Origin of the sequence: Ewingella sp. S1.OA.A_B6 (assembly GCF_049889095.1) — a bacterium.
In the GTDB taxonomy this organism is placed as follows: Bacteria; Pseudomonadota; Gammaproteobacteria; order Enterobacterales; family Enterobacteriaceae; genus Ewingella.
The window spans coordinates 1-49,488 of sequence record NZ_JBLJFK010000014.1 but is presented as its reverse complement, the minus strand read 5'-3'; the positions used below and the strand labels follow the sequence as shown (position 1 = coordinate 49,488).

84 protein-coding genes (1 of these 84 only partly in view) are annotated in these 49,488 nt (G+C 48.8%); 54 read left to right on the top strand and 30 right to left on the bottom strand.

Annotation, left to right across the window (positions count from 1 at the left end; all coding sequences use genetic code 11):
- The 23 genes from ACMV8I_RS18965 to ACMV8I_RS18855 all read right to left on the bottom strand — a co-directional run.
- A protein-coding gene (locus ACMV8I_RS18965; RefSeq protein ID WP_498866755.1) for a helix-turn-helix domain-containing protein crosses the window boundary here: on the bottom strand, window positions 1-167 show its beginning. The gene continues 196 nt to the left of window position 1, outside the view; the window shows 167 of its 363 coding nt (coding positions 1-167); it begins with the start codon at window positions 165-167; its stop codon lies off the left edge, out of view.
- Window positions 168-169: 2 nt separating this feature from the next.
- On the bottom strand, window positions 170-382 hold the full coding sequence (locus ACMV8I_RS18960) for a hypothetical protein (RefSeq protein ID WP_152327963.1): 213 nt from the start codon (window positions 380-382) through the stop codon (window positions 170-172).
- Window positions 383-385: 3 nt separating this feature from the next.
- The gene (locus tag ACMV8I_RS18955) at window positions 386-898 is read right to left on the bottom strand and encodes a hypothetical protein (RefSeq protein ID WP_498866754.1); all 513 of its coding nucleotides are present in this window, start codon (window positions 896-898) and stop codon (window positions 386-388) included.
- Between the two features lie 235 nt (window positions 899-1,133).
- Window positions 1,134-1,385, bottom strand: coding sequence for a hypothetical protein (locus tag ACMV8I_RS18950; protein ID WP_498866753.1), 252 nt, complete (start codon window positions 1,383-1,385; stop codon window positions 1,134-1,136).
- Window positions 1,382-1,621 carry a DUF4060 family protein gene (locus ACMV8I_RS18945; RefSeq protein WP_498866752.1) on the bottom strand — a complete coding sequence of 80 codons (240 nt, stop codon included), beginning with the start codon at window positions 1,619-1,621 and terminating at the stop codon, window positions 1,382-1,384. The genes ACMV8I_RS18950 and ACMV8I_RS18945 overlap by 4 nt, the downstream gene beginning before the upstream one ends.
- Window positions 1,618-1,887, bottom strand: coding sequence for a DUF3850 domain-containing protein (locus tag ACMV8I_RS18940; protein ID WP_498866751.1), 270 nt, complete (start codon window positions 1,885-1,887; stop codon window positions 1,618-1,620). Before ACMV8I_RS18940 ends, ACMV8I_RS18945 begins: the two co-directional genes overlap by 4 nt.
- A gap of 116 nt (window positions 1,888-2,003) precedes the next feature.
- Window positions 2,004-2,465 carry a hypothetical protein gene (locus ACMV8I_RS18935; protein ID WP_498866750.1) on the bottom strand — a complete coding sequence of 154 codons (462 nt, stop codon included), beginning with the start codon at window positions 2,463-2,465 and terminating at the stop codon, window positions 2,004-2,006.
- Between the two features lie 5 nt (window positions 2,466-2,470).
- Complete coding sequence (locus ACMV8I_RS18930) at window positions 2,471-2,980, bottom strand: HNH endonuclease (RefSeq protein ID WP_498866749.1); 510 nt, start codon at window positions 2,978-2,980, stop codon at window positions 2,471-2,473.
- Between the two features lie 183 nt (window positions 2,981-3,163).
- The gene (locus ACMV8I_RS18925; RefSeq protein WP_498866748.1) at window positions 3,164-3,724 is read right to left on the bottom strand and encodes an ead/Ea22-like family protein; all 561 of its coding nucleotides are present in this window, start codon (window positions 3,722-3,724) and stop codon (window positions 3,164-3,166) included.
- Window positions 3,721-4,224: a hypothetical protein gene (locus ACMV8I_RS18920; protein WP_498866747.1), complete on the bottom strand. Its 504-nt coding sequence runs from the start codon at window positions 4,222-4,224 to the stop codon at window positions 3,721-3,723. Before ACMV8I_RS18920 ends, ACMV8I_RS18925 begins: the two co-directional genes overlap by 4 nt.
- A 12-nt stretch (window positions 4,225-4,236) precedes the next feature.
- Window positions 4,237-4,437 carry a hypothetical protein gene (locus ACMV8I_RS18915; protein WP_498866746.1) on the bottom strand — a complete coding sequence of 67 codons (201 nt, stop codon included), beginning with the start codon at window positions 4,435-4,437 and terminating at the stop codon, window positions 4,237-4,239.
- On the bottom strand, window positions 4,434-5,054 hold the full coding sequence (locus ACMV8I_RS18910) for a hypothetical protein (RefSeq protein WP_498866745.1): 621 nt from the start codon (window positions 5,052-5,054) through the stop codon (window positions 4,434-4,436). Before ACMV8I_RS18910 ends, ACMV8I_RS18915 begins: the two co-directional genes overlap by 4 nt.
- Window positions 5,051-5,431, bottom strand: coding sequence for a zinc-finger-containing protein (locus ACMV8I_RS18905; protein WP_498866744.1), 381 nt, complete (start codon window positions 5,429-5,431; stop codon window positions 5,051-5,053). Before ACMV8I_RS18905 ends, ACMV8I_RS18910 begins: the two co-directional genes overlap by 4 nt.
- 10 nt (window positions 5,432-5,441) lie before the next feature.
- A complete protein-coding gene (locus tag ACMV8I_RS18900; protein ID WP_498866743.1) occupies window positions 5,442-5,738 on the bottom strand; it encodes a hypothetical protein in 297 nt (98 codons plus the stop codon).
- A 17-nt stretch (window positions 5,739-5,755) separates the two neighbouring features.
- Window positions 5,756-6,094 carry a hypothetical protein gene (locus ACMV8I_RS18895; RefSeq protein WP_498866742.1) on the bottom strand — a complete coding sequence of 113 codons (339 nt, stop codon included), beginning with the start codon at window positions 6,092-6,094 and terminating at the stop codon, window positions 5,756-5,758.
- Entirely contained in the window at window positions 6,095-6,712 is a 618-nt protein-coding gene (locus ACMV8I_RS18890; protein ID WP_498866741.1) for an ERF family protein, read from the bottom strand.
- On the bottom strand, window positions 6,696-6,878 hold the full coding sequence (locus ACMV8I_RS18885) for a hypothetical protein (protein WP_498866740.1): 183 nt from the start codon (window positions 6,876-6,878) through the stop codon (window positions 6,696-6,698). Before ACMV8I_RS18885 ends, ACMV8I_RS18890 begins: the two co-directional genes overlap by 17 nt.
- On the bottom strand, window positions 6,875-7,081 hold the full coding sequence (locus ACMV8I_RS18880) for a hypothetical protein (RefSeq protein WP_498866739.1): 207 nt from the start codon (window positions 7,079-7,081) through the stop codon (window positions 6,875-6,877). Before ACMV8I_RS18880 ends, ACMV8I_RS18885 begins: the two co-directional genes overlap by 4 nt.
- Window positions 7,078-7,260, bottom strand: a complete 183-nt coding sequence (locus ACMV8I_RS18875) for a hypothetical protein (protein WP_498866738.1) — start codon at window positions 7,258-7,260, stop codon at window positions 7,078-7,080. The genes ACMV8I_RS18880 and ACMV8I_RS18875 overlap by 4 nt, the downstream gene beginning before the upstream one ends.
- Before the next feature lie 18 nt (window positions 7,261-7,278).
- Window positions 7,279-8,316 carry a hypothetical protein gene (locus ACMV8I_RS18870; protein WP_498866737.1) on the bottom strand — a complete coding sequence of 346 codons (1,038 nt, stop codon included), beginning with the start codon at window positions 8,314-8,316 and terminating at the stop codon, window positions 7,279-7,281.
- A gap of 77 nt (window positions 8,317-8,393) precedes the next feature.
- Window positions 8,394-8,903 (bottom strand): hypothetical protein, encoded by a 510-nt coding sequence (locus ACMV8I_RS18865; protein ID WP_498866736.1) that lies wholly within the window; start codon window positions 8,901-8,903, stop codon window positions 8,394-8,396.
- A 119-nt stretch (window positions 8,904-9,022) separates the two neighbouring features.
- Window positions 9,023-9,286 carry a hypothetical protein gene (locus ACMV8I_RS18860; RefSeq protein ID WP_498866735.1) on the bottom strand — a complete coding sequence of 88 codons (264 nt, stop codon included), beginning with the start codon at window positions 9,284-9,286 and terminating at the stop codon, window positions 9,023-9,025.
- Complete coding sequence (locus ACMV8I_RS18855) at window positions 9,283-9,504, bottom strand: hypothetical protein (protein WP_498866734.1); 222 nt, start codon at window positions 9,502-9,504, stop codon at window positions 9,283-9,285. Before ACMV8I_RS18855 ends, ACMV8I_RS18860 begins: the two co-directional genes overlap by 4 nt.
- Before the next feature lie 256 nt (window positions 9,505-9,760).
- Between ACMV8I_RS18855 and ACMV8I_RS18850 the strand changes: the two genes are divergently transcribed.
- Window positions 9,761-9,925, top strand: coding sequence for a hypothetical protein (locus ACMV8I_RS18850; RefSeq protein WP_498866733.1), 165 nt, complete (start codon window positions 9,761-9,763; stop codon window positions 9,923-9,925).
- Between the two features lie 337 nt (window positions 9,926-10,262).
- On the opposite strand, the gene ACMV8I_RS18845 is transcribed toward ACMV8I_RS18850, so the two are convergent.
- The 4 genes from ACMV8I_RS18845 to ACMV8I_RS18830 all read right to left on the bottom strand — a co-directional run bounded on the left by ACMV8I_RS18845 (window position 10,263) and on the right by ACMV8I_RS18830 (window position 12,350).
- Window positions 10,263-10,439, bottom strand: coding sequence for a hypothetical protein (locus tag ACMV8I_RS18845; RefSeq protein WP_498866732.1), 177 nt, complete (start codon window positions 10,437-10,439; stop codon window positions 10,263-10,265).
- 9 nt (window positions 10,440-10,448) lie between these two features.
- Window positions 10,449-10,790 (bottom strand): transcriptional antitermination N peptide, encoded by a 342-nt coding sequence (locus ACMV8I_RS18840; RefSeq protein WP_498866731.1) that lies wholly within the window; start codon window positions 10,788-10,790, stop codon window positions 10,449-10,451.
- A 316-nt stretch (window positions 10,791-11,106) separates the two neighbouring features.
- Window positions 11,107-11,664 carry a hypothetical protein gene (locus ACMV8I_RS18835; protein ID WP_498866730.1) on the bottom strand — a complete coding sequence of 186 codons (558 nt, stop codon included), beginning with the start codon at window positions 11,662-11,664 and terminating at the stop codon, window positions 11,107-11,109.
- Window positions 11,661-12,350 carry an XRE family transcriptional regulator gene (locus ACMV8I_RS18830; protein WP_498866729.1) on the bottom strand — a complete coding sequence of 230 codons (690 nt, stop codon included), beginning with the start codon at window positions 12,348-12,350 and terminating at the stop codon, window positions 11,661-11,663. The genes ACMV8I_RS18835 and ACMV8I_RS18830 overlap by 4 nt, the downstream gene beginning before the upstream one ends.
- Before the next feature lie 98 nt (window positions 12,351-12,448).
- Between ACMV8I_RS18830 and ACMV8I_RS18825 the strand changes: the two genes are divergently transcribed.
- The 17 genes from ACMV8I_RS18825 (at window position 12,449) to ACMV8I_RS18745 (ending at window position 21,624) form a co-directional block, all read left to right on the top strand.
- Window positions 12,449-12,676: a helix-turn-helix domain-containing protein gene (locus ACMV8I_RS18825; protein ID WP_498866728.1), complete on the top strand. Its 228-nt coding sequence runs from the start codon at window positions 12,449-12,451 to the stop codon at window positions 12,674-12,676.
- Between the two features lie 114 nt (window positions 12,677-12,790).
- Complete coding sequence (locus ACMV8I_RS18820; RefSeq protein ID WP_498866727.1) at window positions 12,791-13,087, top strand: CII family transcriptional regulator; 297 nt, start codon at window positions 12,791-12,793, stop codon at window positions 13,085-13,087.
- Between the two features lie 26 nt (window positions 13,088-13,113).
- The gene (locus ACMV8I_RS18815) at window positions 13,114-13,941 is read left to right on the top strand and encodes a ParB/RepB/Spo0J family partition protein (protein WP_498866726.1); all 828 of its coding nucleotides are present in this window, start codon (window positions 13,114-13,116) and stop codon (window positions 13,939-13,941) included.
- Window positions 13,942-14,088: 147 nt separating this feature from the next.
- Entirely contained in the window at window positions 14,089-14,973 is an 885-nt protein-coding gene (locus tag ACMV8I_RS18810; protein WP_498866725.1) for a DNA replication protein, read from the top strand.
- Window positions 14,963-16,366, top strand: coding sequence for a DnaB-like helicase C-terminal domain-containing protein (locus ACMV8I_RS18805; protein ID WP_498866724.1), 1,404 nt, complete (start codon window positions 14,963-14,965; stop codon window positions 16,364-16,366). Before ACMV8I_RS18810 ends, ACMV8I_RS18805 begins: the two co-directional genes overlap by 11 nt.
- Window positions 16,366-16,548: a hypothetical protein gene (locus tag ACMV8I_RS18800; RefSeq protein ID WP_498866723.1), complete on the top strand. Its 183-nt coding sequence runs from the start codon at window positions 16,366-16,368 to the stop codon at window positions 16,546-16,548. The genes ACMV8I_RS18805 and ACMV8I_RS18800 overlap by 1 nt, the downstream gene beginning before the upstream one ends.
- The gene (locus tag ACMV8I_RS18795) at window positions 16,538-16,759 is read left to right on the top strand and encodes a phiTE_015 family protein (protein ID WP_498866722.1); all 222 of its coding nucleotides are present in this window, start codon (window positions 16,538-16,540) and stop codon (window positions 16,757-16,759) included. Before ACMV8I_RS18800 ends, ACMV8I_RS18795 begins: the two co-directional genes overlap by 11 nt.
- A 203-nt stretch (window positions 16,760-16,962) precedes the next feature.
- Window positions 16,963-17,346, top strand: a complete 384-nt coding sequence (locus tag ACMV8I_RS18790; RefSeq protein WP_498866721.1) for a hypothetical protein — start codon at window positions 16,963-16,965, stop codon at window positions 17,344-17,346.
- Window positions 17,347-17,487: 141 nt separating this feature from the next.
- Window positions 17,488-17,943: a recombination protein NinB gene (locus ACMV8I_RS18785; RefSeq protein ID WP_498866720.1), complete on the top strand. Its 456-nt coding sequence runs from the start codon at window positions 17,488-17,490 to the stop codon at window positions 17,941-17,943.
- Window positions 17,943-18,530, top strand: coding sequence for an MT-A70 family methyltransferase (locus tag ACMV8I_RS18780; RefSeq protein WP_498866719.1), 588 nt, complete (start codon window positions 17,943-17,945; stop codon window positions 18,528-18,530). Before ACMV8I_RS18785 ends, ACMV8I_RS18780 begins: the two co-directional genes overlap by 1 nt.
- Window positions 18,527-18,733 (top strand): protein ninH, encoded by a 207-nt coding sequence (locus tag ACMV8I_RS18775; RefSeq protein ID WP_498866718.1) that lies wholly within the window; start codon window positions 18,527-18,529, stop codon window positions 18,731-18,733. The genes ACMV8I_RS18780 and ACMV8I_RS18775 overlap by 4 nt, the downstream gene beginning before the upstream one ends.
- On the top strand, window positions 18,726-18,929 hold the full coding sequence (locus ACMV8I_RS18770; RefSeq protein ID WP_498866717.1) for a hypothetical protein: 204 nt from the start codon (window positions 18,726-18,728) through the stop codon (window positions 18,927-18,929). The genes ACMV8I_RS18775 and ACMV8I_RS18770 overlap by 8 nt, the downstream gene beginning before the upstream one ends.
- A 3-nt stretch (window positions 18,930-18,932) precedes the next feature.
- Window positions 18,933-19,256, top strand: coding sequence for a hypothetical protein (locus tag ACMV8I_RS18765; protein ID WP_498866716.1), 324 nt, complete (start codon window positions 18,933-18,935; stop codon window positions 19,254-19,256).
- Window positions 19,253-19,405 carry a protein NinF gene (locus tag ACMV8I_RS18760; RefSeq protein ID WP_498866715.1) on the top strand — a complete coding sequence of 51 codons (153 nt, stop codon included), beginning with the start codon at window positions 19,253-19,255 and terminating at the stop codon, window positions 19,403-19,405. The genes ACMV8I_RS18765 and ACMV8I_RS18760 overlap by 4 nt, the downstream gene beginning before the upstream one ends.
- Window positions 19,398-20,093: a metallophosphoesterase gene (locus ACMV8I_RS18755; RefSeq protein WP_498866714.1), complete on the top strand. Its 696-nt coding sequence runs from the start codon at window positions 19,398-19,400 to the stop codon at window positions 20,091-20,093. Before ACMV8I_RS18760 ends, ACMV8I_RS18755 begins: the two co-directional genes overlap by 8 nt.
- Window positions 20,071-20,712, top strand: coding sequence for a recombination protein NinG (locus tag ACMV8I_RS18750; RefSeq protein ID WP_498866713.1), 642 nt, complete (start codon window positions 20,071-20,073; stop codon window positions 20,710-20,712). Before ACMV8I_RS18755 ends, ACMV8I_RS18750 begins: the two co-directional genes overlap by 23 nt.
- Before the next feature lie 300 nt (window positions 20,713-21,012).
- Complete coding sequence (locus ACMV8I_RS18745) at window positions 21,013-21,624, top strand: hypothetical protein (RefSeq protein WP_498866712.1); 612 nt, start codon at window positions 21,013-21,015, stop codon at window positions 21,622-21,624.
- Window positions 21,625-22,043: 419 nt separating this feature from the next.
- On the opposite strand, the gene ACMV8I_RS18740 is transcribed toward ACMV8I_RS18745, so the two are convergent.
- The gene (locus tag ACMV8I_RS18740; RefSeq protein ID WP_498866711.1) at window positions 22,044-22,208 is read right to left on the bottom strand and encodes a hypothetical protein; all 165 of its coding nucleotides are present in this window, start codon (window positions 22,206-22,208) and stop codon (window positions 22,044-22,046) included.
- A 3-nt stretch (window positions 22,209-22,211) separates the two neighbouring features.
- Complete coding sequence (locus ACMV8I_RS18735) at window positions 22,212-22,679, bottom strand: AcrIF11 family anti-CRISPR ADP-ribosyltransferase (RefSeq protein ID WP_498866710.1); 468 nt, start codon at window positions 22,677-22,679, stop codon at window positions 22,212-22,214.
- A 226-nt stretch (window positions 22,680-22,905) separates the two neighbouring features.
- Between ACMV8I_RS18735 and ACMV8I_RS18730 the strand changes: the two genes are divergently transcribed.
- The 32 genes from ACMV8I_RS18730 to ACMV8I_RS18575 all read left to right on the top strand — a co-directional run bounded on the left by ACMV8I_RS18730 (window position 22,906) and on the right by ACMV8I_RS18575 (window position 45,003).
- Window positions 22,906-23,232, top strand: a complete 327-nt coding sequence (locus ACMV8I_RS18730) for a hypothetical protein (protein ID WP_498866709.1) — start codon at window positions 22,906-22,908, stop codon at window positions 23,230-23,232.
- A 2-nt stretch (window positions 23,233-23,234) separates the two neighbouring features.
- A complete protein-coding gene (locus tag ACMV8I_RS18725; RefSeq protein WP_498866708.1) occupies window positions 23,235-23,750 on the top strand; it encodes a lysozyme in 516 nt (171 codons plus the stop codon).
- Window positions 23,751-23,753: 3 nt separating this feature from the next.
- Window positions 23,754-24,173: a hypothetical protein gene (locus ACMV8I_RS18720; protein ID WP_498866707.1), complete on the top strand. Its 420-nt coding sequence runs from the start codon at window positions 23,754-23,756 to the stop codon at window positions 24,171-24,173.
- Window positions 24,070-24,282, top strand: a complete 213-nt coding sequence (lysC, locus tag ACMV8I_RS18715; protein ID WP_498866802.1) for an Rz1-like lysis system protein LysC — start codon at window positions 24,070-24,072, stop codon at window positions 24,280-24,282. The genes ACMV8I_RS18720 and lysC overlap by 104 nt, the downstream gene beginning before the upstream one ends.
- Before the next feature lie 86 nt (window positions 24,283-24,368).
- Window positions 24,369-24,569, top strand: a complete 201-nt coding sequence (locus ACMV8I_RS18710) for a hypothetical protein (RefSeq protein WP_498866706.1) — start codon at window positions 24,369-24,371, stop codon at window positions 24,567-24,569.
- 77 nt (window positions 24,570-24,646) lie between these two features.
- Window positions 24,647-24,874 (top strand): head fiber protein, encoded by a 228-nt coding sequence (locus ACMV8I_RS18705; protein WP_498866705.1) that lies wholly within the window; start codon window positions 24,647-24,649, stop codon window positions 24,872-24,874.
- A 202-nt stretch (window positions 24,875-25,076) separates the two neighbouring features.
- Window positions 25,077-25,301, top strand: coding sequence for a hypothetical protein (locus ACMV8I_RS18700; RefSeq protein ID WP_498866704.1), 225 nt, complete (start codon window positions 25,077-25,079; stop codon window positions 25,299-25,301).
- Between the two features lie 2 nt (window positions 25,302-25,303).
- Window positions 25,304-25,777, top strand: a complete 474-nt coding sequence (locus ACMV8I_RS18695; protein WP_498866703.1) for a terminase small subunit — start codon at window positions 25,304-25,306, stop codon at window positions 25,775-25,777.
- Window positions 25,731-27,257: a phage terminase large subunit gene (gene terL, locus ACMV8I_RS18690; RefSeq protein WP_498866702.1), complete on the top strand. Its 1,527-nt coding sequence runs from the start codon at window positions 25,731-25,733 to the stop codon at window positions 27,255-27,257. Before ACMV8I_RS18695 ends, terL begins: the two co-directional genes overlap by 47 nt.
- Window positions 27,254-28,690, top strand: coding sequence for an anti-CBASS protein Acb1 family protein (locus ACMV8I_RS18685; RefSeq protein ID WP_498866701.1), 1,437 nt, complete (start codon window positions 27,254-27,256; stop codon window positions 28,688-28,690). Before terL ends, ACMV8I_RS18685 begins: the two co-directional genes overlap by 4 nt.
- Window positions 28,638-29,459, top strand: a complete 822-nt coding sequence (locus ACMV8I_RS18680) for a phage head morphogenesis protein (RefSeq protein ID WP_498866700.1) — start codon at window positions 28,638-28,640, stop codon at window positions 29,457-29,459. The genes ACMV8I_RS18685 and ACMV8I_RS18680 overlap by 53 nt, the downstream gene beginning before the upstream one ends.
- A gap of 49 nt (window positions 29,460-29,508) precedes the next feature.
- Window positions 29,509-30,642, top strand: coding sequence for a DUF2213 domain-containing protein (locus ACMV8I_RS18675; protein ID WP_498866699.1), 1,134 nt, complete (start codon window positions 29,509-29,511; stop codon window positions 30,640-30,642).
- A gap of 1 nt (window position 30,643) precedes the next feature.
- The gene (locus ACMV8I_RS18670; RefSeq protein WP_498866698.1) at window positions 30,644-31,129 is read left to right on the top strand and encodes a structural cement protein Gp24; all 486 of its coding nucleotides are present in this window, start codon (window positions 30,644-30,646) and stop codon (window positions 31,127-31,129) included.
- On the top strand, window positions 31,129-32,154 hold the full coding sequence (locus tag ACMV8I_RS18665; protein WP_498866697.1) for a major capsid family protein: 1,026 nt from the start codon (window positions 31,129-31,131) through the stop codon (window positions 32,152-32,154). Before ACMV8I_RS18670 ends, ACMV8I_RS18665 begins: the two co-directional genes overlap by 1 nt.
- 2 nt (window positions 32,155-32,156) lie before the next feature.
- Entirely contained in the window at window positions 32,157-32,483 is a 327-nt protein-coding gene (locus ACMV8I_RS18660; protein ID WP_498866696.1) for a hypothetical protein, read from the top strand.
- Between the two features lie 3 nt (window positions 32,484-32,486).
- Window positions 32,487-32,903 (top strand): DUF4054 domain-containing protein, encoded by a 417-nt coding sequence (locus ACMV8I_RS18655; RefSeq protein WP_498866695.1) that lies wholly within the window; start codon window positions 32,487-32,489, stop codon window positions 32,901-32,903.
- A complete protein-coding gene (locus ACMV8I_RS18650; RefSeq protein ID WP_498866694.1) occupies window positions 32,885-33,337 on the top strand; it encodes a hypothetical protein in 453 nt (150 codons plus the stop codon). The genes ACMV8I_RS18655 and ACMV8I_RS18650 overlap by 19 nt, the downstream gene beginning before the upstream one ends.
- Window positions 33,324-33,695 carry a hypothetical protein gene (locus tag ACMV8I_RS18645; RefSeq protein ID WP_498866693.1) on the top strand — a complete coding sequence of 124 codons (372 nt, stop codon included), beginning with the start codon at window positions 33,324-33,326 and terminating at the stop codon, window positions 33,693-33,695. Before ACMV8I_RS18650 ends, ACMV8I_RS18645 begins: the two co-directional genes overlap by 14 nt.
- A complete protein-coding gene (locus ACMV8I_RS18640) occupies window positions 33,692-34,210 on the top strand; it encodes a phage neck terminator protein (RefSeq protein WP_498866692.1) in 519 nt (172 codons plus the stop codon). Before ACMV8I_RS18645 ends, ACMV8I_RS18640 begins: the two co-directional genes overlap by 4 nt.
- Window positions 34,207-35,691: a DUF3383 family protein gene (locus ACMV8I_RS18635; RefSeq protein WP_498866691.1), complete on the top strand. Its 1,485-nt coding sequence runs from the start codon at window positions 34,207-34,209 to the stop codon at window positions 35,689-35,691. Before ACMV8I_RS18640 ends, ACMV8I_RS18635 begins: the two co-directional genes overlap by 4 nt.
- 9 nt (window positions 35,692-35,700) lie before the next feature.
- Window positions 35,701-36,135 carry a phage tail fiber protein gene (locus ACMV8I_RS18630; RefSeq protein WP_498866690.1) on the top strand — a complete coding sequence of 145 codons (435 nt, stop codon included), beginning with the start codon at window positions 35,701-35,703 and terminating at the stop codon, window positions 36,133-36,135.
- Window positions 36,135-36,542, top strand: coding sequence for a hypothetical protein (locus tag ACMV8I_RS18625; protein ID WP_498866689.1), 408 nt, complete (start codon window positions 36,135-36,137; stop codon window positions 36,540-36,542). The genes ACMV8I_RS18630 and ACMV8I_RS18625 overlap by 1 nt, the downstream gene beginning before the upstream one ends.
- Before the next feature lie 214 nt (window positions 36,543-36,756).
- Window positions 36,757-38,580: a lytic transglycosylase domain-containing protein gene (locus ACMV8I_RS18620; RefSeq protein WP_498866688.1), complete on the top strand. Its 1,824-nt coding sequence runs from the start codon at window positions 36,757-36,759 to the stop codon at window positions 38,578-38,580.
- On the top strand, window positions 38,580-38,789 hold the full coding sequence (locus ACMV8I_RS18615) for a hypothetical protein (RefSeq protein ID WP_498866687.1): 210 nt from the start codon (window positions 38,580-38,582) through the stop codon (window positions 38,787-38,789). Before ACMV8I_RS18620 ends, ACMV8I_RS18615 begins: the two co-directional genes overlap by 1 nt.
- A gap of 54 nt (window positions 38,790-38,843) precedes the next feature.
- Window positions 38,844-39,659 (top strand): hypothetical protein, encoded by an 816-nt coding sequence (locus tag ACMV8I_RS18610; protein WP_498866686.1) that lies wholly within the window; start codon window positions 38,844-38,846, stop codon window positions 39,657-39,659.
- A complete protein-coding gene (locus tag ACMV8I_RS18605; RefSeq protein ID WP_498866685.1) occupies window positions 39,656-39,961 on the top strand; it encodes a phage baseplate plug family protein in 306 nt (101 codons plus the stop codon). The genes ACMV8I_RS18610 and ACMV8I_RS18605 overlap by 4 nt, the downstream gene beginning before the upstream one ends.
- On the top strand, window positions 39,951-40,814 hold the full coding sequence (locus ACMV8I_RS18600; RefSeq protein WP_498866684.1) for a hypothetical protein: 864 nt from the start codon (window positions 39,951-39,953) through the stop codon (window positions 40,812-40,814). Before ACMV8I_RS18605 ends, ACMV8I_RS18600 begins: the two co-directional genes overlap by 11 nt.
- The gene (locus tag ACMV8I_RS18595; RefSeq protein ID WP_498866683.1) at window positions 40,807-41,517 is read left to right on the top strand and encodes a phage baseplate protein; all 711 of its coding nucleotides are present in this window, start codon (window positions 40,807-40,809) and stop codon (window positions 41,515-41,517) included. Before ACMV8I_RS18600 ends, ACMV8I_RS18595 begins: the two co-directional genes overlap by 8 nt.
- Complete coding sequence (locus tag ACMV8I_RS18590; protein WP_498866682.1) at window positions 41,514-41,873, top strand: contractile injection system sheath initiator; 360 nt, start codon at window positions 41,514-41,516, stop codon at window positions 41,871-41,873. The genes ACMV8I_RS18595 and ACMV8I_RS18590 overlap by 4 nt, the downstream gene beginning before the upstream one ends.
- Window positions 41,870-43,099, top strand: a complete 1,230-nt coding sequence (locus ACMV8I_RS18585) for a baseplate J/gp47 family protein (RefSeq protein WP_498866681.1) — start codon at window positions 41,870-41,872, stop codon at window positions 43,097-43,099. Before ACMV8I_RS18590 ends, ACMV8I_RS18585 begins: the two co-directional genes overlap by 4 nt.
- Window positions 43,096-43,743, top strand: coding sequence for a baseplate wedge 1 family protein (locus ACMV8I_RS18580; RefSeq protein ID WP_498866680.1), 648 nt, complete (start codon window positions 43,096-43,098; stop codon window positions 43,741-43,743). Before ACMV8I_RS18585 ends, ACMV8I_RS18580 begins: the two co-directional genes overlap by 4 nt.
- Entirely contained in the window at window positions 43,744-45,003 is a 1,260-nt protein-coding gene (locus ACMV8I_RS18575) for a hypothetical protein (RefSeq protein WP_498866679.1), read from the top strand.
- Between the two features lie 209 nt (window positions 45,004-45,212).
- On the opposite strand, the gene ACMV8I_RS18570 is transcribed toward ACMV8I_RS18575, so the two are convergent.
- Window positions 45,213-46,334 (bottom strand): SGNH/GDSL hydrolase family protein, encoded by a 1,122-nt coding sequence (locus ACMV8I_RS18570; RefSeq protein ID WP_498866678.1) that lies wholly within the window; start codon window positions 46,332-46,334, stop codon window positions 45,213-45,215.
- 700 nt (window positions 46,335-47,034) lie between these two features.
- Between ACMV8I_RS18570 and ACMV8I_RS18565 the strand changes: the two genes are divergently transcribed.
- From ACMV8I_RS18565 to ACMV8I_RS18550, 4 genes are all read left to right on the top strand, one after another.
- Window positions 47,035-47,352, top strand: a complete 318-nt coding sequence (locus tag ACMV8I_RS18565) for an ash family protein (RefSeq protein ID WP_498866801.1) — start codon at window positions 47,035-47,037, stop codon at window positions 47,350-47,352.
- 19 nt (window positions 47,353-47,371) lie between these two features.
- Window positions 47,372-47,632 carry a helix-turn-helix domain-containing protein gene (locus tag ACMV8I_RS18560; protein ID WP_498866677.1) on the top strand — a complete coding sequence of 87 codons (261 nt, stop codon included), beginning with the start codon at window positions 47,372-47,374 and terminating at the stop codon, window positions 47,630-47,632.
- Between the two features lie 356 nt (window positions 47,633-47,988).
- The gene (locus ACMV8I_RS18555) at window positions 47,989-48,651 is read left to right on the top strand and encodes a dTMP kinase (protein WP_498866676.1); all 663 of its coding nucleotides are present in this window, start codon (window positions 47,989-47,991) and stop codon (window positions 48,649-48,651) included.
- Between the two features lie 237 nt (window positions 48,652-48,888).
- Window positions 48,889-49,326: a GNAT family N-acetyltransferase gene (locus tag ACMV8I_RS18550; RefSeq protein ID WP_498866675.1), complete on the top strand. Its 438-nt coding sequence runs from the start codon at window positions 48,889-48,891 to the stop codon at window positions 49,324-49,326.
- The last annotated feature ends 162 nt before the right edge of the window (window positions 49,327-49,488 follow it).

The window sequence follows — 49,488 nt, the reverse complement described above, 5'->3', positions numbered from 1 at the left end:
CAGGATGACTTTAAAATCTCAAACCGACCCTGAGCCTTTTCCCCGCTCTTTCCGGCAATTAGCTTCCCTGCCTTAATGAGACCCCGAACCGTACGCGGTGATTTCTTAAGATATGCAGCCGCTTCGGTGAGCTTAAAAACCTCATCGTCTAATAGAATTTCTTGCATACTTACCTCTCTTCAAATTGTCCGTTGAGCACGCCAATCGTCCACAGAAAATCAACCAACCGGTAGATCGGCTTAATGGGCTGATAGTGGCGTTTGATGATCGGGCCGGAAAGTTTATCGAATGGGGTTTTTGGATTGGCCGCTACGGCCTGGTGGAGTTCTTCATTACATCTTCGCGCAGCGGAGCGCAGTGCATTCCGCTCCTGTTCTGTCATGGGTTACTCCATCTTTCGGTAACCGGCATCGTAGAGCCATTTAGCGAGCGGCTTTGGCGAGCATCCTGTGCGGTATTCGATTATCTCAGCCATGCCATCAATCGCTGCGTCCCTTGCCACATCTTCAGGTGACCGGATAGGGCGGAAATCCATAGGCTTATCGCTGAAGAATACCCTTCGGCAATCGTATGACCACCCGAATGCAAATCCATCTTTATGAGCAATGATATCTACTGCAAGCCACGCTCCTTTATCATTTTGCATTTCACACTCCCATCCAGTGGGTGGTAAATGCTCGCCATCCCAAGCCTGCTCGGTGATTGGTCGGCGCTCGGCGATGATCTCCCAGTTTGATACTGAGTCTATGGGGAATCCTTCATTCAATGGGCATGCGCCACCAATAAACTCCGTTAGGTGTTTTATCCATTTTTGACGAAGGTGCCGAACAATAACCAAGCACTCATCCTGCGCACCTTCAAAATCCTTCTCACTGCCTTTCAGGTATTCATATTTCATTTCCAAACTCCATAAATCAGAAAGGTGAGGCCAATCCAGAAAATTGCGCCGAAAAGGAAGATAGCGAGCCAAATCAACCGGCGTTCAAGTCTTGTATACATAATCACCCCTGCGGCAGTAGCACCCATGAAAGTAAGATGACCGAGATTATCCCGACGATAATTGCTGCGGACTCCGGCAGCGCGTTTAGCTTCACCTCTCTATCCAAAGTTGGTGTTTTTTTCATATCAATCCCTCAATCAAAGAATCTGATGGTGGAACCCTTCAGCCATGCGGAGCAGACAACGCCATTAACCTGCTTGCCGGCCGGTGAAGTTGCGCTGAACTCGGTTGCATAGTTGTCGCCTTTTGCGCACCCAGCCCACGAATAACCGCCGATGTGAATATTGCTAAATCCATTGTCTGCCAGCACCTTTACGGCGCGTTCTGGGTCAGTACATCCAGCCAATGCCAAGAATATGAACGCCAGTGCGATCAGTTTTTTCATGCCGCCTCTCCATAGTGAACTTTCGTTAGCTGTCGATGACCAGTGATGACGTGAGCCATGTGATGTTTGTTAGTGTTGGTGACTTCGATTTGATAATGCTTGCCGCGGTATTTGATGCTGTAGATGACGGGGTGAGACTTGTTGCCAGAGCCGTAGCGTTTAATGTGCTCGTCTATTGCTGAGTGAGCAGCGACGATGTGGGCTGGCTCAGTGTCACCATTGATGAGTATCTTCATGCCGCTTCTGCCGCTGCAACCTCAAACTCCGAAGCAGGTATCATGCTGATAAGCACATAACCCTCTGCAAACTCGCCAATGTCTGCCACATGAGTAACGCGCCGGAATGCATGGTTCCCAGTGAATGCTCCATCAAAGAACTCACGTAGTTTTAGTAAGTCGCCAGCTTTATAATTACGGTCATTGAATCGCAGTTCAGCAGTCTTTCTACCAGAAAATACAGGGTCGAAGTGCTCAGGTGAGATTTTAAGTACGTGAGTTTTCATCGCAGATACCTCATATGACAGGCGTAAAAAAACCGCTCAAGGCGGCATATTCTTTGTGAAGCTTATCTAACTCATTAGCAGGTAAAATTAGGAGTTATGTGATGTAGCATGGCGCACTACGCTGGATTTAGTGTTGCGGATAATACGAGGTTACCGTAAATCGGACCTACCAACTGTGCGCCTTCAATATCAGAATCCGCGATAGAATAGATTACCGCGCCAGTATCTTTTGCAGCATACAGATACCCAATATGAGCCATCGGCAACTGTGGGGTTGTGAATACTGGCACGTCGTCGTTAAAGCGCTGCGTGAATGACAGGCTAATCTCAACTTGAACATGACCTTTCCCGCGCTGTTTTGCGGCTTGCTCCGCATCCGGGCGGCTTAACCAAAAATCAGGACAACTCACCGGCACTCCCTGCGCCTCACGGATTTTTATAAATTCATCAATTGCCGTTAACAATGCCGACGCTTTGGTAACGGCGGCAGTTAATTCAATTGATGCGCCGCATTTTTCGATGGCCTGGATAACATCATATGCTTGCTGTAATAACGGGTTATTTGAAAGGTTCACCATTGTATTTATTCCTGTTTTTGTAGAATCTGAGCAGTTGCTGCGTACTGTCCTTGGTATTTATCATGAGCCTCACTAGCCACTAGTTCGGCAAGCTCAATGTCTTTGTAATACCCAAATCTTCTAGGTTTCCCGTAGACATTCATTTGCACTACCCATTTTTCGCGAGACTTATACCAGGAGACACCCTTAACGCCGCTACTATTGTCTACGCGTAGGCCTTGATTGAAGTTGTTCTGTTGTTGATTTACCTCGCGTAAATTTGACCATCTATCATCCAATCTGATTCGGTTTATGTGATCCATCTGTATAGGCCATCTGCCGTTCATATAGAAAAATGCCAGTCGTGCTGATAAATAATCTTTCCCGTTAATCCTTAACTTTCGGTAACCATCTGCACTTATGTTCCCGGCTTCAGACCATTTTATGCACGGGCCACGCGTCTTTAATCTTATCCACGCTCCTGTGTCAGGTTCATATCGAAGAATATCTTTCAGTTCTTCAATGCTCAGTTTCATGGTCTTACCTCCACCCTTCTAAAAATCCGTTGTGCCACATGAGGAACGCCCACACCATCCGGCCTTTGAAATCCTGCCACTGGTAACGTTCTTCATACTTGTTGTAGGTGCAAAACTCACGGAAGCCATGAGTCATATATTTGAACTTTCGCCACTGGCAGTAGAGCATGACGTGAGCGTGCATCACTCCTCCTTAACCAGAAAACCGGCTGTCCGAATTTCGTGGATAGAATTGTCGTTAGCGCTTACCCAGCCCTCTGCATATTGGCGGTCAAATCCAGATCGATGCATGACTTCACCAACTGAAAGCTTTGGCAGCACTACTGGGTTTACAAGCTTGGCGCGGAGTTGTGCGATTTCTTTCTGCTGAGCGCCGATTAATAGACATGACGCCACGATATCCTTTCTCGTTAACAGCTCATCCCGCTCTTTCTCTGCCGCCTCTGCTCGTTCAAATTGTTCGTTGAATGCTTTATCCGAGGCTTTTCTCAATAAATTTTCTGCGGCATACTTCCGGCGCTCTGCTTCGAGCTGGTCGAGTAGGGTGAGAATGGTTGCAGGGTTTGCCAGAGCGATAAACTTGGCATTTGCCATACACTCGGGGCCGGAGCAGGCAGCTACATAGTAATTTGCATTTAGCCCGGCATCTGCAATAACGGAATGCTGTGAATCAGTACACCAATCGCCACCCGTGGATTTAATCGCAGCTTCACGCAGCGCCGCGATATCAGTTTTGTCAGTCATACAACCTCCTTCACCGGCAATCCGGCATAAACTTCTGGCAAGTGGCCACGGATTTGAAGACGGCGAAGTGCGCTATACATGTAATCGCATTCAGCCTGCTTATTGGCATGAAAGGGTTTGCGAAAATACCAAACCGCATTGCCCGGCCAACCCCAAACTTTATAGACGCGGCCATTTTTTACGTTTAGCAGCCCCCAGCCTTCGGGTAATTCCTCAATGCTGATCAGTCCCGGCTCGCAGATGAAAAAGCGCCAGTCCCCCATCCCCAATTCAGGATTCACGCGAAACCGCTTTTTCCTGTCTGCGAGGAAATCAGCGCGAGAGCACTTTGCTTCGATTAGGCAGGATGAGAGGTTGCGGAATCCGATTGCATCAGGCTGTTCACCCGTTGAAACCCCAGCAATAAACCGATCATGAAACGCAACCTTAAACCCGTTATTTCGGAGAAACCGCTCTGCGATAATACAAAGTTCACTGTGGGTTAGGGTTGTATCAGTCATGAGGTTGCTCCTTCACCATGCTAAATCTGCTTTGAATTTATGCCCGCAATCTTGGTTCGGGCACTCCACGTCAACATCCTTTAAACATTCGAGCGCATGGCCTTTAGTGCCATCGGTGAATTCGCCATCATCATTTAAATCAAACGACTCTTCGCACTCGGGGCATTCGACATATAAAGCAACAGACCATACGGCCTCTACGTTGTCGCTCATCCCTTCCTCCCAGCGCGCAGATCAGTGGCTAGTATTGCCAGCTCTTCAAGTACCAATCTGGCGACCTGTGAATTGCAGAAATTACGCACCGCTGGCTCAACCAGATTGAACATCTTCTCGGCACCAACAGACTCGATCTCAGCGATATCGGCGTCGGTGATTGGTGTTTCGCTGTGGGATAGCTCCGGCAGAACTTCATCCCATGAAGCGATATCGCCGTTACGATGCCAGCCTGTCACGCCATCACTTTCACGGACTAAATCTTTAACTGCGGAGATGATGAAATCCTGAATGCAATTTTCAGCTTTCAGCGCCGAATTCTCAGCAGCCAGCCCCATCACATACTCAATGACCAGCTTGCTGTGTTCGCCTTCACCAGCAATGCCGAAAGCGTTGATGATGTTTTGCTGTGAGAGTCGATAAGCTGAAAGTTTCTGGTTTAGGATGGCGTTTTCTGTTTTGCGTTCTTCGATTTCAACGGCTTCATCAATCATGATTTCGATGAGCTTTTCGATGTCACCAAGAAGCACGTCCTTGCCTCTGTGACAAATGGCTGCAAGATATTTTCCTCTCTCATCAGCATCCTTCATGAGTTCTCTTAATTCTACTGGGTTCATAATGCGTTCCTCTTCTGGCAAGATGCGACAACGCGCTCGCACATTTCAATGTTGAACATCCCGATGTGGCAGTCCTTGCTTGTGATTTCCAACTGATTTGCAAGCCACCTATAGGCATCCTTCCGCTTCATCCATCCATTCTTCCAGATCGGATCAAACGCAGCATGAGCCTGATTTTTCGCCGCTCTCAGGGAAGAATTAGCCAGCCTGCCCAGTGGTACAGCATTGCTGTCTTTGTGGCAGCCGACGTAAGCCCGGCAAGGTATGCATTGCCAGAACTGAAGAGAAAATAAATCGGGACGGTGAGGGTAGATTGCTCGGCCAGTAACCAAAGTCGATGGCTGGCCGCAGTAATCGCAAATTACTGTGCGGGTCATGAGTGTTCCTTTAGGCTGCCCGGCGATAGATGTTCATTCTTCGGCGCTTAGCTGATATGGATTTCAGTGAGCGGCCGGTCATGAGGGTGATTTCTTTGTCGGAATGTGTAGTGAAGAGTGCAGTTTCGGCTGGCGTCCAATCCTTATTTGACCTGACCAGAACAAGCTGAATCCCGAAGTATCTCGCTTTTGTTCTAACAGATTCTGGCGTTCTCCCCATCGCTTGAGAAAGCTCACCGGCTGACTGAGTGCTGGCCACTTCGACCAAAAAATCTAGTTCTGACCGGCTCCATTGTTTACGGGCCATCGCCACCTCGCTTATTTTTAATCATGCCGCATCGGACCATCCTGCCCGGCAATTTTATATGGTGCGTATGGGCCATCCCAATCGCGCGGAGCATTTATGATTACTTCTACTGGCAGGCGCGGATAGGTAGATGCTGTGCGGTTCATCAGCATCCTTGCCGACCATTCTTTGTGCCGCATTCCATCAATCTGAGGGCTGGGACGCCCGGCGCTCATTTCCTCCATCGCATGGATAGCACCACACATGACAAGCGCTTTGTTTAGCGTTGTATCTCTCATGGCCTTGATGCTTCGTGCGTAGATAGGGCGAAGATGGGATGGGAGGGAGGAGGATATTGTTTGCTGTAAATTATTCATTTATGCGGCCTTATTAAGTTCTGACCCTCGCGTTTTAAATACTTCCACGCATTTAGTTTGATGCTCTGCCGATGCCGCCAAGGCGTTCCATGCTGGCGTATAAATCCCTTTGAGTTCAGCCACGGTCTGGCAGTCAGCAGCTTGAGATGTGAAATCCTGGAGTATTTGATCTGGTGATCTGGCTGCCGGATGATGAACAAGCGCATCAGCATCCTGAGCTGTCTCTTCTGTCGGAATGCAGAACGCCTGAAATGCCGCGTATTTGTAGGCGATGGACATTGCCTTGTTTGTGGCCTTGTCTCCGCTATCCATAGCCTCGCCAAAGGTGATCACCGTGTGTTTGCTTCCGTCTTCCGTGGCAACGAAATCAAACTCGGCCTTCACGACGACATAAAACAGAACGCCGCCTTTCTGAGTGACTCTCTCCGACACTGTCCGCTCTGTTATGCGAGGGAGTATTACGAGTCCATTCTTGACCAACGCAGGGGATAGAGCGTTATACACGGCGTCAATGCCACGAAACTGAAACCCTTGCTGCTGGTTGCGGCTGTCCTTGGAAATTCCGACTTCTGATAAATCCTTTGCCACGCCTGCAATTGCTTTATAAACGGCTGTCATTTTGAGCCTCCTCAATCCTGTTCTGCTGCCGACTGGTGCGGTGATCTGCATTAGCCTCTAATTGCGCCATTTCATCAGTGAAGCGTTCGTCTGCAATCAGATGTTTCCATGCGATAGACGCTGATACAGAGCTGAGTGCAGCGTTGAAGCGTTCATCCTGAGTCATGCTGCTTTCTCCTCTGGAATGCTCACTGAGAAGCCTCGACCCCGCAGGTATTCCGCGATAGCGTCGTCGTTTATCCAGTCCAGCACGCCGGGTTCGTTGTCGAACCGGATGCTATCTACGGACTCAACTGTGACGCTGGTTTCATATGGCCTGACACCGTGCTTAGACTTCACTTCGCCGCGACAGGTGATTTCAATGTTCATGGCTGACCCTCTTGGTTGAGTGTTGCCACCAGGCGCTCCCACAGCTTTTGCAGAAGCGTCTTAGGCGGCTGGTGAAAGCTTGCTGAGTTAACGCGGAAGGCTGGGAAGTGCTGCATTTTGGTCAAATAGTTGATAGAGCAGCCCGATGGGGACTGCCCTGCGATGGCTAAGGTCATCATTGAGGTGCTCCGGTTTAATTAATATTGAATTGAGGTGTGGGGAATGTTGCCGTCTTTGATTTGCATCAGGACGTCGATAGCCTGAACCCGAGTCAGTCCGGCGTGCGCTACGAGAGCGTTAACAACGTCAGTTCCGATCGCTTTGCGGTGTGTTTCATTTGCAGCACGAGCAGCGGCTTCATCAGCGATACGCTTCTCTTCTGCCATCCGCGCATCTTCTTTCTGCTGGGCTTCACGCTGAATACGCTGGGCTTCCTGTTGAGCTTTGAGTTGCTCGGCTGCGATAGCTTCCTGCTTCTCGCGCTCAGCTTGCTGTGCTGCGGCTAACCGGTCAGTTTCTACCTTGGCCGCCGCGTCAATGCGGAATTGCTCGGCTTTCTGCGCTGCAGCTTCACGGTCTCGCTTTTCCTGCTCTGCCTGAGCCTTCAAGTCAGCTTCACGCTTAGCCGATGTTTCACGTTCCCGCTGAATCTTTTCGTCGGCTTCATGCTGTGCTTGCTCAACTGCCTGACGCTTTATTTCAGCTTCGTGGGCAATGCGCTGGCGTTCTGTCTCGGCTTTAGCGTCGGCAATATCGCGGTCATGCTGTGCGTTCATCAGAAGTGCGAGTTCGTGATCTGCTTCGATGCGTTCAGCGCGTGATTTATCGATATCAGCGTTCATTTCCAGCGCTTCTGCATGCAAGTCTTGCATCTGCTTTTCATATGCGACACGTGCTTGCTCGGCGTCCCACTCATCCCGAGGCTTCAGCGTTTTAGCTTTCAGCGCATCGAGCCGGTCACGAACTGTTTTCCGATTGGCGTCGATTTTCTTGGGGATTTCTTTGTACTCATCAACAAGGTCTTTCCCCAAGCCGTCGAGGTATGTCTTGGTACGGGCTATTTTCAAGCCAAGTGAGCCGATAGCGTCACGGCCTTTCTTGGTCGATACATCAGGCACAAATGAGCCGACCTCTTGCTCAACTTTTAGCAAGATGGATTCAATCTCATCGGGTTTAGTAAATACCGTGAGCGCGTTCTTAGGCTCGACGATAACCAGTTCGTTAGACTCACTCATGGCAACTCCTGTAATTGATGTTTAGATGAAGAAGCCAGCTCTTGAACTGGCTTTTGCATCCATTGAAAAAGCCGCGGTTAGGCGGCTTGGCTTGCGGCTTTCTTCTGCCTGTTTATTTCATCGATATTCATCAGGCAGTAGATTGCAGATTCAATGTCGCCTTCAGTTAATCCACCACGGAGAAATTTCGCCAATGCATCATTGGTTAGGCCAACCTTGAAAACAATGCTTCCATGTCGCGGCCCATATCCGTACTCATGGTCTTCGCGCTGATCGCTCCAGTGGGCATAATCTTTAGTTCCGAAATACTTCTCACTGAGGGTTTTCCCACCCGCCGCCAAATCGTTTATTGCGTCAGTAACGCAACCGCGCCGCTCTGAATTTCCTTTCAAATCACCAAAGCTCACAACTGACATGCCAAGCTTTAGTAAATCCTCGTCCAGCCCAGCACTTACGAAATTAAGCTGCTCGGTGATTTTCACCAGTTCACGGGCAATGCGTTTTGATTCTCTCTCGTAGAGATCACGCAGACTTTCTCTTTCAGTTTCGAGATGCTTCTTGCTTAGTGTTAGGGCTGTCAGGCTCATGGTTATCTCCAGATATAAAAAAGCCCTGTGGGGTGACAGGGCGAAGTGGTTCACAGCATTAACTTGATAAGGGGCTCTTATCACGATGCGCACTCAGTGAATGCGCAGCAGGAAGGGGCTCACTTAGGCAATTCTCGGTAGTTAAGTTCTCGGGTTAACTGGCTGATGAAGCCGCTCTTATATTCAGTCAGGCGGTCAATCCAGTAGTCTGTAGAACTATCACCTGCACTCATCAAGGCGGCCATTTTCGTGCATAGCTCATAAGGCAGTTCATAGCAGGGGACAATCTGAGCAACCCCGGCAAGCTTTTCGCCAAATGATTGGGGTATTTTGATGGCGTAACACTTATAGATAATGCTTCTGGTGACTTTGAATTCGCTCATTTGTCGTTACCTTCTTCGCGAGCCTTCATCATTGCGTCAGCCCACGCATAAGCCTGACTTGCTCCTGACTCGGGGTTATTACCTTCCTGCAAAAAACATATTTGAGCCATAGCTCTACCCGCGAATTCATCACGCAAAAGCGCTCCTTCCGTACGCACGTTTTCGTTAAACCAATTCGCCTCGGTAGTGGGGTGAACCGTAACTGGATACTTGCTCATACTTCCTCCTCAACTTCCTTAATCTCAGGCTTCAAACGATAAGCCGCATATTGCTCATGGTTCATGCGAACTTTGTTTCGTGTGCCTATTTGGTTAATGGTGTATTCGTAACCGTTAGCCACCCTCGAAACGAGAAAGTGCTCACCTGTTAAAGTGTTTGTTAATCGCATGGGGGTGGCTCCGGTGGGGTAGAAATGTCTTTCAATTAATATTTTGTGGGATAAAGTTAATATCCGATTTACCAATGGAGATTGTAATGCCTAATAAAATGACGACAGATGAATTGGCATTGGCATATGTGACTTCTCAAAAGACCGGTCTTACTCATTTTGATTTTTTAGATGAACTGGAAAAAGCTAAGGCTGCCTTTAAGAATCTAAAGGGAAAAGATAATAAAGCTTCTACACTTAATCACCTTTAAGGGTAATGGCGAGCGATGGCGCGTATTCGCTCGCCAGCGTTACGGTTCACATGTTGCCTCCCGATTCAGTAATGCCAGGGTCATCGGCGGCTGGCTCCGCATAGAATCTTCATTCATGCGCACTCGTTAAAATGCGCAGGGTGAAGTCTCAGTTAGTTATGATGCGGGGTGGGGCAGGCGTGCTTCTTGCCGAAAACTCGCTTTGCCTGAATTATTTTTGATAGGTTGGCTGACCTGTAAAATACAGCGCGACATTTACTGCAAAAGAGCGTTGCATTGCCGTAGGCATCAAGACCCCAACCAACGAATTCGTTAATCTTCCGTTTCATCTCTCACCTCATAGTGCAGTTACTGTTGCTGACGTGCAGCCAGCGCCATTGATTACTAAGGCAACATCAATCTCATCAAAATAAATACCAGAGTCGATGAGGTCTTTAGCCGCTTCCCTCAAGTCTTCTTCATCAAGTCCTGTGTGATGCAGTTCATCAGCACTTAAAGTCAGCGTTATTTTCATATCGACCCCTCAGCGTGCTGTAATTGTTTCTGTTGGCTTGCGATGCCCGGCGGCGAAAATTGCCACGTCAGGCAAACAGATATTGTCTGCGCTTGCCTGTTCTTTACTGCGCAACGGTAAAGTCATCGTTGCTTTGTATACCCTTGCAGAACAGCCTGAGAGGCTCAGAGCGATGCGCTTCTCAAATTGCATGTCCTTGTTCGCTTCTGCTCGATGCGCTATGGCACGAGCCAGTTTATTGCGTTGTCTTGAGTTCATGTTTGCTTCCTCGGTAAGTGCTTGGGTGGTGTGGTGGTTGGTAGTCATTCTTTCGGCTAAACCGCTGGTGCTACGTTCGATTGAAATCGACAACGCTGACCCCTTCCAGATGGCTTCCCCACCACACCCCGAAGCACTTTCCTTCGGCTTCCCCGAATCAGGGAAGAATCAAATTGTTAAAGAAGCAGCTAGGCATCTGGCCCGGCGCGGTCATCTTCCTGATCCGCCTCGCTGTGTCGTCGCGATGGATTTAATATATGCGTTATGCGCAAATGCGTCAAACGCATAATTATAAAAATAAGTGCATGTTGTCGCATATGTTTGTTTTAGAATGGAATTTATTTTTTACTCGGGGAGTATAAAGACGTAAAAAAACCCGCATTATGCGGGCTTTCATATTTTTGTTTGCTTATTTTTGGGAGAACTCTATCGCTACCGAGCCAGAAGATCGGTCTTCGGTGTAGCCATACCCGTTATTGCCCATTGTAATTTTTAGCGTTGCTTTCGTTGACTCACCAATGAAGCTGGATGACCACTGTCCGCATTCTTTATTGCTAACGCACGGAAAGAAAGCAAACCCTTTACTATAAACACTTTCATTGACACTAACTGGCTGCCCATATTGCTTGACCATCACCAATTTAAGCCTTTCATATTCAGATTTTGCTTCGCTTTCACTATTCACCCCTGATATGTCATATGAGCGATAGATGATTTGCTGCAACTTATTACCATTGAAATAGAATCTATATTCACCATTGCCTACCTTTCCTGATGGTGGCGAGGTGGCGTAAAGAAGCAGCCTCCCGTCATTCTGAGGTAAAGATTGGAAGCTTGGTAAAGAACTGAACTTAACTTGTTGCTGACCTTCGTTCCACATAGTGCCAAATGGAGCCTCTGAATGAGAGTCACATCCCGTAATAAGCATGGGTATTAATAAAATATACAGTGACTTAATAACATTCATCCATGCTTCCTGATTTGTTGGGACTGGCTTACTAAAACCTTTCCCTGAACGTGCAGCATGTTTATTTCTTCTTTTTCCAACGCCCATGTTTCATAGGTTTTGTTATCAGAAATGACTTTAAGCTCGAATTTAACCTTCTGAAGGCGCTTAACAAAAGTGTCTCCATTGAAGTTAAAGACATAGATTCCGTCGCCGTCAAAGAACGTGACTTCAGTATCCACGAAGATTAGATCGCCAGGCTCAAGGGTGCCAGTCATTGAGTCACCGCGAACATTAATAAGCATCACAGAACCCTGCGGGCGGTTGCCAAAAATAGATTTGGCGTACTCAGGCACGTATTCGATAGAACGGATCACTTCTACAACATCTCCGTTACCGCTTCCAAAGCCCGCACTGGCAGATACGCCAAGTACATCAACCCTATACACGCTATCTCTCCTAGAATTGGCAAGTGAATTAACACTGTATTTATTTACAGTATCACCTTCCTCATCATCAGAGAACAGTTCAACCACAGGAACTGAGAGGGCATCAGCAACTTTTTGAAGCATCTGCTCACTGAACCCCTGTTTACCTCTCTCAAGGCGTGAGAGATTCCCGACATCGCTATCAATCATGTCGGCTAATTTCTGTAATGTGAGCTTCCGCGCGTTGCGTAGCTGCCTTATGCGTTCACCTATTTTCATAGCTTAATTAAAACCCTTTTATGCGTTCCTCGCAAAGCGCCTTGCGCAAAGTTTATCTATCGCATATTATGCGTATAGCGCATTTAATGGAGGTCGATATGCAAACACCACTTAGAAAAATGCGTGTAGAGAAAGGACTCACCATCGCGGAAGTAGCAATTGCCACAGATCTGGATGTTGGGAACCTGAGCCGCATCGAACGAGGTATTCAAGTTACCTCGCTGGAAACGGCAGAGAAGCTATCTCAGTACTTCAAAGGCTTGATTACTGAGATGCAGATTCTTTACCCGCAACGATATATCACGGCGGCAGAAAAAGCCGCCTAAGCAATTCGCTCTTTAAAAATATGCCGCCAGCCTGCTTCGGGATGGCACTAACAACAGTGGCAGACCCCACGGCCTGCTATCGCACACAACTAACCAACACCGGAATAATGACGTATGGAACACGCAAGCACTCGCAACAAGGCTCGCAACATAGAGAGCCAGCTATTAAACAAAATCGCTGTAAGAGGTGTGACTGAGGTGGCCGCCGCAATTGGGGTCGATAAATCCCAGGTAACACGCTGGAAAGAAACATTCATACCGAAGATGTCGATGTTACTGGCGGTGCTGGAGTGGGGCGTAGTTGACGATGACCTTGCCCGGCTGGCTAAGCAAGTTGCGCTGATCTTCACAAAGCAAAAAGCCCCGACTGCACGAACAGACGAGGCTTCTCAAATCACTATTGAATTTTAATACTGGATCAATTCACAGGAGTAATTATGGCTACGCTTTCCCAGCATTACAAGCAAAAGGACAAAAACGGTACCGGCACGACGGTCAAGAAGACGTACATGGTTCCGTACGAAGAACTCTATACCGTTGAAGGTGAGCAGGGCAGGCCGCTGAACATGGAGCACGCTGAGAAAATGCGTGATTTGTGGATCGCCGGTGCTGACCTTCCTGCTCTCGTAGTCAAAGTTACAGAGCAGGGCGTGAAGATAATTGATGGCCAGCACCGTTACACCGGCGCAGGCCTTGCCATAGCCAAGGGCATAAATATCCCACGAATCGAATGCAAAGATTTCATTGGCAGCGACCTTGACGAATTAGCGCTACAGACAGGCAGTAGCGACAGTCTGCAAGTTACCCCTATTGAACGAGCAACCCAGTACAACAAGGCCAAGAATCGCGGATATAACGTAGCCGAAATCGCAGCGGCATTTCACCGGTCAACGGGTGATGTCGAAAGCTACCTGCAATTGCTTTCGTCAGGCGATGTTCTGATTGGGATGGTTGAGTCAGGGGAGGTTGCAGCAACTACCGCTGTCGCTCTCTCACGCGAACATGGAGCCAAGGCAGGCTCTGTGGCTACGGAAGGTCTTGCTAAGGCCAAAGCCGCTGGCAAGAAGAAGCTCACGAAGTCTGACGCTATGCCGCAATTCAGCGCTGTGAAGGCCCGGCGTCTCGTTGAGCTGCTTTGCGACTCAGTAGTGACCAGAGTTATCGACGGCACATTCCTTTCTATCACTGATGAAGACAGTGAAGAAATAGTCCGGATCATCGCCGAATACCGAAATGGAATTAAACCCGGCACGGAGGCCTCATGAATAAACGCAAAACACGCCAGTCCCCTGATCGAATTCCTCAGCGGGCATCACTGCCTGACGAGTTAGTCATGATCAGCAACGACAATCCTTCTTTCGGTCGCAGACTGATTGAAATATTCCGTCTGCACAGACCAAAGGAGCCAAGACATGAGTAACGTATTGGCGTTCCGTCAACCAGACACAGTAAGGCCGGAGGCAACCGGTAAGGGGTTTGCCCTCATGCATAGACAATTCATGGACAGCAAGCTGTATAAGGATTCTCAGGCAGTACACCTATGGCTGCATTGCGTCATGAAGGCAAACTATGAATCCAAGCTGATTAAAACAGATATCGGTGACATGGTAATTGGTCGTGGTCAGTTCTTGACTGGCAGACCAACGCTGGTAACTGAGACGGGTATTTCAGATAACAAAGTGAAAAGCCTTCTCGACACATTCTGCCGCATGGGAATGATTACCAGAGAGTCATATGGACGCAATTTCACCCGCATTACTCTGGTTAAATACGACGAATTTCAGTCAATTTTTAATCCAAAGGAAATCCAAGGAAAATCCAACGGAGAGCCGCTTGTACCAAGGCTGCAAGAGGTGGTTAATCCAAAGGAAATCCAAGAGAAATCCATAACTAAAGAATTAACTAATAACTCTATTACTAACGTAATAGAGAGTCCCTCTGTTGTCGTTAAAGCTGAAAAGAAAAAACCGTCATTCAGTTGTGAAGACGTTGTTTCTGCCTACCGAGAAATTCTTCCAGAAGCGAAGGGGATAAAGGCTCTCAGTGATGCGCGCCGGAATAAGATAAAAACGTTCTGGGCAAAAGCCAGCAAAATAACCCGCCAGATGGACAACCAGCCGTTCACTTTGGATAGCTGGAAAGCTTATCTGAATTATATTTCGACCAACTGCCGCTGGATGCTTGAAGATCACCCAGATCCACGATCTGGGAAAACTTGGCACAAAAAAGGTCTGGAATATTTCCTGAACGACGAAACATATCTACTGGTGCGAGAAGGAGACAAGGATGACCGATAATTTCGTATTACCTCCCCACAGCATTGACGCCGAGCAAAGCGTACTCGGCGGCCTGATGTTGGATGACGGCAGCGACCGTTGCCAGAAAGTATTTTCCACCCTCAGATCTGAATCTTTTTACAGCCGACCACACAAAATCATTTACGAAGAACTGCGCAGCCTCGCCCGTCTGCAGAAGTCAATCGACCTGATCACCGTGTCTGACTCGCTGGAATCCAAAGGTGAACTGGAATCCGTAGGCGGTTTCGCGTATCTGGCTGAGCTGTCTAAGAACACACCAAGCGCGGCAAACATCGTGAACTACGCCAACATCGTTCGCGACCGAGCCATGAAGCGTTACGGGATTGAGAAAGCCAATAAAATCACTGAGCTGTTCTACGCCAATGACGGCATGTCGGCTGAAGAGAAATTTGAAGCCGCTCAGACATTGTTCACTCAGATTTCAGATCACGCCAAGACTGGCAATGTTCGTGGCCTGCGCCGGTTCGAAGATGTGTTCTCAGATTGGGTGGATGTTGTTGAAAAGCGTTTCTCCGGTGACCAGAGCGCAGCAGGTATCACAAGCGGCATCGAATCACTGGACGCCATGCTTGAACCTAAGCGGATCGTGAAAGGCTCTCTTTTTGTCGTGGGCGCTCGCCCAAAGATGGGTAAGACAACTTTCTACGTGAAGATGGCTATCAACTGCGCCGTGGTTGAGCAACTTCCCGCGCTGGCCTTCAGCCTCGAAATGCCTGACCTGCAGTTGACAGAACGCATAATCACGCAGATGTCTGGCGTATCCAGCAATAACTTTTACCTCGCTGGCTATGACGACACTCGTTTTGCAATGGCATCGGCCAAGGGTGTGGAAATGGCCGGCAGCGGGAATCTTTACATTGACGACACTCCCGGACTATCCCTATCTCATATCGTTTCAGAATCCCGCCGCATCAAGCGTGAGCGTGGCGTTGTCGGAATGATTTTGGTCGATTATCTGACGCTGATGAAAGCCGAGAAGGCCGACCGAAACGACTTGGCTTACGGCATGATCACGAAAGGGCTAAAGAACCTTGCCAAAGAGTTGGACTGCGTTGTCGTCCTCCTGACGCAGTTGAATCGTGACCTTGAGCGCCGGACCAACAAACGCCCATTACCCAGCGATTCACGCGATACCGGACAGATTGAGCAGGACTGCGACTACTGGCTTGGGATTTATCGCGAAGGCGCATACGAAGAGAACGCCAATCAGCAGGATACAGAGTTGCTTCTGCGTCTTAACCGGCATGGTGAGGGCGGCGTGGTTTATGTCGAGCAGCGTCATGGGGCAATTTACGATTGCGATCAGAATCAGGCCCGCGCAAAGGCTGTGGAATCTGATAGCCGGTCAGCCAAAAAACAAGGGGGATTTTGATGAAAATAACCATTGACGATTACGAAGTCATCAACCGTTATTCAGGGACAGACCGGTCATGGCATGACCGCGTATCAACGAAAGAAGGCTTAGACAGGCTCAAGAACTTCAGCAAGGTCATCGCATCTACGGCTGTAATTGCAGCGAGATATGAATCGAAGGAGCAGGGTGATGGACACTAAGGCAGCATTTGAGAAGTGGTGGGGGCAGCCAGAACAGTTTGAAGTGCGAATGTGTTTGCCAGCACTGATGGGCTATCACATCTGGCAGGCATCCCGTGCGGCAATCGAGATTGACCCTGAGCATATCGTTGAGAGCACTGACCCGTACATATGCCAACACTGCGGCGGCATTGGTTGGTCGGCAGCATGCGATAAGTGTATTCCATACTGAGGGAAAATCATGATGAAACTTAAGCCAATGCGATTTTTTCACGCGTCAATGTATATCCCCGTAGTTGCTCTGTGGTCAATAACCAGAACGCTATCAAGATGGTCAGAAGACCTTTCCGATTGGCTTGCATCTAAGCATCGGGAAATGGATCGCTGGATTGACGACAAGACGGATTACTTAGAGAAAAAGTACGGAGACAAGCCATGAATAACGATTTAGAGCAGTTCAGCGAAGAAAGGCTGATTGATATCAGCACGAAGGCGCTTGTAAGTATGGATGAAGCGGCAGCACTCGCCCGCATAGCCTTATCAGTAAAGCAGGCCAAGCCTGTGGGTCATTTCTCAAGAGTAAATGGCGATGGCATATGGTTTGAGTCATGGTCAGATAAATTAGGCGCACCGTTGTATGACACCCCACAGCCACCCCATACAGAGCAGTATGGCTGGACATCAAATGACGCTGCCAATGCCGCGCTGGTGATGCTCGATAGGATTGACACCACGGATTCTGTGGACGATGACCGGATTGAGGGTATCAAGCGCATCATCCGTCAGCTCGCCGCCGCCCCTAAACCGGAGAGTGAATGATGCCTACGCAGCCAAAATTGTTTCGAGAATATCACCAGAGCAATTCGCCTACCGGATGGGCCGGGTGGGACTGGGTCTCAACCGGCCTGAATCGTAAGCAGCGCCGAAAGAATATGTCGTCTAAAAAAGCGAGAAGGCGAAATGACCAAACAAACCTACCAATTACGCAACGAGCAAATCCTCAGTAACGCAATAAACCACCTCCGCAACACTCCACTTAATCCAGATAAACCATTCATCGTGACTATCCAAGAGCGCACCCGCTCACTGGAACAGAACGCACGTCTTTGGGCGACCTTATCTGACATCAGCGAACAGGTTAACTGGCATGGACGCAAGCTCACTACAGAGCAGTGGAAGCATATCTTCACCGCCGCGCTGACTAAGCAGGATGTGGTGCCTAATCTGGCTGGTGATGGCTTTGTCGTGCTCGGGCAGTCAACCAGCAAGATGACGGTCGGCGAACTCAGTAATTTGATAGAGCTGATCAACGCATTTGGGGCGGAGCAGGGTGTCAGGTTCGGTGATGAGTCTCGGCTTGCTATCGAATGGGCGCAGCGGTGGGGCGAAACCAACAAACTTAAGCAGGTAGCGTAATGAAAAAATTCAGCCTGATTTATGCAGATCCGCCTTGGACTTACCGCGACAAAGCCAATGACGGTGAGCGCGGCGCAGCACACAAATACCAAACGATGACCATCCCTGATATCTGCCGGTTGCCGGTGTGGGACTTGGCTGCTGACTCCTGCCTCTTGGCTATGTGGTGGGTGCCAACACAACCCCTCGAAGCACTGAAGGTGATGGACGCTTGGGGATTCCGACTGATGACGATGAAAGGCTTCACGTGGCACAAAACCAATAAGCACAAAGGCAATAGCGCGATCGGAATGGGGCATATGACCCGAGCTAATAGCGAAGACTGCCTGTTTGCAGTGTGCGGAAAGCTGCCGGAACGTCTGGACGCTTCAATCTGTCAGCACATCACGGCACCGAGAATGGAGCACAGCGCAAAACCACCGATCATCCGCGACAAATTAGTTCAGTTGCTCGGCGATGTTCCGCGCATAGAGCTGTTCTCGCGAAGCAACATTGATGGCTGGGGTGCATGGGGTGATCAGTGCGATCGCTCAGTGGAATTGCATGCTGGCGTGGCAATCACCAACGAAAAATTGAGGGCAGCATGATCGCAACCATTCAAACAATTCCCGACATTCTGGTAACCACTCGCGGCAACCAGATGGAGGCGGCGAGATTACTCAGTGCCAACCGGGCGACTATCAAAAAATACTCCCGCGATTTTGATGGGAAACAGCATGCCATCGTCAACGGCGTTCTGATGGTTAATCGTGGGGGCTGGGGTCAGCACAAGAGGCTTATTGATGGCTAAATCAACGTGGTTCCAGCACGACCTCATGACCACCCGCCAAGCCGAAGACCTCATCAAGCAGTACGCCCTCCGAAACATCGAAACTTCAAAGCAATTATCCGCCGATTACACAGGCTGGTACGTCTCTGCTTTGTTACCCGAATTCAAGAATCAGCCAAGGCAGAGCAGCGTCTGGCAGAACCCCATGTGGAGATGAAACATGATTTATAAACGCGGATGGCAAAGAACCATCTGCCAGTGGGAATTGCAGATACATTTGGAAAGAGAAGGAATACCAGATGCCAGGAAGATTTCTCGGATTATCTGCGGTGAAGACGACTCTCCTGGTCATGAATTCCTGCTCATCGATAACTCATGGGATGTTGGAAGTGGTACCACTCCGTTGCAGCGCATCAACAGACTATGGTTCGTGCCGATTTATCTTCTGACAATTCCATTCCAGTGGTTATTCAGAGGTGAGGTTGGCATGCGCAATGAATCCAAGATGGCAAGAATCATGGCAAAACTGACGGGGCTGCAATGAAAACGCCGCCTGATGACGAACCAGCCTGCCAAGGCTGCGGCCAGCCACTAAGCCCAGACGAAAACTATTGCTGTGAAGACTGCGCAAGTTGGTGGGCAATGGGCGGCGTTGAGGTATCTGAACATCTGAGGAGTGAGAGTGATGAGTGAACGTAACGGATTTTATGAGCGGATAGACGGCAGTAAGTACCGTGGAATATTCGTGGTGGGCGATCTGCACGGTTGTTACAACCGGCTGATGACTCAATTGGATGAGCTGAATTTCGACCGAGATAAGGACTTGTTGGTTTCCGTTGGCGACCTGATTGACCGCGGCATCCAGAATATTGAGTGCCTGGAATTAATGCGTGAGCCTTGGTTTAAAGCCGTGAAGGGAAATCATGAGCAGATGGCTATCGAAACGATGACCGGTGCCAGCGATGGCGGATTGTGGTTCCACAATGGCGGAAACTGGTACTGGCAACTTGATCCCGACGAGCAAATTCTCGCCCGGTCTCTGATTCGATATGCAGCAACACTGCCGCTTGTCATTGAAGTCGATATCGACGGCAAGAAAACGGTAATTGCACATGCTGATTATCCAGAAAATGAGTACGAATTCGGCAAGATGGTAGACCAGCAGAATGTAGTTTGGAGTCGTGATCGCTTCAACGACATTGTTGACGGCAACGGCGGTGACATTTCAGGTGCTGGCCAGTTCTTCTTCGGTCATACGCCCACCAGAGCACCGGCCAAGGCATGGAATCAGAACTACATCGACACCGGCGCGGTATTCGGTCACCTATTGACCATTGTACAGATCAAGGGGGATCGCGATGAAATTACCGAATCACCGTAACTGTAAAATATGCAAAACACGGTTCAAACCAGCCACCCTGTATGAGTGGTGGTGCTGCGAGGAACACAAGGCTGACTATGCCGTACAAATAGCCACTAAAGCCCGACAGCAGCGCATACAGCAACAGGAACGACAGCGAAAGGAAACAACCCAGCAGGAAAGACGAAGTTTAAAAGTCCGCAAAGTAAACCTCCAGCCAGACAGCTACTTCAAGAAACAAGCCCAGCAAGCATTCAATCTCTTCATCCGCCTTCGTGACCATGAACAATCCTGCATCAGTTGTGGCGAAACAAACCCTCCAGACCTTCACGGCGGTCAATGGGATTGTGGCCACTTCAAATCTGTGGGTGCTCATCCAGAGCTTCGCTATGAAGAAAAAAATGCTTATCGCCAGTGCAAATCCTGTAATGCCGGGTCAGCAAAACACAGCGCTAAAGCTGCGACGGTTGCCAAGCAGTATGAGGAAAATCTGGTAGAGCGCGTGGGGCAGGAAACGGTTGACTGGCTGAACGGTCCGCATGCTGCGAAGAACTACCGGCGAGACGATTTCATACGCATCCGTGACGAATATCGGCAGAAGGCGAGAGAGCTTAAAAAACAACTCGGAGAAGCAGCATGACATTCGACATATGGATGATAGCAATCGCCTATTTTCTGCTCCTGTTCGTCTGGCTGCCTTGGAAGGTAATCAAGAGCCGTAAAAGAACCACCATCTTCAAGGTAATGGTCAACGCACATCAGTTTTATCTGCGATACCGCGCGGTGCAGGGATTAAACAAGAACCTCAATAACTGGAGGAAATCATGAACCCACTCATCACCAAAATACTCTCCCTCTTCACCCCTATAACCACTAAGCCAGATTTTAAGGATCGGGGAAGTTACCCGACTGCGGCGCGGATAACTAAGCGGAGAAAGAAATGAAAAACAAGCTCATTGAACTTGCCTGTTTTGAACGTGAGTCTCAGCTACGGAGAAAGTGGTGCGCCGGGGCAGCAAAGATAACTCCGCTACAGCGAACGTGGACACGCTACATGCTGATGAATTGGGGTTCAAAGCACAGAGGCAGCGAAGGGCCGGAGCGAGGCGCTATGAATATCCTAGGGCGTCTGATGTGGAACCAAGAATGGAACGCTGACCAAGGTGATCGCATCCAGGTGATATTTTCAAACCTTGCTCAGCAGGGGTACTCAGGAGATGAATTAATCAAAAAAGTGAAAGAGATATTCCTTCCTCAAAACTCAGGTTCAGCCGCCATCGCTCTCGCCAAAGAAACGGACGACGCTGAATTTGTAGAATCCGTAATTACTAAAACGCTATCGGTAAGCAATCCGATCCGCGAAGTAGTCATTAGACACTATCGGGACCGCAAGTTACCGCAACTTATCTCAGAAGAGCTAACGGCATTCACCGGCATGGACTTGGAATCCTCCCGCCGCCGCATTCGGTGGGCCGAAACGGCGGCTGAAGATATGCTTTTTTCTGCAATGCTGGATGAAATGGAGAATGAAAAACTACAAATTGCCGCATAATAAGAAATAATTTATCTATTTGGCTTGAATGCGACGAGGAACTATGCAAAAGTAGCTATGCTCGGACGTCGAAGGCGAAGAGCGGTGCTTGTAGTTGAGCCGAAGGATAAAAGAAAAGCCCCTATCATCACTGGTCGGGGCTTTTTTGCATCTGCATATCAGGTAAGCAGCCTGACGAATTGAACCGCATTGCGGATCACTCGTGTTGTGAAACAGACTGCTTTCCGATGTGGTGACCACGCTGAATCAGGCCGGTAGTCAACACGGCTATCGCGAATAACTACCTGCTACAGATTACCATCACGCTTAAATATCTGGTTCGCCGGGCGATGGCAGGTCTCCAAAACCTCGCTGACAAGGTTCGACTCCTTGACTGGATGCCACATTTCAAGCCTTGCACATTGCGGGGCTTTTTGCATTTAAGTGGTGGGAATAACTCGGCGTGGCGCATAAAGCGTTCCAGACTCAACAATCCACTCGTCATTGATCCATTTGGTGACTTGTTGCCTGGTGACATTCATGTGCCGAGCAAAAGCGGAATTGTTACCGCCAAACGCTGATTCGATGTATTCGGTCAGTGGCATATTTTACTCCGCAGTAATTGATGGGTTAACGATCAGGTAGCTTGTGCCGTGTTCGTCGCTCATTTCGACTGCATCAAAGCCGAGGTGAGCAGCTACACGACCACGGATGCGTTGCATTTCCCAGCTGAAAGCACCTTGATAGTCTGAGCATGAGCGTGGAGAAAGAAACTCGTTGAACTCTTCTGTTTCTTCATCATCTGCGATTGCATTAGCCAGCGCTTCAATCACATCGGCTTCTGCTGAAATCTGAGATGATAGGAAAGAAACAACTTCTTCAATGCGTCCATGCAAATCAGAATTATCAGCGATGTTTGAAACTTCGTAGCTGTGTACGTGGTTACCATGTGAGTTGGCAGCTTCGAACTCAGAAGAAGCAAAAATTCCATCAAACACGTTATCGCCAGTCATCGCGAACTCACCAAGCTTGATAACCGGTGCGGTGTTGCTGAATGAGCCGTGGAAGAGTTTCATTTTTATTCCTTAGTGGTTCCGTTTCGATATAAAGATTGTAATCAAAAAATGATTACAATGCAAATGGTTTATTTACCAAATCCCAAATTTTATAGCCTCGCACATTGCGGGGCTTATTTCGTTTTAGAGCCACGCCAATCAGCGACAAAATACCCTCTATCCGTTCGGCGTCGGCTCTAACCTTTTGACTACAGCACAGCCCATGAAATCGATGGGAGGTAGGACTATGAAGATGAATCAAAACACAGACGGCTTTGTTAATGGAGGTACCTTGCTAACGATGATCTCCTCCCTCGCCGGGTTCATTACTCTTGAGCGTGTTTATATGGCGACGGCTGTTGTTGGCTTGATCATCACCGTCCTCGGATACCTCGATAAGCACCGCGCTATCAAAGAAGCCAGACGGCACGACGATGAGCGAATGAAGCTGGAGCGTGAGTTACACCAGGCAACTATCGACTCGTTGAAGTACCGCACTGATACCCCGGCAATGAGCAAGTACCCAGAAGTTACCGAGGGCATTAAAAACGTTCTCGACACCGCGAAGGAATAATCATGGCTTCAGTAACTCGCAAGGGTGTCGTTGGCGGAACCTGCGCCGTGATGACCATCATCGCCATTGTTGTTGGCGGCGGTCAGGTCAGAACCAGCGAGCCCGGACTTGAGCTTATCGGTGACGCAGAGAGCTGCCAGCGTGACCCATACGTTTGTCCGGCTGGCGTTCTAACGGATGGCATCGGCAATACTCACGGCGTTAAAGCTGGAGTCAGGAAGTCTGATGCACAGATTGCTGCCGACTGGGAGAAGAACATCCTCCAGGCTGAATCCTGTGTGAACAAATACGCAAACGGCAAGAAGCTGAATCAAGGGCAGTTCGATGCAGTCACCTCGATCACCTTCAACGCCGGTTGCGGACAGATGCAGAAGTCCACGATGTTCAGGATGTTCCGTGATGGCAAATTCACTGAAGCGTGCAACCAGTTCCCGCGCTGGACATACGGCGGCGGCAAGCAATTGCCCGGCTTAGTTATCCGACGCGAAAAAGAAAAGGCTATGTGCCTGAAGGGGTGAGTGATGGTAAACAAAATCGCCGTCGCGCTCACTGCTCTGATACTTGCGCTCATCGCAATCCTTATGTGGGCCGCGTTTCACTACTACGGCAAGACCGTAAGCCAGCAATCAGAAATCTCAGTGGCCACTCAAGCAAAGAACGAGGCCGAGTTCATTACAAAAACTCAGGCCATCGCAGTGACCACATTCAACACTATCGCCGGGGCGACTCTGAATGAGCAGAAAGACAATGTTTCAGTCAGTCAGGATCGCCAAGTCATTATTAAAACGGTTCTGCAGAAAGAGCAATGCGCTGTGGTGCTTATTCCTGCTGCCGCTTCTGGCAGCTTGCTCAGCCACTACAACGCAATACGTACCAGCGCCAGTAACGCCGATACCGGCCAGCCTGCTGCAACCATGCCAGCCAGCGCCGCCACCAAGTGACCCGTTAACCTACGGCGCTTCAGTGATGTGGAATGAACTCCTGCTGACCGACCTGCAGAACTGCAACGCTCAGTTATCCGGCATTAAGCAAATCGAAGAGGCCAGATAGAAATGATTAAGCGCTTTCTTGCATGGCTCATCAGCATCTATTTCAAACCGGCCACCGCCGAAACTCAAACACCAGAGGTAATCCCAATGTCCGAACCATTAGTAGACACCGCAGTAGTCGATAACGTTGCACCGGTAGCACCCGCAGTCGCCGCAGCCCCAGCAGTAGAAGCAAAAGCCGGTGTGGCTGATTTCGAAGCAGCCCTGTCATTCGTTGAAAGCGGTGTAGCTCAGTTGGGCGAAGCTGCAAAAGACGAGCTGAAAGAACTGGCTAAGAAATACCTGTAACTGATAGCGAATTACAAGGGGCATTACCTTTTCCAAATGCTCCTGATAATGACTTATCCACCTATGAGGATCACCCCATGACAGAACGAGTAATTGGTCAATCAGGAAAAACCGTGACGGCTGCCACTCTCGCAGACATTAGCGGTAGTGCATACGTGCTGCCGCCAGCCAACACAACCACCATCGGCGGAGTAAAGCAGGCTGCAACGGTGGCTAACTGCACGGTGGCTATTGATGGTACGAGCGCAGGTACTCAATTGAATGAACTGATCACATCATTACGTGCTGCTGGCGTGATTGTTTAAAGAATAATATCTCGCTGGGTTAGAAATCCTCCGAGAGTGAAAAGTAGGATGTGCTGAAAATGAAGATACCAAAGGCTCATTTAAAGAAAACATCAGGTGCATGGCACGCAAAAGCCGGGGAGTGGAACGCAATAGGTGACACACCCAAGAAGGCGCTGGAAAGGCTAAACCACCTCATCATCAAAAACACTTAGGAGCCATGATGAACGATAAAACTGAGTTTGCCCGCGTAGTCCCTGCAATGATTCAGGAGAAAGCGAGCGACTGGCTGCTCGGGAAGCTTGATGAAGAAATTGAAGCATTAAGGGGGTTGTGTGCTTCCGGGGTAGATATTACTCAAATTCTTACCGGCTCAATCAAAGGCGCGACATTTAGGGCTGAATTGATTAGAGCAACATTCATCACGCAGTATTCAGACGAGAAATAAAAATGGCAAGCCTGACACAGAAACAAGAAACATTCTGTCAGGCATACATCGAAACGGGTAATGCTTCTGAGGCATATCGGACGGCGTATGCTGCTGACAAGATGAAAGCCGAAGCAATACACGTTAAAGCATCCGAATTGCTATCCAACGGTAAGGTAGCGGTAAGGGTTGCTGAATTGCAGGGCGAGATTAAGCAGCGGCACAACGTCACTGTGGACTCTCTGATTAAAGAGCTTGAAGAGGCTCGCAAAGCTGCACTCGGCGCTGAAACGCCACAATCATCTGCCGCCGTGGCCGCCACGATGGGCAAAGCCAAGTTGGTAGGTCTCGACAAGCAAATTGTGGAGCACACCGGCAAAGATGGTGGACCGATTCGTTACGCCGATTTATCCGAAGAAGAATTGCAAGAACGCTTAAAGGAGTTGGGTCATGGCCGTCACAGATCACAACTCAGCGAGAAACAGACAGACTCTTGAGGCGTATAAGCAGCGGGCATTAGTAGAAGCCAGAAGTAGCCTGATGGGCTTCACGCTATACACAAACCCTCTTTACGAAACCGGCTGGTTCAATGAGCTTCTATCCGCCGAACTTGACCAATTCTTGGTGGATGTCGAAGCCGGAAAGATGCCGCGCTTGATGATATTCGCGCCGCCTCGTTCTGGTAAGAGTGAAAAAGCATCACGCCGCTTCCCTGCATACGTCTTAGGGAAACACCCCGATTGGAATGTGATTGCCTGCTCATATTCATCTGACCTTGCCAACCGCATGTCTCGTGACACGCAGCGCATCGTTGACTCTCCCAAGTACCATGAAATATTTCCCGAGACGGTATTGAGCGGAACAAATATCCGTACCGTTGCCGGTGGTGCGATAAGAACCGCTGAACTCTGGGAGGTCATGGATTGCAAAGGAAATCTACACGGTGGTGCTTATCGTGCTGCTGGCGTAAATGGCGGTATTACCGGGCAAGGCATGAACATTGGCATCATTGATGACCCGGCCAAAGACTACAAAACAGCATCATCACCAACCTATCAAGAGTCGGTGATTGACTGGTACAACACCACGTTCTTTACACGTGCCGACCCGAAGATAAATGGAATCATAATTATCCTCACTCGTTGGCATCAGAACGACCTCGCCGGGCAGTTGCTGAAGCTTGCAGATGAAGGTGGGGAAAAGTGGCGAGTTGTTAGCTTTCCGATGGAGGCAGAGACTGAAGAGTTTCATGAATTAAATGGGAAGCGGTATGCACTCCGCAAGCCAGGGGAAATTTTATTCCCTGAGCGCATGCCTCGCGCCTTTGTGGATAAAGCTAAGCAGTTAGGCTCTCTTGTATGGAATGCTCTGTACCAGCAGCGACCAACAGCCAAGGGCGGCGGTCTGATTAAATCGCACTGGTTCGGTGAGTATAAAGAGTTACCCGTCATGAAGTGGCGAGCTGTCTACGGCGATACTGCTCAGAAAATAAAAGAAGTGAATGACTTCTCTGTTTTCGAGCACTGGGGATTGGGCGTTGATGGTTACATGTACCTCATCGACATGATCCGCGGTAAGTGGGAGTCGGATGAGCTGAAGAAGCGAGCTGTTGCGTTCTGGAAGAAATCCAAGCAACTCGGCAATGGGCCACTCCGATACATGGCTATTGAAGACAAATCATCCGGCACCGGCCTTATTCAAAGCATCCGCAAAGATGCCATCTGCCCCGTGAAAGCCATACAGCGCGACAAAGATAAATATACCCGACTCATGGATACCCAAGGCTACATAGAATCTGGGTATATAAAACTCCCTTCTGACGCTATTTTCCTTAATGACTTCCTCGTTGAAATGGAAGCCATTAACCCCGAATTCAACACGCACGATGACCAGCTTGACCCAATGATGGACGCCATCACTGAGATGAAAGGCAAGTCCGGCGTGCTGTTCAACATCCCTGACGAGATACTGCAATGACAAGACGCAAGGCTGCACCGTTGCCTCGACGGGAACCAGTTAAGATCACCCAGGCTCATATCGATGCCGCTTCAGTGGCTAATGATGCCACCCCATTCGCTACGTTTCAGCCCTATGAGCCATTGCCCGGCGTGATACCCGAAGCTAAAAGGGATGCAACACTGGCTATGGATGCCACTCCTTACGATGTACTGAACAGCATGTCTATTGGCGGCGAGTATTCCGGTTTCCGTGGCTATCCAATCCTCGCAACCATGTCACAGCAGGTTGAGTACGCGAACATGCATACCGTCATGGCTGACGAGATGACGCGCAACTGGATTGAGGTGAAGAGCACCAAAGAGGGCGACACTGATATCGACCTGATGGAATACGCGCTTGAGAAGTACGATGTGAAGCGCCTCATTCACGAAGCAGTCAAACAGGACTCAATGTTTGGCGTTGCTCACATCTACATCGACGTTGGTGCAAACCAAGACGATATTGAACTGGGAAAACCACTGTTTCTTGATCCTCGCAAAATCTCAAAGGGGTCACTGAAAGGGCTGCGCGTTGTAGACCCGACGTGGATTTACCCAGCCATGTATAACACCCGCTGGCCGTTGGCTCCTGACTTCTACAAGCCACAAGCGTGGTTTGTGATGGGGCAGACGGTGCATGAGTCGCGCTTTATCGACATCATCAGCCGCCCAGTGCCAGACATCCTGAAGCCGTCCTATAACTTCGGCGGCCTGTCACTGACTCAGTTGATGGAAGATTACGTTTGCGACTGGCGAGAAGCCAAGAAGAACGTTATCAGAATCCTCAAGACGTTGAGAATGCGCGCCCTGCAAACCGACATGGACGCACGACTGGCAGAGCCTGGTCAGTTTGATAAACGCATTAAGCTGTTCACGCAGTTGCAGGACAACTTCGGTATTTGGGTGATCGACAAAGAAGAAGATTTACTTCACCAGCAAACATCTCTCAGTGAACTGTCAAACCTGCTTTCAAACTACCAAGACCAGATGTGTATCCCTGCTCGTATCACCAACCTCAAACTTCTCGGTAACGCACCGGCTGGACTCAATGCCAGCGGAGAGGGAGAGCTTGAGACGTGGCACGAAACCATATCAGGCATGCAGGAGCGAGATATTCGCCGGGCGCTGGAAAACATCTTCAAGATTATTCAACTCTCAGAGTTTGGCGATTTGAAACCAGACCTGTACTTCGAATTCCGTCCACTGGATGAGGTCAGTGATGATGATCGCGCCAACACGAATAAAACCCGTGTTGAGACGATTGTGGCCGCTTCTGATGGGATGCTGGTTAGCTCTGAAGAAGCCCGTGATGCACTGAAAAGCATTGAAGGTGCTGGCTTTGAAAACCTGAAGGGCGACTATGAACCGGAAGAAGAGATCGACGAACCGAACGCTGCGGCCGGTAAACTATAACGCCGGAAATATCATCTGGTATCAGCGAGAATTGCTATCAGTCATTCGCGCAATGAACAATGACGTGCGCAGCGAGATAGTCAAAATAATCCGTGATAACCCTCTGGCGAGTGATTCCGCTTTGATGGCGAATGATGCCAATCCCATCGTCTTTATTCGTCAGGCTATCGCGGCACTATCTAAACGCTGGGTTGATCGCTTCATCAACATGGCTATGCCTACCGCCGAGACAATCACGAACAAAACCGGTGAAGCTGTTGACCGGTCACTGTTATCGGCTGCCCGCAAAGACTCCATGAACATCAACATGCAGTGGACTGAAGCCATGCTCGAAAAGCGCGAGGCTATCATTTCCGAGAATGTCTCGCTGATTCGCTCCATCCCAGAGAAGTATTTCACTGACGTTGAAAGCATGGTGTATCGAGCAGTCGCAAAAGGTGGTGACCGTAAAGGTCTCGCTGATGAGATTGAAGCTAACTTTGGCAAGCGTCATGGCATCACGCGCAGGCGTGCTGAGTTCATCGCTCGTGACCAGGTGCGCAATGCGACCAGTGACCTGTCCAACGCAAGGCAGCAAGCCGCAGGAATTAAGCGTGGTATCTGGCTGCACAGCGGCGGTGGTAACGAGCCAAGGCCAAAGCATGTTCACGCCAACGGTCTGGAGTTCGACCTCGATAAGGGGCTGCCAATCGGCGATAAGGGGCAGTATGTCCTACCGGGGAAAGAGCCCGGATGCGGGTGCACATGGAAGCCAGTTTTACCATTTTAAACAGGTCACTTCGGTGGCCTTTTTTATTGCCTGAAAAACAGGAACGCACATGAAAGATGTGAAGTTTGCCTTCGATAAGGCGAGCGTTCGCCGCTATGACGCTGACGGGAAGCTTCATGTTGAGCTGACGCCAATCAGCAAGGCCAATGTGTGCCTCTACTACGGGAAGGAAATCCCTGAATGGGAGGCTTTAGGGCTTGAACCAGACAAAGCCTATAGCCTCCTGCGTGACCCGGAAGAGCTAAAGAAAGCCGTCAGCACGTTCAACAATCAGCCTCTTCTCAATACACACATCGCCGTCTCAGTCATCGACCCGCCAAAGGAATCCATCATCGGCGCAACAGGCAGCAATGCCGTGTTCGAGGGTGGTTATCTAAAAAACTCGCTGGTCATCTGGGATGTGAATTCCATCATCGGCGTTGAAAACGAGCAACAGCGTGAAATCTCATCTTCGTATCGCTATCGGTTAGACATGACGCCGGGCGTGTATGAGGGCGAAGCATACGATGGCGTTATGCGTGACATCGTTTGTAACCATGTGGCAATCGTGCCAAGTGGCCGGGCTGGCCCGGATGTTTTTGTTTACGACTCACTACCAACAGGACTCAAACTGATGTCAAAAATCAAACAACTCATGAGCATCTTCAAGCCCTTGATGGCTAACGATGCTGACCCTGAAGCTGTAAAGAAAGCGGAAGAAGACGTGGAAAAACTCATCAAAGACGATGAGAAAGACCCGAAAACAGCGAAGGACGAAATGACCGACGAAGAAAAGGCCAAACTGGCGAAGGACGAAGAAGGCGAAAAGGACAAGGCTGAGAAAGACAAGTTGGCTAAGGATGAAGAAGGCAAGGACGATAAAGCCGACAAAGAGAAAATGGCGAACGATCACAAGTTAGCTATGGACTCTGCGATCAAAGCTGTTGAAGCGCGAGCATCTGCACTTCGTCAGGCTGAGCGTGATGTTCGCCCAGTTGTTGGTGAGTTGGCTTGTGATAGTGCCAGTGAGGTATACCGCACCGCACTGAAACAAATGGGCTGCGAAGATCACGCATCACTGCCAGAGGGCGCACTTCGCTCGGTGTTTAACGCATTGGCGAAAGCCCCTTCCATGGCTAACGACTCCGCACCTATCAGTCACGACTCCCGCACTAACGTGAGCAACTTCTTCGAGGGTAAATAATATGTTCCAACAGAGCGTTAACGTTTATTCAGGTGTCGGTCAGTCCGGAGCTCCGGCGTCTAACTCGCCAATCATTGCAGCTGCTGGCGGCCCCGGCGCATTCCAGGCTGGTGCGAATGGCCTGATTATGTCCCGTTTCGCGTGGCGCAATGCGGCTAATCCGCTGCTACTGGACAACACCGGTACCGGCAAGCCCGTTGGCTTCATCTACAACAACGCCAACGCAACCATCGGTTACTTGCAAAGCAACAGCATGACTATCCCCGCTGGCCGCGAAGCATCCCCAATCGTAGGCGGTGATTTCTGGACTATTTCGACCACAGTGGCGACCGTTGGGCAGAAAGTTTTCGCCAACCTGACCACTGGCCTGATCTCCACCGGCGCGGCTGGTGCAACGGTTGCTGGCTCTATCGAAACCGACTGGTATGTGGCTAGCCCTGCCGCTGTCGGTGATTTACTGATCATCTCTACTTGGAGCAAAGCATAATGCCTAAATTGACTCAAGCTGACTTCGCGGCTTTTAAGTCGGAGTCGGAAAAGCGTGGCATCTTCCTGCCAGCCTCCGTGACAAAGTTTGCAATGGATGCTGACGTCCAGCCCGGCCTGCCTGCTAACGGTGGCATCCCGGCAATCGTCTCAACGTTCATCGACCCCGAAATCGTCCGAACCATCTTCGCCAAACAGAAAGCTACTGACATTCTCGGCGAGCAGAAGAAAGGTTCATGGGCGCAAGATACTCTGATGATCCAGCGCGTTGAACAGTCAGGCGACATCGTGGCGTATGACGACTACAGCGAGCATGGCGCTAACCAAGTTACCAGCGCCTGGGAAAACCGTCAGGTATATCGCTATCAGACGATGGTCACTTACGGCGAACTGGAACAAGAGCGTTATGGGCTGGCAATGCTGCCATACGTCGCAGAGAAGCAACGTGCGGCGGCGTGGACACTGAATCAGGCGCAGAATAAGTTCTACTTCTACGGTGTGGCCGGGTTGCTGAACTATGGTCTGCTGAATGATCCGGCACTTCCTGCACCAATCACCCCGGCCACCGTTGGCGGCTTCACTACTTGGGCGACTAAGCAGGTTGTAGATATTTACAATGACATCCTCGCGCTTTACCAAGACCTCATCAATCGCACTAATGGTGCTATCGGCGATGGTGTTGATATGGCTTCCCCTCTGGTTCTGGCGATGAGTCCGCAGGCGTCCGTCTGGTTCAAGCGTGCAAACGAAGTGTTTGGTAACACGGTTGAGAAGATGGTCAAAGATACCTTCCCTAACCTGCGTATCGAAGTCGCTCCACAGTACGATACGGATGCCGGTGAGTTGGTTCAGATGTTTGTTGAAACCGCTCAGGGTCAGCGCGTTGGTTACTGTGCATTCAGTGAAAAACTACGTGCTCACCCGGTCATCACCATGACATCAAGCTGGAAACAGAAACACTCCGGTACCACTTATGGCGCGGTTATCACGCAGCCGACAATGTATGCGCAAATGCTGGGAGTTTGATCATGGCTAAATCATCAACATACGTAATTGGCTGTAAACTGCCAAACGGCCTGTCATTCCGTCACGAAGGAAAGGTCATCACTCTGGCCGGTGCTAACTCATCTGCGCTGATCAACGGTTTCGGCATGACAAAAGACGTTCCGGCCGACGCATGGGAAACTTTCGAGAGCAATCATAAAGGCTCGAAATTCATCACCAACGGCATCATCTTTGCCGTGTCTGATGAGAAGTCTCTCGCTGACGCCACTCTGGAGCGTTCAAAAGTAAAAACCGGTCTTGAGCAGGCATCGAAAGAAACTGCTGATGTGAAGGAAGACAAAGAGGAATAAAATATGGCAATAGTTGTGCTTAACATCACAACTTTTCGCGCCATGTTCCCTGAGTTCTCCAATGTTACAGATGCTCTCCTGCCTTTCCTGTTTGACCAAGCCACCGACTACCTGAACAACTCCGAATATTCACTCGTTGATGATGTCATTAAGCGTGAGCGTTTGCTCTATCTGCTAATGGCTCATTTGGCGTACGTGCGATATGGGGATGCGAACGGTAATGGTGGTTCAGGATTGGTGGGGCATATCTCGTCGGCGTCAGAAGGCAGTGTGTCTGCCTCAATTGACGCCGGGCAGGTGGAGTTCCGTTACATGTGGTACACGCAGAGCCAATACGGAATGGAATTCTGGATGGCAACGAAAGTGTATCGCATGGCTCAGTATTATCCGGGGTGTACATCATGGCCGGGAAGATTTTAGACTTTCTTGAGCAAGTTGGTAAAACGCTCGAATCCAAGCAGGTGAAGGTCGGGTTTGTCGATGGAGCTACTTATCCTGATGGCGAGAGCGTGGCGCAGGTGGCGGCTGATAACGAATGGGGTGACCCTGCTGCCCACAGGCCGCCTCGTCCGTTCTTCCGCAATGCTATCAGCGCTAAATCCGGCGAATGGGCTGACACGGTTGGTCGAGGCATCCGCGCTGGTATCAACACCAGCCAGGTTCTTGAGGTTGTTGGTGCTCAAATTAAAGGGGATGTGCAGGAGTCTATTGCAACACTGATGGAACCCGCTCTGGCACCGCTCACTATCAAGCTAAGAAAAGAGCGCGGCAATCAGTCCACTAAGCCGCTTGTCGATACAAAAGTCATGATCGGCGACGTTAATTACGAGGTGGGCGAAATTGAATCTTCATAGAGCGGTGCGCGGCGCAATTGGCAGCATCAACCCATTCATTCACGCGATAGTCCAAGTTTCTGACGGCTTCGAGATTGGCCCCGGTCGCAAGCAAATCCCCAAATACCTACCTGACCAGCCGGTCAGCATTCAGCTTCAGCCGCTTTCGTCTGATGACCTGAAGCATGTGGATGGGATGAATTTGCAGGGACTTCTTAAGTCAATTCACGTTGATGGAAACTATTACGGTGTGAATCGTGAAAAAGCTATTGGTGGCGACTTGTTCATCATTGGCTCAGAAACGTGGCTCGTGATTGTGCCGCTGGAGTTGTGGCCGCAATGGTCTAGGTTGCTTGTTCAATTACAGGTGACACCATGAATGACATGACCGTTGATAACGTGATTGATGTTCTCGCCAACTTTGCAGAGCCGTTTATCGGTAAATGCGAACAGGCTCAGGCTGACCGGGTGCCGATGGATAAAGGCGCGTTCTGCATCCTGACGCCATTACGGTTTAAACGGCTATCAACCAGTCGTGAAATCAACAAAGACACCGGCAGCCAGTCAACAAGTGCCATCGGTTTCACTGAGGTAAGACAGGCAGATATCCAGGTTGATATCTATGGTGACAGTGCCGGTGACCGGGCTATCGCTCTGGAGACTTTATTCCGCACTGGATACGCCTATGACGCCATCAAGGCGTTAGATATTCGCGTTGCCCCGCTGTACAGCACTGAAGCAATTCAGGCACCGATGATCAACGCAGAAAATCAGTGGCAGGAAAGATACACAGTCACCGTTTCACTTCAGGTTCACATCACTATCGATGTCCCTCAGGACTACTTCACCAAAGTTAATTTCACTCTCGAACAAGCTGATAAGGCGACTCAATGAGCAAAATACCTCTTAGTCGTGATTTCCGGATCACGCCTTCAGTCGTAAACGCAGCGGGTACAGCGCTGGACGTTTACGGACTCCTGCTGTCTGACAACGAATTACTGCCCGTTGGTAAAGTTGCCGAATTCACGCTTGCATCTGATGTCGGCGCAGCATTTGGCACCACGAGCCGTGAGTATCTGGCCGCACAACTTTATCTGGCTGGTTACGATAACTCGACCGTACGCCCGGCATCCGTGCTGTTTGGCCGTATGGTTCAAGCTTCCGTTGCTGGCTGGCTACTCTCTGGCAGCTTCAAAGGCGTCAAGATTGCAGCCTTGCAAGGCATTACCGGCACAATCACGCTGACGGTAGACGGCGCATCTGTTACCAGCACGTCGATCAACCTGTCTGCCGTGACAAGCTTCACTGACGCGGCCACGGCTATTGCTGCTGCGATCGGAAGTGGTGTAACGGTGAACTGGCTGGCAACGCAGAGCCGATTCATTATCCGCTCTGCCACCACAGGCGCTGTAAGTGAGGTGTCTCAGGCTGTAGATGGTGCCGCCGCTACCGCACTGAAGCTGACTAACGCCACGGCCGCTACTACATCAGACGGCTCTATCGCTGTTTCCATGACTGACATGATGGCGGCTATCGTCAATCAGAATCAGGATTGGGTGATGTGCGCGAGCCTGGTTGATCTGGAAGATGACGACAAAGAAGAGCTTTGCGCCTACGTCAGTGCATCTTCCAACCGGTTCGGTTATTCGTATTACGACCCATCAGGCGCGGCCACGGTTGCCAATAACCCGGCATGCTTCCAGCAGAGCGTGGTGGTAGCCAACGGATACGAGAATGTGTTCGCCAATTACGGTTCATATCTCTATGCAGTCACAGCACTGGCTTACTCCGCGTCTCTTGATCTTGCCCGAACTGGCGGCCGCGTGTCTTACAAATTCCGTTCCTTTGCGGGTATTGCGCCGAACGTTTCTGATAACGCCACGGCCAGCGCTCTGCAATCCAACGGGTATAGCTTCTACGGCTCATATGGACAGAACAAGACGCTGGCTCAATACGTCGCTGATGGCGCGATAACCGGAAAGTTCCTGTGGTTGGATAGCTTCGTTGGTGAAGTAGTGCTGAATGCAAATTTAGTCGCAGCATTCATCACTCTGTTCCAGCAAAACGCCTCATATGCCTTTAATGCGGAAGGATACACCGCTATTTCAGCGGCAGTGATTGATGTGGCAGCTAAAGGTCTGAACTTCGGTGCGATTCGTGCGGGCGTTGTCCTTGACCAGGCTCAAATAAATATCGTGAATGATGCGGTAGGGCGTGATATCTCGAACACGCTGTATACGCAGGGTTGGTATTTCTATGTTCCAACGCAGACCGGCGCATCACGCACTGAGCGTCATCTGGATGGGGCGATATTCTATTACGTCGATGGTCAGTTGATCCAAAGTATCGACATGACTTCAACAGACATTCTCTAAGGATTAAAAATGGCTATCGATATCACCAGCGCTAATAGCAAACTCCACGTCGTTGTCCCTGCATTCTATCCGGGCGGCTTCGATGTGGACGACTACGCAGCAGAAGACATGTTCGACACTGGCGCAATCCAGAACGCAGAAGACATGATGTCTGCTGATGGAAAATACCATGCCGGCTTTATCTTCAACCCGACTGAACTGACGATCACCTTAATGGCAACGTCTAACGCAGCCGGTTTGATTGGTGACTGGTATTCAGCAGAGCGCACGGCAATCAGTAAGTTTGCGTGTAACGCCGTGCTGACCATCCCTTCACTGAACATCAAATATAACTTCGTGAACGGAATTCTTTACACATGGACGCCGACACCTCCGGGCAAGCGAGTTCTGCAACCTCGCCCGGCTGTCTTCCACTTTGAATCATGCACTCCGAGCGCCGCATAATGTCGAGAAAACAAGTCACGTTTATCGTTGAAGATGAAGGACGTGATAAGGGTAAAGAGTTCCTTATCACGGAAATGTCTGCGTGGGATGCTGAAGAGTTGGCTGAGGAAATCTATCGCGCTATGGGGCAGGGTGAATTTAACTCACTTCCGGCCGATGTGGTAGCGATGGGGGTTGCTGGTCTGGCGACAGTAGGCATGTCGGTTCTTTCGGCCGCTCCGGCTCACGTATCGCGCCCTATTACCGATAAGTTGCTTTCCACCGTGGCAATTGTCATCAGTCATGAGGGCAAAGAAAACAAGCGCAGTGTCAAGCCGATTGATTTCGAAGAAGTGGCAACTATTCGCTCACTGAAAGATAAAGTCTTCGATCTGAACTTCGGTTTTTTAGCACTCGCCGCCGCGTAACATTCCCGCACCTTGAGTCAGTCACTCCACCGCGAAAACTCACAGCAACGACCAATATTCCGAAGAACATATACGCGATTATATGCTCCGGTAAGGCGTCCTATGCCCAGTTGCAAGACGACCTGTCAGTCAGGGATATGTTTAACCTGCTGGAAGTGATCGCGGTGGAGTCTCATAACAATATTGCCTGGCGGCAGCATCAGGAGAAAAACCGGTGATTATTGAAGAGCTGGCATACAAAGTTACGGTAAGGGCCGAAGGTTTTCTCTCTGGTAAAAAGAAGGTAGAAGACGGCGCCAAGGGTCTCAATAAAGATATCCGAGACTCTATGCAAGACTCGGCGGAAAGCGTCAGTGATGTGACCGATGAGGTGAAGAAGGCCGGTAATCAGCTTAAGCGTACCTCTGAGGATACCAAGCGTCCGTTCGGGCTTATCAGTGGCGGGTTCTTCGGTGCAGCCAAAGGCGCAAAAGAGTTCGGCGATCAGGGTAAAGATGCCTTTTCAACTGTTCAATCGGGAGCGGCAAAGTTTCTGGGTTTGGCTTTGTCTATCGAAGGCACTCGGCGGCTGTTCACTTCGGCTGTCAATAACGCAGTCGATTTGAAGAATGTTTCAAGCTTCCTCGATATGGATCCGAAAGCCGTTGATGGCTGGAAGAAAGGCGCTGAGTCAGTTGGTAGTTCTGCTGACGCCGTGACTAGTGCAATGATGCGACTGAAGAACGCTAAAAACTGGAATGCTGCCCCGATGGGCGCACCGGATGAATTCACACAGGCAACGCTTCAGTTGGGCTCACAGACAGGCGTCGACATCATCGGAGCAAAAGACCCAGGGGAAATGTTTAAGCGAGCAGAAGAAGCATTAAGAAAGCTTCCTAAAGCTCAGGCTGAAGTATGGTCTCAGCGTCTTGGTAATGACCCTTCGATGTTACCTTCTATTCTTGATGGGTCGCTGGATAAAAATCAAAGCAGTTTTCAGAATGAATCGCCATATTCCGACAAAATGGCAGAGCAGGCAGTAAAAGTAAAAGTGAAAATGGTTGAGTTAGATCAGGCAATTGAGGGTGTCGGTAACAGCCTCGTATTAGCATTTGGTGATGACGCAATACAAACGATGGATAATTTTGATAAATGGATCACCGATCACAAGGGCGACATTGTCGGGATGTTCAAGGATGGGGCTGAGTGGGCGAAGAGGTTCTCTGATGCGGTAGGTGGCAGTGCAAATGCATTAAACATCCTGCTTGCCATAAAAAACCCATATCTGGCCGGTGGTGTATATGTAGCCAGAAAGGCGGATGAACTTAGCGAGACAATCACTAAGAAAGATGGAACTAAATCTGTTTGGCAATCAATCAAAGACCGATGGAGCGCAGGGGGCTGGTATAACTATGAGCAGCAAAAGAAACACACGCAAGAGCCAACTCAAGCAGCCCAGCCAACGCAGCATGCGCAATCAGCCCGCAGGAAGAAAAGTGCACAGTTTGGCATGGATGAGCTAATGAATGCCGTGATGATGACCGAGAGCCGCGGCAATCCCAATGCTGTTTCTCCGGCTGGGGCGGTTGGTGCATATCAATTTATGCCAGATACGGCCAGAGATATGGGTTTAAAAGTTGATGATTCGGTGGATGAAAGAAAAGATCCAGTAAAGTCACGCACAGCAGCCACTAAGTATATGAACCAACTTCTCAACCGGTATAATGGGAATGTAGAGCTTGCTCTAATGGCTTACAACGGCGGGATGGGGAGGGTAGATAATTATTTGGCTGGAAAAGGAAAGCCCTTAGCACAGGAAACAGTTCAGTATCCTGATAAAGTCGCTGACTATTATCAGCAGTTAACTCAGATGGCTGGACTGCAAGGGGCGGGTAGCGCGACAAATCAAACAGTGGATAACAGCCAGTCTTCTGCAACTCATATCAATAGTGTGAATATTACAACAAACCCTCAAACCGTAGATGAAATAGCGAAATCTATTGATGAGCAACGCCGTCGTAGTACAATGACTGGAGCTTTCATTTCTGGAAATTCATAATGACATTTTATATTCGCGTTTCATACATGCTTTCCCTACTTGGGTTTGTCGGCCTGGTCTATTTCGGTATGCTCTATGAAGGCGCAGGGTCATTGCCTCAACTAAATGGCCTGATATTTTCCATAGGCCTGTCCTTGATACCTTTTATATTTATCAAGGCATTGCAGATGCTTGAGCCAATACAAGTTGAATTTCCCGAAAAAGAGTAGAAAAACCAACAAACAATAAACCCGCTTCGGCGGGTTTTTTATTGGCGGTAATCCATGAACATCATCGATATTAACACCAGCGACATATTTAACGCTATTGGTGGCGGATCGCCATTGTCGATTATCGATAGCGTTCTGCATCCGTCTTATTCGATACGTAATCACGGCTCGGCAACGACGGCACTTGAGTTTAGCGGCATGGCATCCATTCAGCCGAGCGCAGGCGCTAACATTGTTACTGCGCCGGTTGAGAAGGGGAAGTATCAATCCATCAACAAAGTGGTCAGGCCGGGGCGCGTAGTTTGCGATGTGGTGATCACTGGCCTTACCGGATTGACAGGGTCGCTGCCAAACATATTTGACCTGACATTCACCAGCCAGTCAGACACGCTTTCAACCATCAAAAGCATGATTGCTTCGGCGTCGCAGTACGATATCGACACACCGAAAGACGTGTATGAGAGCTACGACCTTGTTGATTACAGCTACTCCGTGAACAGCAAACGCGGTGTCTCCATGCTGGTAGTGAGCCTGATTTTTGAAGAAGTCAGGGAGCAGATGGATGTTCAGTTATCCAGCAACCAATCAAAGGCAAGCCCGACAAACGACACAATACAGGGTGGATTGACTGGCGTTGGAAGTAATGCAACTCAGGGAGCGGCGTCCACATCAACATTAGATGGCCTGAAGAAGTCATGGACTAACCTGAAGACTGCCGTGGGAGAAACAACCAATGAAGTTACCGGTGCGATATCCTCCGGGTTTACGTCAGCAGTTAAAACCGTCCAAGAACCACTAATCAGTGCAACCACCTCAGCGGCAAATTCAGCAACCAGCCTGGTTAATTTAATTAAGGGAGCGATCACATGAATGTCGTTTCTCTTGAAAATAAAAAGTCGCAATCAGTTTCAGTTTCACTTGACGGTCAGGAATGTTTAATCCGTTTAATTCAGCGTGAAAGTTTTATGTACATGGATTTGACGGTTAACAACGTTCCTATAATGCAAGGTGTTCCTTGCCTTTATGCTAACAAAATCGTCCGCTATAAATATCTTGGATTCAGTGGTGACTTATTCTTCCTCGACAACGAGGGTTTGAGTGATCCGCAATATGATGGGCTATCTAGCCGCTTCCCGCTCTACTACATATCGGAGGCTGAACTTGTACAGTAAAAAAGAATTACGTTATGAGTTCACCTTATCAAAAGGAACCTTCGATAAAGAAGGGAACACCAAATTATCTCTCGGTAATGTCAAATCGTCTTTTCGCGTGGGAGCGTATGGAGATTACGGTGGAACGCAGGCGGAAATAACAATTTTTGGCCTCAGCGCTGACCGGCTTGCAACGTTATCTGGCAAAGGTATCGGCGTTTACACTGTGGATGCAGGCGATACGAATATTGATGTTTATGTAGGCAGCACAAAGATATATTCCGGTGGAATTTATGCAAGCTACGCCAACATGAACGGGCAGCCTGAGACGGCGCTTGTGATGAATGCTGTAGCCGGTCTTAATTTGAAAACATCATCATCTGCTGCCTTTTCTCTTCCGGGCGCTGTTGATGTTTACAACATGCTCGCTGCAATTTGCAAAGTGTACGGCTACGGATTTAAGGCTCCGATGGTGAACAGTCCCATCGCACAAAACCCTCACTATTCAGGCTCGCCTCTCGATCAAATACGCGACATCTGCCTCTCTCATGAGTTGAATTATCAGGTATTCGACAATGTGTTAACCGTTTGGCCTAAACGATCAGCAGTTGATGACATTGTCCCTTTGGTGTCGGCAGAAAGTGGGCTAATTGGATACCCAGTTTTCAGTCAAAGCGGCATTACATTCCAAACCCAATACTCTCCGCTTCTTGCTCAGGGCAGGGATGTAGAACTTGTCACTTCGCTGCCTAATGCAAGCGGCAGATACAGTCTCGCCATCGTTGAGCACTTCCTCAGTTCTTGGACTGAAGGAGGCAGTTGGCACACGGTATGCCAGGGATACAGAAAGGTAAGCGGAGAGAAAAATGGCTGACAATTATTCTAATCCGGAAAACCAATCAAACGACGCCAACGCCTTTGCCTCCACATTCAAAAAACTCCTCACCTCGAAACATTTCATCAACGTGGTTGAGGTGAAAGCCGTTCGTGGAGCAGCGCCGAATCTGGTTGTTGATGTGCTGCCATTGGTGGCTGAAGTGAAGAGTGACGGTGGAGGCATGATCCAAGGCTCCCAGATATTCAATATTCCCGTCTGGAGACTCCAGCGCGGCAATAGCGCAATCATCATGAATCCCGTGGTTGGCGATATCGGTATGATCGCAATCTGTGATAACGACATCTCAGTGGCGCGTGCAAACCGGAAAGAATCGGTTCCGGGCAGCAAGCGCATGCACTCGTGCTCGGATGCCATCTATCTTGGTGGCCTTCTTAACGGTGAGCCATCGCAGTTTATTGAGTTCGCTGATGGTGCGCTAAACATCACATCTCCTAACCCAGTTAACGTGACATGCCAAACAGCAACGGTAATAGCACCGGGTGGCGTAACAGTTGACACGCCACTGGCGCACTTTACTGGAAATATTACGGCAGATGGAAACATCACCGACAACGCCGGAACCCAAGCTGCTTCCCTAAAATCCTTACGTGACAAATATGACGCTCACAAGCATCAGGTGACTGGCGTACAAGGCGGCAGTTCCACGGTCACGTCTAACACCACGGACAGCCCAGCATGACATACAAGACGCTTCAGCTCGACACAGATACGTGGGATTTGGTTCTGGACGGGCAGGGCAATATCGCCATCGCTACTGACGGTTATGCGGTGGCTCAGGATGTTGCATCGGCTTGCCTGGTGTTTAGTGGTGAGTGTTATTACGACAACACCCTCGGCATTCCGTGGAAAGAAGAGGTGTTAGGCGCTCGGCCAACGGCGGGATACATCGCTAAGAAGATGGAGGCTGAAGCCAAGAAATTGCCAATTGTGAATCAGGCACTGGCAACCGTCTTCTTTGATAAGAGCACGCGCAAAACTCGCGGCGCAATCCGGGTTACGGACACTAACGGAAACCAATCACAGGTCACGCTATGACAACTTTGAATACCGCGGTTCCCGGCGTAACAATCACCGAGACGGGCCTTTTGGTGCCTGATATTGCTGACGTGCTTTCTGGCCGGCAGACGGATATTGACTCAGCGATGGGCGGCGGAGGCAGTGCTTCGCTCTCATCTCCGCAGGGGCAAATCGCGCAATCTGACACTGAAATCATCGCAACAAATTACGACGGTCTGCTGTGCCTTTTTAATCAGATGAACCCGGATTATGCGACTGGGAGATTCCAGGATGGTATCGGCACTATCTATTTCATGTCGCGAATATCTGCGCAGGGAACCGTCGTCACAGCCATTTGCACCGGCGCAGTAAGAACCACAATACAGGCAGGTAGCACGGCCACTGATGATGCGGGATATATCTACCAGTCGGTTAACGCAGCAACAATTGACTCAACCGGGCAGGTAGAAGTCCTTTTCCAGAACCTAACCACGGGCCCAATTCCTTGCGGCGTAGGGCAGTTAAATCAGATTTACGCGACCATTTCAGGGTGGGATGCAATAACTAACGACGCTTCTGGTGTTGTCGGTGTTGACGTCGAATCTCGCATAGCATTTGAAACTCGCCGCAAACAATCGGTAGCTCGGAACGCAAGGAATACTGACGCGGCCACGCTGGCAGCCCTACTAGCAACTGCCGGAGTTCTGGATGCATACGTCTGGTCAAACAGAACAGACGCAACGGTAAATACCGGGTCAACTAATTTCCCTGTTGTAAAAAATTCTATTTACATAGGCGTTTACGGTGGTTCGGATGCTGATATTGCAGAAGCAATTTTCAGCACGAAGAATCCCGGCGCTAATCTGAACGGCAATAAGTCCCTCATGGTTGAAGATAAGGATAATTACAGCGCCCCATATCCGCAATACACGATGCAATGGCAAGAAGCCGCCCCGCTCAGGGTTTACTTCAATGTTCAGCTTGAGGCGAATGATAACCTTCCATCAGACATCACGCTTCAAGTGCAGAACATGATCGCCAACGTATTCAATGGCGGATATGACGGAATTTCTAAGGCCAGAATCGGTGCAAGGATTAGCGCTGGAACTTACTATGCCCCGCTGATATCAATTTCTCCTGATTATGTCAGCATATTATCGCTTACAATATCTGCTGATAATATTACTTATTCTCAATCAATTACGGCTGGCATTGATCAAGTTCCAACAATCCAAACAACTGACATCTCTGTGGTGCTTGTATGAGTTGGCAAGATACGGTACTCACCCAATACTCTGCAAGTGAACGGCTGCTGGCAATAATTGATACATTTAATCAGGCCATTAGCCTTGAAGAATTTACTGACGAATTTATTAAAGAGGTATGGGATTTAACAACGTGCGGTACGTTTGGCTTGGACATGTGGGGAGATAAGGTAAATGTATCTCGATACATAAAGGCTAACATCAGTTCAAATAGTTTCGGATTCTCTGAATCTAATGACGGAGATGTTAATAGTTACCCATCTCCTTTTAATGAAGAACCTTTCTACGCCGGAATACAGGAAACGGAAACCGTAAGGCTTTCAGATGATGCTTATAGAACGTTAATTATATGCAAGGCATTTACTAACATCAGCATAGCCACGATAAAAGATATAAACAGATTTCTGACTATTTTATTTAAAGGGCGCGGCGTAGCGTTCTGTGTTGATTACGGCGATATGCGAATGGGAATAATTTGTGAGTTTTATCTTGCAAATTACGAAGTGTCTATTCTTGCTAATTATGACGTACTTCCAATACCGAGCGGGGTGCTAGTTACAACGCATCAAATAGTACCGCCATATTTTGGCTTCTCAGATGACGCTTATCCTTTCAACGATGGAACATTCTTCAGAGATATTTAAATGAACAGATCAGACGCACCAGCAAAACAGTCCGTACCTTTTGGGGTAAATGGTCAGCGGGAAGCGCTACTGCCCACTACGCCAGCGGGAGATAACACGGCATCTTATGATGCAGGTTTTCCACCAGTCACGATGATCTTGAAAGCGGCAGGAGGATTGCCGCCGAAGGGTCAGGATATGAACCAGATACTGTATGAGCTTTCGGCTCTTGCGAGATGGTTCAGTGCTGGGGCAATAAATAGTTATGATGCCGCATTTTCTGCTTCAATCGGGGGGTATCCAGAAGGATCTGTAGTTGTAGGAACTGATGGGGTAACTCGATACTTAAGCACCACCGACTCTAACGTAACGAACCCAAACACAGGCGGGGCTGGCTGGTTTAACATATCAGATGGCTACTTGAAAACATCCAATAATCTATCTGAAATTGCCACCGCTGGGGCAGTTGCACAGACAGCAGCAAGGGGGAATATAGGCGCGGCATCGCCGATCCAGATCCCGGGTAAAAATCGCCTACTTAACTCACGCTTTGCAGTCAATCAAAGAAACTATGTGAGCGGTACAGCATTGGCATTAGGGACGCATGGACTTGATGCTTGGAAGGCATCCACCGCAAACTCAGCAATGACTTTTTCCGCTACACCTTTTGGCGCTCAGACGATCACAATCACTGGGTCATTTGTTCATGTAATTGAAACGCAGGACGTGCCAACTGGTACTTATACACTTTCATGGACTGGCACCGCTCAAGCACGCATATATAATGTCGGAGCAAGCGCCCCGGCATATACGTCGTCTCCGCTCACCGTTTCGATCAGCGGAAACGCAAACGTAAATGTAGAGTTCAATGCAGGCACATTATTTGCACCGCAACTTGAAAGCGGGACTATCCCGACAGCGTTTGAGTTCAAGCTTTTTCCGCAAGAGTTGGCACTCTGTCAGCGCCGCTGTTTTGCAATGGTTCTGCAAGGGGCGGCTGGCATCTTCGGTGGGAATAGTACTTATGTTTCAACGTCAATCTATTCCCCAGTGGCATTACGTGCAATCCCGACAATTGCGCTTGGTGGAGCATCAATAAGCGTGCAGCAACCGGGCGTGAATACAGCCGTGACGACAACTGCCGCACCTGGCTCCGGATCATTCTCAAGCAACGTAATTTCATTTAACATTAATGGCAATTGGTCTGGCCCGCTTTCACCTGGCGTACCTATCGTAGTCAGTGCAGCATCTGCCTTGACTATTTTCAGCGCTGACTTATAAGAAGAGGTTATGATGGAATATCAACTCACTACGGGTGGGGTTTTACGGAAGTCTGACAATGCGTGGATACCAGCAAGTAAAGACAATACTGACTGGCTTATATATCTTGAGTGGGTAGCGGAAGGAAATACACCTGATCCTGATCCGTATGCGCCTACAAGCAATTCTTGATAATTTGAAATGGATGAGTGACCCGAAAGGGTCACTATTTAGATGAAATCCTTCCCTAGCAAAGTGGTCAGAACAGCCTCAGCTATTACTCTGTGTCCAAAATCAGATGGATGATTCAATCCATTCAACGTTATTGACCAATAGCTCTTTCTTTTTAACATATCCTGCCAAGTGCTTGTCACATCTAAGTAAGCCACATTTTTATATTTAACAGAAAGCTTTGACAAGCTAATGCCATATTCCTTGTAGTATTCCTGATGAGGAAGAGACCATTTTGGGTTTGGCAACGTAGATGATATTAATAGAATATAAGCTTTCGGGTTTTTTAATTTTATGGCGTTTATTATTTTTTCCATATTCGAAGCGTATTTTTCTGGGTTGATGTCCACGGCATCATTCATTCCAAATGCTATAATATATACGTCAGAATCTTGCTTTAACAGTCGGTCATTAATTGATGCAACTGCGTTATTTGTATTCCACCCCTTCACTGATGGGTTGAACCACTTGAACCCCCTGCCTTTAACCATCCCCATATAAGACGTGACTAGGTAAGCGTACGGCGGCTGCAAGTTACCATCTTTGTTTTTTAAGTAATCACCAACATAAGTGATACTATCGCCAAAAAATGTAACTTTTAATTCTTTAGATTTATCAACAAAATTTCGTAATTTATTTAATGAACCAGACGTATGAAGTGGTAGGTTCTGAAATTTACTATAAGTAATAGGAATTTGATATTGATTGTAGTCTTCTTTTAATCTGAAGTTAAACCTTTTATCATCCGCCTTTGGCTTTGTAAACCCAATCGGGGCAGAAATAACTGCGCCACCATTGGGGAATGATATTTTTTTACCAAAAACTTTATAATCAATTCCTTTTGATAAAGTAGAGCCATCTTTTGTATTGTAAGAATTTAAAAAACCGACCGGCTCAAAAAGAAGACCATCACTTTCTGATTCCTTTGATGCATACACAGGCTCTGCATATACTATTCTACCTCCAAAGATAGAAGGTTGAATGTGGTATTTATTTACAATATCAACGCTGCATGATGAGTTGTCGCAAATTGAGTAATCATTTGCTATCTGTGGCGCACCTTCTACGGCATAAGCATTTGATATTAAAAATGTGGCAATTAAGAATATCGATTTCATCATTGTTTGAATAATCTCTTATAATATGATTTAAGTATCATGCTGTGATTTTAGCATATACCACAATGATTTATCCCTCGCGAATCGCTTCGCAAGCCAAAATTCCTGAGATTGCACTATGTGCCTGGGAGACTCGCGGACTCATCATGCTGAGGTAAAAGTGGGTGCGCACCTATAATGGTTTTCAAATCACGGCGCTATGTACGCCGCAGGGAGACAGTAAGCTTTGCTTGGGAAAGTGGGAAGGGTGAGGTTTTGCTTTTGGAATGCAGATCTGGAAAGTTATGACAGATGGATATAGCTGGATTGGGGCAGCTTATTTCGCGGGGTGATGAGGTTTTTAAGCGTGTGCCATATCTGTGACGTAAGCACTCGGTCACGATACTGTCATGGATATGCCACGATTTGCCATTGCTATCAATGTGAGTGAATAAATGGCTATGTATATCAATTGGTTAGCGTTATTTTAATACCAGAAAACGTTCTTGTAATCAGTAGGTCACCAGTTCGATTCCGGTAGTCGGCACCATTAAGTCGTTAAAAAGTATCCTCGATGGTTCGTAACTTACTAAAATAAAACTACTTTCAGTCAATCTGGGTTAGAGCGACGGGTTGATGATCTTAGCCATTTGATGAAGCCTGCACTTTGCCCTAACAAACCCAATTCGGCAAAACGCCTACTTCTGTGAATTGATGATCACCCATAAATCTTCTGGAACCCCTCTCGCAACGTCAGCGACTTACTTGGTCAGCCACTGAGATTTACGATATAATCTTCATCGCTGCGGCCCAATCCGCAGCCGAGTTTCGCAGCTCGTTTAATCTGAAGGCGGCACCGCACGTTGCGTGTGCCGTCGCTTTGATTCACCTATTGAATCGGTGGCTCCTTGCCACTAGCAATATCTCAATGGTGGCTCAGGCGGGGCAGCCCTCGGGCTGGCCGGTAGCCTTCAGAACCGGTACTGCGAACCTCGTCTGGGCTACCACCAATGGGTTTCGCAGCTCCCGTGGTAGTGATTAACTATCTGAAGGAGTATCAAATGAAAACAAAATCCGACTGGCATCAGGCCGATATTATTGCGGCATTACGCAAAAAAGGCACCACGCTGGCGGCGGTATCGCGCGCTGCGGGGCTGAGTTCTTCTACACTGGCGAATGCGCTTTCCAGACCCTGGCCGAAAGGTGAAACTCTTATTAGTCAGGCTATCGGGGTTGCCCCTCAAACGGTTTGGCCAAGTCGTTATTTTGATCAGCAAGGCAATTTGATCGCTCGCCCGCAGCGCGCACCGAATAAACGCTAATTAAGTCCTTCAGGCGACAGGGAACATCTCTGTCGCCTGTGAATTCAATACCCTAAGCCCCTTAAAACGCATGCTGAAAATCAACTTTTTTCAATCAGTTCCTAATATGTCCAGGAATAAGGTTGGCATCCGCTATCACTATGAACTCTTATCTCTCTCGGTTTTTCTCGGCGCAATAGAACCATTTTTAGCATGTCATAGGCCAGTTACTATGTCATATTTTCGACATTGCCCAGTTGATGATCACCCGTGAATATCAATCAAAAATGACAGTGGGATATAACCACTGAAGGAAGTAAGATGCTTTTGCCAGATTCAAGCTTTACAAAAACCGCATATCAATCGTCATTTGAAGAATGAGTCGTCAGCTATTTGTTTCTCTGGATGGGCCCAAGGGAGCCGGTAAAACCACACTGTTGGAGGCTATTACGAAAGTACTAAGGGCAGACAACAAGAAGGTGATCCGACTTTGCGAGAAAAAAAGCGATCCCTACAGGGGGGAAACAATGGCCCTCGTTAACAAGCTCGCCAGAAATCCCACCCTGGATTTAGAATGGGAGGTTTGTGAGCGCTTTGCTGATAGCCGTGCCTGGATTTCCCGGCAAGTGCTGACTAAACAGCCACCGGATAGCATTATCTTGATGGATCGCTGGTACCCATCGGATGCTGCGTTTCGCCGGATGGTTCCCTTTGCAGAGATTTTACAGCTTAACATTGAACGAAACGTGCGAACGCCAGACCTGCATGTCGGGGTTGTTACTGCGCCTGAGATTTCATGGGCGAGGGCCGCGGCCCGACCGCGTGGGCTAAGTAGTACTGTGATTCATAAGCTGGAAGATCATGTTGCTTGTACCAAGGCGTTCGAGCGAGAAATAGCAGATAACGGCTGGGTTTTATGCCGTAATGAAGGAACGATCGAAGACGCAACGATGCAGGTAATTTCTGAGATCTACAGAGTGCCTGAAGGCCCCACAGGCATCGGTTTTGCGGGCAGAGGTTCCGCCGCATGCCGCCAGTAATTACGGCAACCTATTCCGTCACTCTCCACCCCAGTGTGAGCCTCAGATTTGTGTTGCGTCTACACTCTTCTTTAAGGATAGCGCTGCGTCGACCCGTTGAACTCACAGTCAAAAGCGGACATTGACGTCACATTAGCGCAAGTGGCAGAGCAAAACAGAAAAAATAAAAAGCTGGAAATTCGGATCTGTGACTGTATATTTAAACAGTTATTTATACAGCTAAATAGGACATTTGAAATGAATGGCACTGTTGAAGAGATAAGTTTTGAGATTTGTGAAAATGCTGATGCGGAACAATCATTGCCCATTGAAGAAGGGCTTAATGATTTCAACGATTTAATGACGGGAGTCAGTGACCGTAAGCCATTATCTGTATTAATAAAATCAACTAAAACGGGTGAAGTACTTGGAGGAATGCAAGGACGTTCGTCACTGGGCCTCCTTTTTATAGATCTTTTCTATCTTCCACCAGAGCTGCGGAGAATGGGGCTTGGTACAGATATCCTTAATCGCTTCGAAGATGAAGGGCGAAGAAGGGGCTGCACTGCGGCATTTTTGTATACGATAAGCTTTCAAGCTCCTGATTTTTACAAAAAGCACGATTGGGAAGAGTTTGGGCGTATTGGCTGCGAGCCGAAAGGAACAAGCCGGATATTTATGAAGAAAACCTTATAAAATCCAATTTTCTCTTTCAACTGGGTTGTCCGCTCTTCGCTCAGGCTGTGTGAAAACTCGGTTTTTGCATTATCTGAGTACTATCCCCGTTCAGGAACGCAAGATATTCCAGATATTGACTGCATTCGGAGTAATTTAGATATAGAGGCAGTTCGAGGCTTT

What these genes read in the sequence shown, in the direction of transcription:
- ACMV8I_RS18960 (WP_152327963.1), bottom strand. Translation starts at nt 382, where the DNA reads ATGACAGAACAGGAGCGGAATGCACTGCGCTCCGCTGCGCGAAGATGT.
- ACMV8I_RS18955 (WP_498866754.1), bottom strand. Translation starts at nt 898, where the DNA reads ATGAAATATGAATACCTGAAAGGCAGTGAGAAGGATTTTGAAGGTGCG.
- ACMV8I_RS18950 (WP_498866753.1), bottom strand. Translation starts at nt 1,385, where the DNA reads ATGAAAAAACTGATCGCACTGGCGTTCATATTCTTGGCATTGGCTGGA.
- ACMV8I_RS18945 (WP_498866752.1), bottom strand. Translation starts at nt 1,621, where the DNA reads ATGAAGATACTCATCAATGGTGACACTGAGCCAGCCCACATCGTCGCT.
- ACMV8I_RS18940 (WP_498866751.1), bottom strand. Translation starts at nt 1,887, where the DNA reads ATGAAAACTCACGTACTTAAAATCTCACCTGAGCACTTCGACCCTGTA.
- ACMV8I_RS18935 (WP_498866750.1), bottom strand. Translation starts at nt 2,465, where the DNA reads ATGGTGAACCTTTCAAATAACCCGTTATTACAGCAAGCATATGATGTT.
- ACMV8I_RS18930 (WP_498866749.1), bottom strand. Translation starts at nt 2,980, where the DNA reads ATGAAACTGAGCATTGAAGAACTGAAAGATATTCTTCGATATGAACCT.
- ACMV8I_RS18925 (WP_498866748.1), bottom strand. Translation starts at nt 3,724, where the DNA reads ATGACTGACAAAACTGATATCGCGGCGCTGCGTGAAGCTGCGATTAAA.
- ACMV8I_RS18920 (WP_498866747.1), bottom strand. Translation starts at nt 4,224, where the DNA reads ATGACTGATACAACCCTAACCCACAGTGAACTTTGTATTATCGCAGAG.
- ACMV8I_RS18915 (WP_498866746.1), bottom strand. Translation starts at nt 4,437, where the DNA reads ATGAGCGACAACGTAGAGGCCGTATGGTCTGTTGCTTTATATGTCGAA.
- ACMV8I_RS18910 (WP_498866745.1), bottom strand. Translation starts at nt 5,054, where the DNA reads ATGAACCCAGTAGAATTAAGAGAACTCATGAAGGATGCTGATGAGAGA.
- ACMV8I_RS18905 (WP_498866744.1), bottom strand. Translation starts at nt 5,431, where the DNA reads ATGACCCGCACAGTAATTTGCGATTACTGCGGCCAGCCATCGACTTTG.
- ACMV8I_RS18900 (WP_498866743.1), bottom strand. Translation starts at nt 5,738, where the DNA reads ATGGCCCGTAAACAATGGAGCCGGTCAGAACTAGATTTTTTGGTCGAA.
- ACMV8I_RS18895 (WP_498866742.1), bottom strand. Translation starts at nt 6,094, where the DNA reads ATGAATAATTTACAGCAAACAATATCCTCCTCCCTCCCATCCCATCTT.
- ACMV8I_RS18890 (WP_498866741.1), bottom strand. Translation starts at nt 6,712, where the DNA reads ATGACAGCCGTTTATAAAGCAATTGCAGGCGTGGCAAAGGATTTATCA.
- ACMV8I_RS18885 (WP_498866740.1), bottom strand. Translation starts at nt 6,878, where the DNA reads ATGACTCAGGATGAACGCTTCAACGCTGCACTCAGCTCTGTATCAGCG.
- ACMV8I_RS18880 (WP_498866739.1), bottom strand. Translation starts at nt 7,081, where the DNA reads ATGAACATTGAAATCACCTGTCGCGGCGAAGTGAAGTCTAAGCACGGT.
- ACMV8I_RS18875 (WP_498866738.1), bottom strand. Translation starts at nt 7,260, where the DNA reads ATGATGACCTTAGCCATCGCAGGGCAGTCCCCATCGGGCTGCTCTATC.
- ACMV8I_RS18870 (WP_498866737.1), bottom strand. Translation starts at nt 8,316, where the DNA reads ATGAGTGAGTCTAACGAACTGGTTATCGTCGAGCCTAAGAACGCGCTC.
- ACMV8I_RS18865 (WP_498866736.1), bottom strand. Translation starts at nt 8,903, where the DNA reads ATGAGCCTGACAGCCCTAACACTAAGCAAGAAGCATCTCGAAACTGAA.
- ACMV8I_RS18860 (WP_498866735.1), bottom strand. Translation starts at nt 9,286, where the DNA reads ATGAGCGAATTCAAAGTCACCAGAAGCATTATCTATAAGTGTTACGCC.
- ACMV8I_RS18855 (WP_498866734.1), bottom strand. Translation starts at nt 9,504, where the DNA reads ATGAGCAAGTATCCAGTTACGGTTCACCCCACTACCGAGGCGAATTGG.
- ACMV8I_RS18850 (WP_498866733.1), top strand. Translation starts at nt 9,761, where the DNA reads ATGCCTAATAAAATGACGACAGATGAATTGGCATTGGCATATGTGACT.
- ACMV8I_RS18845 (WP_498866732.1), bottom strand. Translation starts at nt 10,439, where the DNA reads ATGAAAATAACGCTGACTTTAAGTGCTGATGAACTGCATCACACAGGA.
- ACMV8I_RS18835 (WP_498866730.1), bottom strand. Translation starts at nt 11,664, where the DNA reads ATGAATGTTATTAAGTCACTGTATATTTTATTAATACCCATGCTTATT.
- ACMV8I_RS18830 (WP_498866729.1), bottom strand. Translation starts at nt 12,350, where the DNA reads ATGAAAATAGGTGAACGCATAAGGCAGCTACGCAACGCGCGGAAGCTC.
- ACMV8I_RS18825 (WP_498866728.1), top strand. Translation starts at nt 12,449, where the DNA reads ATGCAAACACCACTTAGAAAAATGCGTGTAGAGAAAGGACTCACCATC.
- ACMV8I_RS18820 (WP_498866727.1), top strand. Translation starts at nt 12,791, where the DNA reads ATGGAACACGCAAGCACTCGCAACAAGGCTCGCAACATAGAGAGCCAG.
- ACMV8I_RS18815 (WP_498866726.1), top strand. Translation starts at nt 13,114, where the DNA reads ATGGCTACGCTTTCCCAGCATTACAAGCAAAAGGACAAAAACGGTACC.
- ACMV8I_RS18810 (WP_498866725.1), top strand. Translation starts at nt 14,089, where the DNA reads ATGAGTAACGTATTGGCGTTCCGTCAACCAGACACAGTAAGGCCGGAG.
- ACMV8I_RS18805 (WP_498866724.1), top strand. Translation starts at nt 14,963, where the DNA reads ATGACCGATAATTTCGTATTACCTCCCCACAGCATTGACGCCGAGCAA.
- ACMV8I_RS18800 (WP_498866723.1), top strand. Translation starts at nt 16,366, where the DNA reads ATGAAAATAACCATTGACGATTACGAAGTCATCAACCGTTATTCAGGG.
- ACMV8I_RS18795 (WP_498866722.1), top strand. Translation starts at nt 16,538, where the DNA reads ATGGACACTAAGGCAGCATTTGAGAAGTGGTGGGGGCAGCCAGAACAG.
- ACMV8I_RS18790 (WP_498866721.1), top strand. Translation starts at nt 16,963, where the DNA reads ATGAATAACGATTTAGAGCAGTTCAGCGAAGAAAGGCTGATTGATATC.
- ACMV8I_RS18785 (WP_498866720.1), top strand. Translation starts at nt 17,488, where the DNA reads ATGACCAAACAAACCTACCAATTACGCAACGAGCAAATCCTCAGTAAC.
- ACMV8I_RS18780 (WP_498866719.1), top strand. Translation starts at nt 17,943, where the DNA reads ATGAAAAAATTCAGCCTGATTTATGCAGATCCGCCTTGGACTTACCGC.
- ACMV8I_RS18775 (WP_498866718.1), top strand. Translation starts at nt 18,527, where the DNA reads ATGATCGCAACCATTCAAACAATTCCCGACATTCTGGTAACCACTCGC.
- ACMV8I_RS18770 (WP_498866717.1), top strand. Translation starts at nt 18,726, where the DNA reads ATGGCTAAATCAACGTGGTTCCAGCACGACCTCATGACCACCCGCCAA.
- ACMV8I_RS18765 (WP_498866716.1), top strand. Translation starts at nt 18,933, where the DNA reads ATGATTTATAAACGCGGATGGCAAAGAACCATCTGCCAGTGGGAATTG.
- ACMV8I_RS18760 (WP_498866715.1), top strand. Translation starts at nt 19,253, where the DNA reads ATGAAAACGCCGCCTGATGACGAACCAGCCTGCCAAGGCTGCGGCCAG.
- ACMV8I_RS18755 (WP_498866714.1), top strand. Translation starts at nt 19,398, where the DNA reads ATGAGTGAACGTAACGGATTTTATGAGCGGATAGACGGCAGTAAGTAC.
- ACMV8I_RS18750 (WP_498866713.1), top strand. Translation starts at nt 20,071, where the DNA reads ATGAAATTACCGAATCACCGTAACTGTAAAATATGCAAAACACGGTTC.
- ACMV8I_RS18745 (WP_498866712.1), top strand. Translation starts at nt 21,013, where the DNA reads ATGAAAAACAAGCTCATTGAACTTGCCTGTTTTGAACGTGAGTCTCAG.
- ACMV8I_RS18740 (WP_498866711.1), bottom strand. Translation starts at nt 22,208, where the DNA reads ATGCCACTGACCGAATACATCGAATCAGCGTTTGGCGGTAACAATTCC.
- ACMV8I_RS18735 (WP_498866710.1), bottom strand. Translation starts at nt 22,679, where the DNA reads ATGAAACTCTTCCACGGCTCATTCAGCAACACCGCACCGGTTATCAAG.
- ACMV8I_RS18730 (WP_498866709.1), top strand. Translation starts at nt 22,906, where the DNA reads ATGAAGATGAATCAAAACACAGACGGCTTTGTTAATGGAGGTACCTTG.
- ACMV8I_RS18725 (WP_498866708.1), top strand. Translation starts at nt 23,235, where the DNA reads ATGGCTTCAGTAACTCGCAAGGGTGTCGTTGGCGGAACCTGCGCCGTG.
- ACMV8I_RS18720 (WP_498866707.1), top strand. Translation starts at nt 23,754, where the DNA reads ATGGTAAACAAAATCGCCGTCGCGCTCACTGCTCTGATACTTGCGCTC.
- ACMV8I_RS18710 (WP_498866706.1), top strand. Translation starts at nt 24,369, where the DNA reads ATGTCCGAACCATTAGTAGACACCGCAGTAGTCGATAACGTTGCACCG.
- ACMV8I_RS18705 (WP_498866705.1), top strand. Translation starts at nt 24,647, where the DNA reads ATGACAGAACGAGTAATTGGTCAATCAGGAAAAACCGTGACGGCTGCC.
- ACMV8I_RS18700 (WP_498866704.1), top strand. Translation starts at nt 25,077, where the DNA reads ATGAACGATAAAACTGAGTTTGCCCGCGTAGTCCCTGCAATGATTCAG.
- ACMV8I_RS18695 (WP_498866703.1), top strand. Translation starts at nt 25,304, where the DNA reads ATGGCAAGCCTGACACAGAAACAAGAAACATTCTGTCAGGCATACATC.
- terL (WP_498866702.1), top strand. Translation starts at nt 25,731, where the DNA reads ATGGCCGTCACAGATCACAACTCAGCGAGAAACAGACAGACTCTTGAG.
- ACMV8I_RS18685 (WP_498866701.1), top strand. Translation starts at nt 27,254, where the DNA reads ATGACAAGACGCAAGGCTGCACCGTTGCCTCGACGGGAACCAGTTAAG.
- ACMV8I_RS18680 (WP_498866700.1), top strand. Translation starts at nt 28,638, where the DNA reads ATGAACCGGAAGAAGAGATCGACGAACCGAACGCTGCGGCCGGTAAAC.
- ACMV8I_RS18675 (WP_498866699.1), top strand. Translation starts at nt 29,509, where the DNA reads ATGAAAGATGTGAAGTTTGCCTTCGATAAGGCGAGCGTTCGCCGCTAT.
- ACMV8I_RS18670 (WP_498866698.1), top strand. Translation starts at nt 30,644, where the DNA reads ATGTTCCAACAGAGCGTTAACGTTTATTCAGGTGTCGGTCAGTCCGGA.
- ACMV8I_RS18665 (WP_498866697.1), top strand. Translation starts at nt 31,129, where the DNA reads ATGCCTAAATTGACTCAAGCTGACTTCGCGGCTTTTAAGTCGGAGTCG.
- ACMV8I_RS18660 (WP_498866696.1), top strand. Translation starts at nt 32,157, where the DNA reads ATGGCTAAATCATCAACATACGTAATTGGCTGTAAACTGCCAAACGGC.
- ACMV8I_RS18655 (WP_498866695.1), top strand. Translation starts at nt 32,487, where the DNA reads ATGGCAATAGTTGTGCTTAACATCACAACTTTTCGCGCCATGTTCCCT.
- ACMV8I_RS18650 (WP_498866694.1), top strand. Translation starts at nt 32,885, where the DNA reads ATGGCCGGGAAGATTTTAGACTTTCTTGAGCAAGTTGGTAAAACGCTC.
- ACMV8I_RS18640 (WP_498866692.1), top strand. Translation starts at nt 33,692, where the DNA reads ATGAATGACATGACCGTTGATAACGTGATTGATGTTCTCGCCAACTTT.
- ACMV8I_RS18635 (WP_498866691.1), top strand. Translation starts at nt 34,207, where the DNA reads ATGAGCAAAATACCTCTTAGTCGTGATTTCCGGATCACGCCTTCAGTC.
- ACMV8I_RS18630 (WP_498866690.1), top strand. Translation starts at nt 35,701, where the DNA reads ATGGCTATCGATATCACCAGCGCTAATAGCAAACTCCACGTCGTTGTC.
- ACMV8I_RS18625 (WP_498866689.1), top strand. Translation starts at nt 36,135, where the DNA reads ATGTCGAGAAAACAAGTCACGTTTATCGTTGAAGATGAAGGACGTGAT.
- ACMV8I_RS18615 (WP_498866687.1), top strand. Translation starts at nt 38,580, where the DNA reads ATGACATTTTATATTCGCGTTTCATACATGCTTTCCCTACTTGGGTTT.
- ACMV8I_RS18610 (WP_498866686.1), top strand. Translation starts at nt 38,844, where the DNA reads ATGAACATCATCGATATTAACACCAGCGACATATTTAACGCTATTGGT.
- ACMV8I_RS18605 (WP_498866685.1), top strand. Translation starts at nt 39,656, where the DNA reads ATGAATGTCGTTTCTCTTGAAAATAAAAAGTCGCAATCAGTTTCAGTT.
- ACMV8I_RS18595 (WP_498866683.1), top strand. Translation starts at nt 40,807, where the DNA reads ATGGCTGACAATTATTCTAATCCGGAAAACCAATCAAACGACGCCAAC.
- ACMV8I_RS18590 (WP_498866682.1), top strand. Translation starts at nt 41,514, where the DNA reads ATGACATACAAGACGCTTCAGCTCGACACAGATACGTGGGATTTGGTT.
- ACMV8I_RS18585 (WP_498866681.1), top strand. Translation starts at nt 41,870, where the DNA reads ATGACAACTTTGAATACCGCGGTTCCCGGCGTAACAATCACCGAGACG.
- ACMV8I_RS18580 (WP_498866680.1), top strand. Translation starts at nt 43,096, where the DNA reads ATGAGTTGGCAAGATACGGTACTCACCCAATACTCTGCAAGTGAACGG.
- ACMV8I_RS18575 (WP_498866679.1), top strand. Translation starts at nt 43,744, where the DNA reads ATGAACAGATCAGACGCACCAGCAAAACAGTCCGTACCTTTTGGGGTA.
- ACMV8I_RS18570 (WP_498866678.1), bottom strand. Translation starts at nt 46,334, where the DNA reads ATGATGAAATCGATATTCTTAATTGCCACATTTTTAATATCAAATGCT.
- ACMV8I_RS18560 (WP_498866677.1), top strand. Translation starts at nt 47,372, where the DNA reads ATGAAAACAAAATCCGACTGGCATCAGGCCGATATTATTGCGGCATTA.
- ACMV8I_RS18555 (WP_498866676.1), top strand. Translation starts at nt 47,989, where the DNA reads ATGAGTCGTCAGCTATTTGTTTCTCTGGATGGGCCCAAGGGAGCCGGT.
- ACMV8I_RS18550 (WP_498866675.1), top strand. Translation starts at nt 48,889, where the DNA reads ATGAATGGCACTGTTGAAGAGATAAGTTTTGAGATTTGTGAAAATGCT.